The organism is Kaistia adipata DSM 17808 (genome assembly GCF_000423225.1).
In the GTDB taxonomy this organism is placed as follows: domain Bacteria; phylum Pseudomonadota; class Alphaproteobacteria; order Rhizobiales; family Kaistiaceae; genus Kaistia; species Kaistia adipata.
Genome location: NZ_KE383991.1, coordinates 589,991 through 644,911 on the forward strand (window position 1 = coordinate 589,991; position 54,921 = coordinate 644,911).

At 67.6% G+C, this 54,921-nt stretch carries 58 protein-coding genes and 1 pseudogene (2 of these 59 only partly in view); 33 read left to right on the top strand and 26 right to left on the bottom strand.

Going from position 1 to position 54,921, the window contains the following annotated elements:
- The 8 genes from G539_RS0115670 to G539_RS0115705 all read right to left on the bottom strand — a co-directional run.
- On the bottom strand, positions 1-1,235 hold the 5' portion of the coding sequence (locus G539_RS0115670) for an aldehyde dehydrogenase family protein (RefSeq protein WP_029076032.1). Its footprint begins 202 nt before the window's first position; 1,235 of the gene's 1,437 nt are visible here — the first part of the coding sequence; it begins with the start codon at positions 1,233-1,235; the stop codon falls past the left edge of the window.
- A gap of 122 nt (positions 1,236-1,357) precedes the next feature.
- The gene (gene araD1 / locus G539_RS0115675) at positions 1,358-2,362 is read right to left on the bottom strand and encodes an AraD1 family protein (protein ID WP_029076033.1); all 1,005 of its coding nucleotides are present in this window, start codon (positions 2,360-2,362) and stop codon (positions 1,358-1,360) included.
- A 76-nt stretch (positions 2,363-2,438) separates the two neighbouring features.
- Positions 2,439-3,218 carry a FadR/GntR family transcriptional regulator gene (locus tag G539_RS25070; RefSeq protein WP_051231494.1) on the bottom strand — a complete coding sequence of 260 codons (780 nt, stop codon included), beginning with the start codon at positions 3,216-3,218 and terminating at the stop codon, positions 2,439-2,441.
- Positions 3,219-3,403: 185 nt separating this feature from the next.
- Positions 3,404-4,114 (bottom strand): glutathione S-transferase N-terminal domain-containing protein, encoded by a 711-nt coding sequence (locus G539_RS0115685; RefSeq protein ID WP_029076034.1) that lies wholly within the window; start codon positions 4,112-4,114, stop codon positions 3,404-3,406.
- Between the two features lie 158 nt (positions 4,115-4,272).
- Entirely contained in the window at positions 4,273-4,491 is a 219-nt protein-coding gene (locus tag G539_RS0115690) for a hypothetical protein (protein WP_029076035.1), read from the bottom strand.
- Positions 4,492-4,562: 71 nt separating this feature from the next.
- The gene (gatB, locus tag G539_RS0115695) at positions 4,563-6,044 is read right to left on the bottom strand and encodes an Asp-tRNA(Asn)/Glu-tRNA(Gln) amidotransferase subunit GatB (protein ID WP_029076036.1); all 1,482 of its coding nucleotides are present in this window, start codon (positions 6,042-6,044) and stop codon (positions 4,563-4,565) included.
- Positions 6,045-6,167: 123 nt separating this feature from the next.
- Positions 6,168-6,677 carry a CreA family protein gene (locus G539_RS0115700; RefSeq protein ID WP_029076037.1) on the bottom strand — a complete coding sequence of 170 codons (510 nt, stop codon included), beginning with the start codon at positions 6,675-6,677 and terminating at the stop codon, positions 6,168-6,170.
- An 84-nt stretch (positions 6,678-6,761) separates the two neighbouring features.
- The gene (locus G539_RS0115705) at positions 6,762-8,186 is read right to left on the bottom strand and encodes an MATE family efflux transporter (RefSeq protein WP_051231496.1); all 1,425 of its coding nucleotides are present in this window, start codon (positions 8,184-8,186) and stop codon (positions 6,762-6,764) included.
- 302 nt (positions 8,187-8,488) lie between these two features.
- Between G539_RS0115705 and G539_RS26320 the strand changes: the two genes are divergently transcribed.
- Together G539_RS26320 and G539_RS0115715 are read left to right on the top strand one after the other, a co-directional pair.
- Positions 8,489-9,547, top strand: coding sequence for a DUF2865 domain-containing protein (locus G539_RS26320; protein ID WP_051231498.1), 1,059 nt, complete (start codon positions 8,489-8,491; stop codon positions 9,545-9,547).
- Between the two features lie 184 nt (positions 9,548-9,731).
- Positions 9,732-10,970, top strand: a complete 1,239-nt coding sequence (locus G539_RS0115715) for an AGE family epimerase/isomerase (RefSeq protein ID WP_029076039.1) — start codon at positions 9,732-9,734, stop codon at positions 10,968-10,970.
- Between the two features lie 208 nt (positions 10,971-11,178).
- Here G539_RS0115715 and gltX read toward each other — a convergent pair whose 3' ends face one another.
- The 3 genes from gltX to G539_RS0115730 all read right to left on the bottom strand — a co-directional run bounded on the left by gltX (position 11,179) and on the right by G539_RS0115730 (position 14,207).
- On the bottom strand, positions 11,179-12,552 hold the full coding sequence (gene gltX, locus G539_RS0115720; RefSeq protein WP_029076040.1) for a glutamate--tRNA ligase: 1,374 nt from the start codon (positions 12,550-12,552) through the stop codon (positions 11,179-11,181).
- Positions 12,553-12,611: 59 nt separating this feature from the next.
- A complete protein-coding gene (locus G539_RS0115725) occupies positions 12,612-13,601 on the bottom strand; it encodes a potassium channel beta subunit family protein (RefSeq protein ID WP_029076041.1) in 990 nt (329 codons plus the stop codon).
- A 123-nt stretch (positions 13,602-13,724) separates the two neighbouring features.
- On the bottom strand, positions 13,725-14,207 hold the full coding sequence (locus tag G539_RS0115730) for a VOC family protein (RefSeq protein WP_029076042.1): 483 nt from the start codon (positions 14,205-14,207) through the stop codon (positions 13,725-13,727).
- Between the two features lie 424 nt (positions 14,208-14,631).
- On the opposite strand from G539_RS0115730, the gene G539_RS0115735 reads away from it, so the two are divergent.
- The 4 genes from G539_RS0115735 to G539_RS0115750 all read left to right on the top strand — a co-directional run bounded on the left by G539_RS0115735 (position 14,632) and on the right by G539_RS0115750 (position 18,674).
- Positions 14,632-16,050: a circularly permuted type 2 ATP-grasp protein gene (locus G539_RS0115735; RefSeq protein ID WP_029076043.1), complete on the top strand. Its 1,419-nt coding sequence runs from the start codon at positions 14,632-14,634 to the stop codon at positions 16,048-16,050.
- Between the two features lie 27 nt (positions 16,051-16,077).
- A complete protein-coding gene (locus tag G539_RS0115740; RefSeq protein WP_029076044.1) occupies positions 16,078-17,019 on the top strand; it encodes an alpha-E domain-containing protein in 942 nt (313 codons plus the stop codon).
- Between the two features lie 13 nt (positions 17,020-17,032).
- A complete protein-coding gene (locus G539_RS0115745) occupies positions 17,033-17,851 on the top strand; it encodes a transglutaminase family protein (RefSeq protein ID WP_029076045.1) in 819 nt (272 codons plus the stop codon).
- A 79-nt stretch (positions 17,852-17,930) separates the two neighbouring features.
- Entirely contained in the window at positions 17,931-18,674 is a 744-nt protein-coding gene (locus tag G539_RS0115750) for a proteasome-type protease (protein WP_029076046.1), read from the top strand.
- A gap of 247 nt (positions 18,675-18,921) precedes the next feature.
- Here G539_RS0115750 and G539_RS0115755 read toward each other — a convergent pair whose 3' ends face one another.
- Positions 18,922-19,194: an usg protein gene (locus tag G539_RS0115755; protein WP_425402371.1), complete on the bottom strand. Its 273-nt coding sequence runs from the start codon at positions 19,192-19,194 to the stop codon at positions 18,922-18,924.
- Between the two features lie 210 nt (positions 19,195-19,404).
- Here G539_RS0115755 and G539_RS0115760 point away from each other — a divergent pair, with 210 nt between their 5' ends.
- From G539_RS0115760 to G539_RS0115770, 3 genes are all read left to right on the top strand, one after another.
- Complete coding sequence (locus G539_RS0115760; RefSeq protein WP_029076048.1) at positions 19,405-19,740, top strand: ArsR/SmtB family transcription factor; 336 nt, start codon at positions 19,405-19,407, stop codon at positions 19,738-19,740.
- A complete protein-coding gene (locus G539_RS0115765; protein ID WP_029076049.1) occupies positions 19,737-20,195 on the top strand; it encodes an SRPBCC family protein in 459 nt (152 codons plus the stop codon). The genes G539_RS0115760 and G539_RS0115765 overlap by 4 nt, the downstream gene beginning before the upstream one ends.
- A 173-nt stretch (positions 20,196-20,368) precedes the next feature.
- Complete coding sequence (locus tag G539_RS0115770; RefSeq protein ID WP_029076050.1) at positions 20,369-21,121, top strand: DUF899 domain-containing protein; 753 nt, start codon at positions 20,369-20,371, stop codon at positions 21,119-21,121.
- A 216-nt stretch (positions 21,122-21,337) separates the two neighbouring features.
- Here the strand turns inward: G539_RS0115770 and G539_RS0115775 are convergent, their stop codons facing one another.
- Genes G539_RS0115775 through G539_RS0115795 form a run of 5 tightly spaced genes read right to left on the bottom strand, consistent with a single transcriptional unit; the run spans position 21,338 to position 26,159 of the window.
- Positions 21,338-22,948 carry an NTP transferase domain-containing protein gene (locus G539_RS0115775; RefSeq protein ID WP_029076051.1) on the bottom strand — a complete coding sequence of 537 codons (1,611 nt, stop codon included), beginning with the start codon at positions 22,946-22,948 and terminating at the stop codon, positions 21,338-21,340.
- Entirely contained in the window at positions 22,945-23,667 is a 723-nt protein-coding gene (locus tag G539_RS0115780) for an XdhC family protein (RefSeq protein ID WP_029076052.1), read from the bottom strand. The genes G539_RS0115775 and G539_RS0115780 overlap by 4 nt, the downstream gene beginning before the upstream one ends.
- Positions 23,668-24,009: an XdhC family protein gene (locus tag G539_RS0115785; RefSeq protein WP_029076053.1), complete on the bottom strand. Its 342-nt coding sequence runs from the start codon at positions 24,007-24,009 to the stop codon at positions 23,668-23,670.
- Between the two features lie 18 nt (positions 24,010-24,027).
- Positions 24,028-25,248: a vWA domain-containing protein gene (locus tag G539_RS0115790; protein ID WP_029076054.1), complete on the bottom strand. Its 1,221-nt coding sequence runs from the start codon at positions 25,246-25,248 to the stop codon at positions 24,028-24,030.
- Positions 25,245-26,159 (bottom strand): AAA family ATPase, encoded by a 915-nt coding sequence (locus G539_RS0115795; protein ID WP_245576895.1) that lies wholly within the window; start codon positions 26,157-26,159, stop codon positions 25,245-25,247. Before G539_RS0115795 ends, G539_RS0115790 begins: the two co-directional genes overlap by 4 nt.
- A gap of 172 nt (positions 26,160-26,331) precedes the next feature.
- Here G539_RS0115795 and pcaD point away from each other — a divergent pair, with 172 nt between their 5' ends.
- Positions 26,332-27,117: a 3-oxoadipate enol-lactonase gene (pcaD, locus tag G539_RS0115800; RefSeq protein ID WP_029076056.1), complete on the top strand. Its 786-nt coding sequence runs from the start codon at positions 26,332-26,334 to the stop codon at positions 27,115-27,117.
- Here pcaD and G539_RS25080 read toward each other — a convergent pair whose 3' ends face one another.
- The 3 genes from G539_RS25080 to G539_RS0115815 all read right to left on the bottom strand — a co-directional run bounded on the left by G539_RS25080 (position 27,118) and on the right by G539_RS0115815 (position 30,760).
- Positions 27,118-27,519, bottom strand: a complete 402-nt coding sequence (locus G539_RS25080; protein ID WP_245576896.1) for a DoxX family protein — start codon at positions 27,517-27,519, stop codon at positions 27,118-27,120.
- Positions 27,520-27,640: 121 nt separating this feature from the next.
- Complete coding sequence (locus tag G539_RS0115810; protein ID WP_029076057.1) at positions 27,641-29,302, bottom strand: electron transfer flavoprotein-ubiquinone oxidoreductase; 1,662 nt, start codon at positions 29,300-29,302, stop codon at positions 27,641-27,643.
- A 144-nt stretch (positions 29,303-29,446) separates the two neighbouring features.
- Positions 29,447-30,760 carry a PQQ-dependent sugar dehydrogenase gene (locus G539_RS0115815; RefSeq protein ID WP_156911998.1) on the bottom strand — a complete coding sequence of 438 codons (1,314 nt, stop codon included), beginning with the start codon at positions 30,758-30,760 and terminating at the stop codon, positions 29,447-29,449.
- Between the two features lie 61 nt (positions 30,761-30,821).
- Here G539_RS0115815 and G539_RS0115820 point away from each other — a divergent pair, with 61 nt between their 5' ends.
- Positions 30,822-31,682 carry a uracil-DNA glycosylase gene (locus G539_RS0115820; RefSeq protein WP_342665069.1) on the top strand — a complete coding sequence of 287 codons (861 nt, stop codon included), beginning with the start codon at positions 30,822-30,824 and terminating at the stop codon, positions 31,680-31,682.
- Positions 31,683-31,815: 133 nt separating this feature from the next.
- A complete protein-coding gene (locus G539_RS25085; RefSeq protein WP_051231502.1) occupies positions 31,816-33,129 on the top strand; it encodes an MFS transporter in 1,314 nt (437 codons plus the stop codon).
- Positions 33,130-33,136: 7 nt separating this feature from the next.
- On the opposite strand, the gene G539_RS0115830 is transcribed toward G539_RS25085, so the two are convergent.
- On the bottom strand, positions 33,137-33,634 hold the full coding sequence (locus G539_RS0115830; RefSeq protein WP_029076060.1) for a flavin reductase family protein: 498 nt from the start codon (positions 33,632-33,634) through the stop codon (positions 33,137-33,139).
- Between the two features lie 277 nt (positions 33,635-33,911).
- Between G539_RS0115830 and G539_RS0115835 the strand changes: the two genes are divergently transcribed.
- The 7 genes and pseudogenes from G539_RS0115835 to G539_RS0115865 all read left to right on the top strand — a co-directional run bounded on the left by G539_RS0115835 (position 33,912) and on the right by G539_RS0115865 (position 40,748).
- Positions 33,912-34,829 carry an ABC transporter permease subunit gene (locus tag G539_RS0115835; protein ID WP_029076061.1) on the top strand — a complete coding sequence of 306 codons (918 nt, stop codon included), beginning with the start codon at positions 33,912-33,914 and terminating at the stop codon, positions 34,827-34,829.
- Between the two features lies 1 nt (position 34,830).
- Positions 34,831-36,213, top strand: a complete 1,383-nt coding sequence (gene livM, locus G539_RS0115840; protein ID WP_029076062.1) for a high-affinity branched-chain amino acid ABC transporter permease LivM — start codon at positions 34,831-34,833, stop codon at positions 36,211-36,213.
- Positions 36,213-37,085 (top strand): annotated as a pseudogene (locus G539_RS0115845) (ABC transporter ATP-binding protein); the annotation flags it as partial. The gene livM and the pseudogene G539_RS0115845, both read left to right, overlap by 1 nt.
- 20 nt (positions 37,086-37,105) lie before the next feature.
- Positions 37,106-37,843, top strand: a complete 738-nt coding sequence (locus G539_RS0115850) for an ABC transporter ATP-binding protein (protein WP_029076064.1) — start codon at positions 37,106-37,108, stop codon at positions 37,841-37,843.
- Between the two features lie 37 nt (positions 37,844-37,880).
- Positions 37,881-38,225, top strand: coding sequence for a DUF6867 family protein (locus G539_RS0115855; RefSeq protein WP_029076065.1), 345 nt, complete (start codon positions 37,881-37,883; stop codon positions 38,223-38,225).
- 165 nt (positions 38,226-38,390) lie between these two features.
- The gene (locus tag G539_RS0115860) at positions 38,391-39,509 is read left to right on the top strand and encodes a branched-chain amino acid ABC transporter substrate-binding protein (protein ID WP_029076066.1); all 1,119 of its coding nucleotides are present in this window, start codon (positions 38,391-38,393) and stop codon (positions 39,507-39,509) included.
- Positions 39,510-39,605: 96 nt separating this feature from the next.
- Complete coding sequence (locus G539_RS0115865) at positions 39,606-40,748, top strand: branched-chain amino acid ABC transporter substrate-binding protein (protein WP_029076067.1); 1,143 nt, start codon at positions 39,606-39,608, stop codon at positions 40,746-40,748.
- Between the two features lie 24 nt (positions 40,749-40,772).
- Here G539_RS0115865 and G539_RS0115870 read toward each other — a convergent pair whose 3' ends face one another.
- Entirely contained in the window at positions 40,773-42,020 is a 1,248-nt protein-coding gene (locus G539_RS0115870; RefSeq protein ID WP_029076068.1) for an NAD(P)/FAD-dependent oxidoreductase, read from the bottom strand.
- Between the two features lie 159 nt (positions 42,021-42,179).
- Between G539_RS0115870 and rpe the strand changes: the two genes are divergently transcribed.
- From rpe to G539_RS0115895, 5 genes are all read left to right on the top strand, one after another.
- On the top strand, positions 42,180-42,842 hold the full coding sequence (gene rpe, locus G539_RS0115875) for a ribulose-phosphate 3-epimerase (protein ID WP_029076069.1): 663 nt from the start codon (positions 42,180-42,182) through the stop codon (positions 42,840-42,842).
- A gap of 46 nt (positions 42,843-42,888) precedes the next feature.
- Positions 42,889-43,608 carry a DUF2259 domain-containing protein gene (locus G539_RS0115880; RefSeq protein ID WP_029076070.1) on the top strand — a complete coding sequence of 240 codons (720 nt, stop codon included), beginning with the start codon at positions 42,889-42,891 and terminating at the stop codon, positions 43,606-43,608.
- 67 nt (positions 43,609-43,675) lie between these two features.
- Positions 43,676-44,002, top strand: a complete 327-nt coding sequence (locus G539_RS0115885; RefSeq protein WP_029076071.1) for a hypothetical protein — start codon at positions 43,676-43,678, stop codon at positions 44,000-44,002.
- Positions 44,003-44,072: 70 nt separating this feature from the next.
- Positions 44,073-45,380 (top strand): adenylosuccinate lyase, encoded by a 1,308-nt coding sequence (gene purB, locus G539_RS0115890; RefSeq protein ID WP_029076072.1) that lies wholly within the window; start codon positions 44,073-44,075, stop codon positions 45,378-45,380.
- A 92-nt stretch (positions 45,381-45,472) separates the two neighbouring features.
- Complete coding sequence (locus tag G539_RS0115895; protein WP_029076073.1) at positions 45,473-45,949, top strand: glutathione peroxidase; 477 nt, start codon at positions 45,473-45,475, stop codon at positions 45,947-45,949.
- Positions 45,950-46,027: 78 nt separating this feature from the next.
- On the opposite strand, the gene G539_RS0115900 is transcribed toward G539_RS0115895, so the two are convergent.
- The 3 genes from G539_RS0115900 to G539_RS0115910 all read right to left on the bottom strand — a co-directional run bounded on the left by G539_RS0115900 (position 46,028) and on the right by G539_RS0115910 (position 47,929).
- Positions 46,028-46,726, bottom strand: coding sequence for an MIP family channel protein (locus tag G539_RS0115900; RefSeq protein WP_029076074.1), 699 nt, complete (start codon positions 46,724-46,726; stop codon positions 46,028-46,030).
- Between the two features lie 78 nt (positions 46,727-46,804).
- Positions 46,805-47,578: an HpcH/HpaI aldolase family protein gene (locus G539_RS0115905; protein ID WP_029076075.1), complete on the bottom strand. Its 774-nt coding sequence runs from the start codon at positions 47,576-47,578 to the stop codon at positions 46,805-46,807.
- Positions 47,579-47,605: 27 nt separating this feature from the next.
- Positions 47,606-47,929, bottom strand: a complete 324-nt coding sequence (locus G539_RS0115910; RefSeq protein WP_029076076.1) for a DUF1476 domain-containing protein — start codon at positions 47,927-47,929, stop codon at positions 47,606-47,608.
- Positions 47,930-48,217: 288 nt separating this feature from the next.
- On the opposite strand from G539_RS0115910, the gene purC reads away from it, so the two are divergent.
- The 8 genes from purC (at position 48,218) to G539_RS0115950 (ending at position 53,869) form a co-directional block, all read left to right on the top strand.
- Positions 48,218-48,985, top strand: coding sequence for a phosphoribosylaminoimidazolesuccinocarboxamide synthase (purC, locus tag G539_RS0115915; protein WP_029076077.1), 768 nt, complete (start codon positions 48,218-48,220; stop codon positions 48,983-48,985).
- A 73-nt stretch (positions 48,986-49,058) separates the two neighbouring features.
- A complete protein-coding gene (purS, locus tag G539_RS0115920) occupies positions 49,059-49,301 on the top strand; it encodes a phosphoribosylformylglycinamidine synthase subunit PurS (RefSeq protein WP_029076078.1) in 243 nt (80 codons plus the stop codon).
- Positions 49,302-49,323: 22 nt separating this feature from the next.
- Positions 49,324-49,557 carry a hypothetical protein gene (locus tag G539_RS0115925; protein WP_029076079.1) on the top strand — a complete coding sequence of 78 codons (234 nt, stop codon included), beginning with the start codon at positions 49,324-49,326 and terminating at the stop codon, positions 49,555-49,557.
- A gap of 23 nt (positions 49,558-49,580) precedes the next feature.
- Positions 49,581-50,243 carry a phosphoribosylformylglycinamidine synthase subunit PurQ gene (purQ, locus tag G539_RS0115930; protein ID WP_029076080.1) on the top strand — a complete coding sequence of 221 codons (663 nt, stop codon included), beginning with the start codon at positions 49,581-49,583 and terminating at the stop codon, positions 50,241-50,243.
- A gap of 78 nt (positions 50,244-50,321) precedes the next feature.
- Positions 50,322-52,535 carry a phosphoribosylformylglycinamidine synthase subunit PurL gene (purL, locus tag G539_RS0115935; RefSeq protein ID WP_029076081.1) on the top strand — a complete coding sequence of 738 codons (2,214 nt, stop codon included), beginning with the start codon at positions 50,322-50,324 and terminating at the stop codon, positions 52,533-52,535.
- Positions 52,536-52,573: 38 nt separating this feature from the next.
- Positions 52,574-52,807 (top strand): BolA family protein, encoded by a 234-nt coding sequence (locus tag G539_RS0115940; protein ID WP_029076082.1) that lies wholly within the window; start codon positions 52,574-52,576, stop codon positions 52,805-52,807.
- A 32-nt stretch (positions 52,808-52,839) separates the two neighbouring features.
- Entirely contained in the window at positions 52,840-53,175 is a 336-nt protein-coding gene (gene grxD, locus G539_RS0115945; RefSeq protein ID WP_029076083.1) for a Grx4 family monothiol glutaredoxin, read from the top strand.
- Between the two features lie 277 nt (positions 53,176-53,452).
- A complete protein-coding gene (locus G539_RS0115950; RefSeq protein WP_029076084.1) occupies positions 53,453-53,869 on the top strand; it encodes a hypothetical protein in 417 nt (138 codons plus the stop codon).
- 44 nt (positions 53,870-53,913) lie between these two features.
- Here G539_RS0115950 and ttcA read toward each other — a convergent pair whose 3' ends face one another.
- Positions 53,914-54,780, bottom strand: a complete 867-nt coding sequence (gene ttcA, locus G539_RS0115955) for a tRNA 2-thiocytidine(32) synthetase TtcA (RefSeq protein ID WP_425402359.1) — start codon at positions 54,778-54,780, stop codon at positions 53,914-53,916.
- 131 nt (positions 54,781-54,911) lie between these two features.
- Here ttcA and G539_RS0115960 point away from each other — a divergent pair, with 131 nt between their 5' ends.
- Positions 54,912-54,921, top strand: partial view of an ArsR/SmtB family transcription factor gene (locus G539_RS0115960; protein ID WP_029076086.1) — the 5' end (the start) only. Its footprint extends 344 nt past the window's final position; 10 of the gene's 354 nt are visible here — the first part of the coding sequence; the start codon lies at positions 54,912-54,914; the stop codon falls past the right edge of the window.

A 54,921-nucleotide genomic window follows, 5' to 3' on the forward strand; every position in this document is an offset into this window, starting at 1 on the left:
ATGCCGGCGGCGAGGCCGAAGGTCGTGTCGTTGGCGACGGCGAGCGCCTCCTCGTAGTCCTTGACCTTGATCACGCTGGCGACCGGGCCGAAGACCTCTTCCTTGTTGATGCGCATGTCGGGCGTCGTGTTGGTGAACAGCGCCGGCTGCAGGAAGAAGCCCGGGTTCTCGCGCTCGATCCGCTCGCCGCCGAAGGCGAGCGTGGCGCCCTCGTCCTTGGCGATCTGGATGTAGCGCTCGTCCTGGTCGAGCTGGCTCTGGTCGACGACCGGGCCGATATGCGTGCCCTGCTTGACGGCGTCGTCGACGACGAGGTCCTTCATGCGGGCGGTCAGCGCCTCGACATACTGGTCGTGGATCTTCTCGGTGACGATCAGGCGCGACGAAGCGGTGCAGCGCTGGCCGGTCGAGAAGAAGGCACTGTTGGCGGTCGACTCGACCGCGACCTTCAGGTCGGCGTCATCGAGCACGATGGTCGGGTTCTTGCCGCCCATCTCGAGCTGGAACTTGCGCATGACGGCGATCGAGGCCTCGGCGACCTTCTTGCCGGTGCCGACCGAGCCGGTGAACGAGAGCGCGTTGATCTTCGGCGAGTCGAGCATCGCCTGGCCGACGACCGAGCCGCGGCCCATGACCAGGTTGACGACGCCCTTGGGCAGGCCGTTGCGAACCAGGATGTCGACGATCGTCCAGGCGCAGCCCGGAACCAGGTCGGCCGGCTTCAAAACGACGGTGTTGCCATAGGCGATCGCCGGGGCGAGCTTCCAGGCCGGAATGGCGATCGGGAAGTTCCACGGCGTGATCAGGCCGACGACGCCGACCGGCTCGCGGGTGATCGCGACGTCGATGCCCGGACGCACGCTCGGCAGCAGCTCGCCCGAGAGACGCAGCGTCTCGCCGGCGAAGAAGTGGAAGATCTGCGCGGCGCGGATGGTCTCGCCGATGCCCTCGGGAAGGGTCTTGCCCTCTTCGCGCGACAGCAGGCGGCCGATCTCATCCTTGCGGGCGAGGATCTCGTCGCCGGTCGCCTTCAGGATGTCGTGGCGCTGCTGGATGCCCGAGACCGACCAGGTCTTGAACGCGTCGGCAGCGGCGTCGATCGCGGCCTTGGCGTCCTCGACGGTCGCCTGCGCGAATTCACCGACCACTTCGTTCGTATTGGACGGATTGATGTTGGGGCGCGCGGTGCCGCCGACCCATTCACCACCGATGTAGTTCTTGTGGAGTGTGCTCATCAGAAAATCCTTGAACGTCGTGGAACGGATATGGCCCCGGCCGGAGCCGGGGAAAGGGGGGCGGGAACCGAGGTTCGGAGAGTCCCGGTCCTTGTATCCCGCCAGCCCCCCATGGCCAACCCTCAAAGCTGGGTGACGGTGACCTTCTCTTCCTTGGCGAAGGCGAGCGGGTTCTGGAGCGGCAGGCCGAAGGTGTCGGACTGGATCTCGAACACGTCGCCGGCCTCGGTCTTGACACCGAACGCCACGGAGAGCGTCGCCGTGCCATAGGTGTGGACGTGCACCTGGCCCGGGCGGCGGAAGAAATCATACTTGAAGTGGTGATATTCGAGGTTGGCGAGCGTATGCGACATGTTCGCCTCGCCCGACAGGAACGGCTCGTCGAAGATCACCTTGCCGTCGCGGAAGATCTTCGAGCGGCCGCGCACGTCGTCCGGCAGCGCGCCGACGAGCAGCTCCGGGCCGACCGAGCACGGGCGCAGCTTGGAATGGGCGAGGTAGAGGTAGTTCACCCGCTCCATGATGTGGTCGGAGAACTCGTTCGCCATGGCGAAGCCGATCCGGTACGGGTGGCCGTCGTCGCCGACGATGTAGATGCCGGCGACTTCCGGCTCCTCGCCGCCGTCCTGGGCGAAGGACGGAGCGGTCAGCGGCTGGCCGGGGCCGACGAGCAGCGCGCCGTCGCCCTTGTAGAACCACTCCGGCTGCACGCCCTGCTGGCCGGGCGCCGGCTTGCCGTTCTCGAGGCCCATGCGGAACATCTTCATCGAGTCGGTGAGGACTTCGTCCTCATCCGGCGTCTTGTGCATGGCGTCGCGGGCCGAGGCCGAGCCGAGATGGGTCAGGCCCGTGCCGGTGATCAGGAGATGCGCCGGATCCTCGTGGTCGATCGGCGCGAGCACGCAGCCGGAAGCGAGCAGCGCGGCGCGATCGACTTCCTCGGTGGCGCCGACGGAGGCCGCCTCGACGAGGGCCTCGATGCCGCTCTTGGCGGCGATCGCCGCCTTGGCGAGCTCGTAGACGGTCTTGTAGCCCGGCACGATGTAGGACCGCTCGCCGGTGCCGTTCGACACCGTTGCGACGACGGCGCGATCGCCGGCCTCGGTCTTGATCTGCATCAGTCTCATTCGTTTCTCTCCTGTTATGCCGAGCGGCCGTCAGCGGTTCCGCCGCGGCCGATTCTTGTGAAGTCGATGCGATGAACTAGCTGAGGCTCGTCTCGTCCTCGGCATCGGCGTTGCGGCCGACCCAGATCGAATCGAACACATTGCCCTTGGCGTTGCGCAGCAGCCGCCGCATGGCGAGGAACGCCTCGTCGGCATTGCGGTCGCGGATCGCCTCGAAGACATCGCGATGCTGCACCACGGCGTCGTCGCCCATGACGGTACGCCAGCCGAGCGAAAAACTGATGACAAGGCCGGATTCGATCAGGCCGCCGACGGAGCGCAGCATCGGATTGTGCGACGCCTCGAGCACCGTCATGTGGAAGGTGAGGTCGGCGCGGATCTGGTCGATGCTGCCGCGATCGCGATTCTTGATGCCGTCGAGCGCGCGCCCAAGCTTCTCGATCTCTTCCGGCGTCGCCCGTTCGGCCGCGCGCGCGGCGGCGGCCGGCTCGATGATCTCGCGCATCTCGAACAGGGAATGGATGAACTCGTCGCTCGGCCGCTGGTCGATCTGCCAGCTGAGCACGTCGGGATCGAGCATGTTCCAGTCGACGCGCGGGCGAACCTTGGTGCCGATCTTGGGGCGCGACACGGTGAGCCCCTTGGCGGCCAGCAGGCGGACCGCCTCGCGCACCGCCGTGCGGGAGACGCGGAACTCTTCCTGCACCATCGGCTCGGTCGGCAGCGTATCGCCGGGATTGTAGACGCCGGAAACGATGCGGCGGCCGAGCTCCGCCGCCACCTGTTCCGACAGGCTGCCGGAGCGCTCCCTGCCGGGAACCCGCAGCGATCGCGTCTTGTCCTGGGTAGCGCGCATCCGCCGGGAGCCCCCTTCCGCGATCTGGTCCGGAAACGAAAAGCGGCATGTCGAAAGGCAGGCCGCCGAACTGCCGTTATCATAGGATGTTTGCTTCGGCGAGGCTACCACCCCGCCGGGGAACAACTGCTTCTCCGTTTCGCGGTGGGTCGGCCGCCATCGCGGGCGGCCGGCCCGTCCGGAACCTAGCGGGCGCGCTGGTTGAAGAGGACCTTCTGTGCTTCCTGATCGTCGGCCAGGCTGACCGGCGCGACCGGCGCCTTGACCGCCATGCCGCGCGCCACGGCCGGGCGCGCATTCATCCGATCGATCCAGCGCTTCACGTTCGGGAACTCGGACGTGTCGAAACGCTGGCTCTCCCAGCCTGCGGCCCAGCCGAAGATCGCCATGTCGGCGATCGAATACTCGCCGGCGACGAAGTCCCGGTCGGCGAGACGACGATCCAGCACGCCATAGAGGCGGTGCGTCTCGTCCTGGTAGCGCTTGGTGGCGTAGGGAATGCGCTCCGGCGCATATTCGGAGAAGTGGTTGCGCTGGCCGAGCATGGGGCCGAAGCCGCCCATCTGCCACATCAGCCATTCCTCGACCTCGACGCGGGCGCGCTCGTCGCCGGTCGGGTAGAACTTGCCGAACTTGCGGCCGAGATAGAGCAGGATGGCGCCGGATTCGAACACCGAGATCGGCTTGCCGCCCGGCCCTTCCGGATCGAGGATCGCCGGCATCTTGTTGTTCGGCGAGATCGCGAGGAACTCCGGCTTGAACTGGTCGCCCTTGCCGATGTTGACGAAGTGGAGCGCGTAGGGAACGCCCAGCTCCTCCAGCATGATGCTGATCTTCTTGCCGTTCGGGGTCGGCCAGTAATGCAGCTCGATCGGCTGCGTCTGCGTCACGGTCATGGGAAACCTTTGGCTTTGGCTGGGACTGGATCGGTCACCGATCGGCGAGCGATGGGAAGTCTCCCATATTTGGGTTTGCCACGCCGACAAGGCAAGGCTTCCATACCAAGGCCGCTGGGCGGCACCTCCAGCCAGGCCCGCCGGACGCCGAATGCCCCCTATCGGGGCGTCGGCGCCCCGGTATCGCGGACGTCGAGATGCTCGACCGTCAGCGTCCCGACGCTGAGCCTGTCGATCCGGGCTTCCAGGATGCGCAGGCGGCCGATCGCCATGGCGCCAAAGGCGATCGCGCCAATCGCCGCCGCGCCGATCGCGAGCGCCCCCAGCGCGGATGCCCCGGTAGCGCTCGCCTGTGTCTTCCGCACAATCTTCGTCATGGTCGCCCTCTCGACAGCTGTCGGAAGGGCGACCATAGCGCGAAATCGTACCGGTCCGCGGATATCCCGCCTTACTCGAGCCCGAGCTTCTTCTTCAGGATCTCGTTGACCGCCTGCGGGTTGGCCTTGCCACCCGACGCCTTCATGATCTGACCGACGAACCAGCCGGCGAGCGTCGGCTTCAGCTTGACCTGCTCGACCTTGTCCGGATTGGCGGCGATGATGTCGTCGACGACCTTCTCGATCGCGCCCGTGTCCGTGACCTGCTTCAGGCCGCGCGCCTCGACAACCTGGCGCGGATCGCCACCCTCGTTCCAGACGATCTCGAACAGGTCCTTGGCGATCTTGCCGGAGATGGTGCCGTCGCCGATCAGGTCGATGATCGCGCCGAGCTGTTCAGCCGATACCGGACTGGCGGCGATGTCCTTGCCGTCCTTGTTGAGGCGGGCGGCCAGTTCCTGCGTCACCCAGTTGGCGGCCGCCTTGGCGTCGCGGCCCTTGGCGACGGCCTCGAAATAGTCGGCCGTGTCGCGCTCCAGCACCAGCACGCTGGCGTCGTAGGCGGACAGGCCCATCCCGTCGACGAAGCGCGCCTTCTTGGCGTCCGGCAGCTCGGGCAGCGCCGCCTTCAGGCCGTCGACCCAGCTCTGCTCCAGTTCGAGCGGCAGCAGGTCGGGATCGGGGAAGTAGCGGTAGTCATGCGCCTCTTCCTTCGAGCGCATCGAGCGCGTCTCGCCCTTGTTGGCGTCGAACAGGCGGGTTTCCTGATGGATCGAGCCGCCATCCTCGAGGATGGCGATCTGCCGGCGCGCCTCGTAGTCGACGGCCTGGCCGACGAAGCGGATCGAGTTGACGTTCTTGATCTCGCAGCGCGTGCCGAGCGGCTCGCCCGGACGGCGCACCGAGACGTTGACATCGGCGCGCATCGAGCCTTCGTCCATGTTGCCGTCGCAGGTGCCGAGATAGCGCACGATGGTGCGCAGCTTGGTCAGATAGGCCTTGGCCTCGTCGGCCGAACGCAGGTCCGGCTTGGAGACGATCTCCATCAGCGCCACGCCCGAGCGGTTCAGGTCGACGAAGCTCATGGTCGGGTGCTGGTCATGCAGCGACTTGCCGGCGTCCTGCTCGAGATGCAGGCGCTCGATGCCGACCGTCACGCTCTCGCCGCCGTCGAGATCGATGACGATCTCGCCCTCGCCGACGATCGGCTGCTTGAACTGCGAGATCTGGTAGCCCTGCGGCAGGTCCGGGTAGAAATAGTTCTTGCGGTCGAAGACGCTGTAATTGTTGATCTGCGCCTTGAGGCCGAGGCCGGTGCGCACCGCCTGCGCCACGCATTCCTCGTTGATCACCGGCAGCATGCCCGGCATGGCCGCGTCGACCAGGCTGACATGCGAGTTGGGCGCGCCGCCAAACTCGGTCGAGGCGCCGGAGAACAGCTTCGACTGCGACAGGACCTGGGCATGCACTTCCATGCCGATCACGACTTCCCAATCCCCGGTCGCGCCCTTGATCAGCTTCTTGGGATCGGGCTGGCGGACGATGGCGTTCATGCGAGATTAGCTCCGAAACAGAATACTGCTCTTCCGGTTAGTGCCTCGCGCGCGCTCCCGCAAGGCTTGTCGGTCAGATCGGCTGCCGATCCGCGCGATATCGCGGTTGGAACGCGGCCTCGCCTATTTCAGATAGTCGCCGCACTTCACCGCCGGGGCGTCGCCCCACGGCATGATCGGCACGCTCGAGATCGAGTTCTTCGGGCTGCCGTCGACGAGCTTGTCGGAATAGACGAGATAGACGAGCACGTTGCGCGTCGCGTCGCAGCCGCGCGAGATCCGCATCTTCTTGAACCAGATCGAGCGGCGCTGGTTGAACATCTCCTGGCCCTGGCTGATCTTGCCCTTGAAGCTGATCGGCCCGACCTGCCGGCAGGCGAGCGAGACGTCCGAGGTCTCCTCGGCCACGCCGAACATGCCGGCGACGCCGCCGCGCTCGGCCGCCGCGAAATAGCAGGCGACGCCCTCGACGTCGGGATCGTCGACGGCATAGGTCGCGATCTTGTCGTTCGGCGTCACCCACTTGAACGTGGTCGATTCCTTGAAGATCAGCTCGGGATCGGCGGCCATCGCCGGAGCCACCGCCCCGGCAAGAGCAGCGGCGACAGTCAGGGCGGCGAGGACGAGGCGCATGGCATTCTCCGTTGCGAAACTGCGCCCAATATAGGAAGGCCCGCCGTCGCCGCGAGGGCATGGCGGGTAAAATCGGTCACGGCATCAATGCGACACGATCGGCGCCGCGCCACCCCGCGTCAGCCCGTGCCGCTCGCGCCGTAGCCAGCGCGCGATCAGCATGACCGACACGGCGGCCAATCCCGTCGCCAGCCCGATCCAGATGCCGATACCCCCCATCTTCACCCAGAAACCGAGCAGGACGCTCAGGCTGAGCCCGACGCCCCAGAACCCGATCGCCGCATAGATCATCGGCACGCGCGCATCATGAAGCCCGCGCAGCATGCCGCCGGCGATCGCCTGGGCACCGTCGAACACCTGGAACAGGGCGGCGATGCCGAGGAAGGTAACGGCGAGCGCGATGACCTCGGCATTCTTGGGGTCGGCGCGATCGAGGAAGATGCCGATCAGCGTATTCGGGATGGCGAACATCATCAGCGCCGTGCAGGCCATGAAGCCAACGCCGAGGATGAACGGCGTCCAGCCAGCCCGGCGGATCGCGTCGACATCGCCGGCGCCATAGGCGATGCCGACCCGGACGGTGACCGCCTGCGAAAAGCCGAGCGGCACCATGAAGCAGAGCCCCGCGATCTGTATGGCGATGGCATGGGCCGCCACGGCGGAGGCGCTGATCAGGCCCATCAGGAACACGGCTGCGTTGAAGACCGTGACCTCGAGCGCGATGGCGACCGCCATCGGCAGGCCAAGGCGCCAGAGCGCGCGGAAGCGGGCCCAGTCGGGACGCCAGAAGCGGCCGAAGACGTGATAGCGGCGGAACTGGCGGTCGAGCACGCAGACCGCCACCATGCCGAGAAACATCATCCAGGCCGAAAGCGTGCTGCCGATGCCGGCGCCGAGCATGTCGAGCGCCGGCAGGCCGAAATGGCCGAACACCAGCGCCCAGACGATCAGCGCGTTGAAGACGACGCCGCCAATGCCGACGACCAGCGACCAGGCCGGCCGCTCCAGCGCGGCGATGAACGAACGCAGCACGATGTACCAAAGGAACGGCAGCATCGCCCATTGCAGGCCGCGCATGTTGGCGGCGGCGAGGCGCGACAGCTCGGGCTCCTGGCCGAGCCAGAGCAGCAGCGCCTCCGTGTGCCAGAGCACGATCCAGAACGGCACGGAAACGGCGACGGCCGCCCAGAGGCCCTGTCGCACGGTACGGCGGACTTCCCGAACCGCATGCCGGTTGCGCCCGCGTTCACGCGCCACCATCGGCGATACCGCCGAGACGAGGCCGATGCCGAAGATCAGGAACGCGAAATAGAGATTGGTCGCCAAGGCGCCCGCCGCGAGGCGATCGGCGCCGACCCAGCCGAGAATGACGACATCGGTCGCGGTGATGACGGTCTGGGCGAGATTCGTGAGAATCAGCGGCACCGACAGGAGCAGCGTCGCCCGGACTTCCGCCAGCCAGGGCCAACGCCGGTCGCCCCCGGCCGGGAGGAATGCTAGCGCGGTCATGATGCAAAGGGTCTCGTCGTGAATCGGCGGCGATCGCCGCCCGCTCCATGGATTTGCGGCCACCTAGTCACAAGACGGCGCCGTTTGCCAACCAAACATCGTGATATCTGCCATCAGCGCGACCGGATCGCACGGCGGGCGGCGGAATCCGCCCCCCGGCCGACAGCGGCGGGTGACCCTGCCGGCCATCCATGCTATTGCGGTCTGCCGCCCGGGAGCAGGCCGGGCGAACGGGAAGCAGCGGGGCAAGGGCCGCCTCAATGGGTGTCGAGAGAGTGTTTTCGCGTATCGTATGGACGGCGATGATTCTCGCCGCCGGCATCGGCATGGCCGAGGCGGCGTCGAGCGTCTGTGTGCGACTGGAACGTCAGCTGGCCTCGCTGCAGCGCAGCCAGAGCGCCGGCGCGGGACAGCAGGCCAATGTCGGCAGGCTCCGTTCCGACCTCAACGCCGCCAACAACGACGCGCGCCGGGCGGGCTGCCGCGGCGGCCTGTTCAAGGCCGCCAACACCGGCCCCGAATGCACCGCGATCGCCAAGCGCATCAACTCGATCCAGGCGCGCCTCAACAAGGCCGAACAGGGCAGCCGCGCGTCGAATCCGGCGGCGATCGATCGCCAGCGCGGCGACATCCTGCGCCAGCTCGGCCAGAACGACTGCGGCCCCCGCTACGCCGCCTATGCCAACGCGCCCGAGCGGCCGCGCAACTTCTTCGAACGCCTGTTCAACCCGGACAACCGCGTCTACGTGCAGCCGCAGGACGTCGCCCGCGTCCCGGCCCGCGACCCCGGGCGCGACGGGGCGACCGTGTCGAACGAGCGCGGCTTCGGCGGCGGCAGCTACCGCACGCTCTGCGTGCGCACCTGCGACGGCTATTATTTCCCGATCAGCTTCGCGACGCGCCGGGCGAACTTCGCCGCCGACGAGGCCACCTGCCGGCAGATGTGCCCGAGCGCCGACGTGGCGCTCTACGCCCACCGCAATCCCGGTCAGAACAGCACCGATGCGCGCTCCGTCGCCGACGAGACGCCGTATAGCGCGCTCGCCAGCGCCTTCTCCTACCGCACCAGCTTCAATCCGAGCTGCAGCTGCGGCACGCCGTCCACCTTCCAGGCGATGAATGGCGGCTACAGCGCGGCCAAGCTGGCCTCGACGCCCGCCGCCGAGGCCGTGCCGCCGATCCCCGGTGCCGCGCCCTTCCTCGGCGAGGATCCCGAGACGCTCGCCAACCGGGCCGGCCGCATCGCGCCGGACGATCTCGGCACGTCGGATGTCGAGACCCCGGTCGCCGGCCTGCCCGAAGGACCGCGCACCGCCGGCGTCACCCGCCGCGTCGGCCCCTCCTACTTCTACGCCCAGTAGCGGCGACGGCCGGCCGCCCCCCAAGGGACGGCCCATGGACGTCCCGGTCGACTCGGTGTTCAACTAGCGCCGCCGCCCCGCCGGCGCGACGCGGCATGCCTGCCGAGAAGAACTGTAACGAGTCCATCCGATCCTGGCCCATCCGGCAGCGATCCGGCCGTGGACCATCTGGGAGAGGAACAGGATGACTTCGACCGCCACGCCGCCCTGGCTCGCCACGCCGTCCCATTGCGACTGGCTGGACGACCAGTTCCGCCGCCTGATCCGCTTCATGCACGGCGCGCGGCTCGAAGCCGGCGGCTTCGGCTACCTGCTCGAGGACGGCACCAGCGACCTGACGCGCCCGCGCGAGCTCTATCTCACCTGCCGCAAGACGCATGTCGCGGCGCTGGCGCATCTGCGCGGCATTCCCGGCACCGGCCCGCTGATCGACCACGGCATCGAGGCGCTGCTCGGCATCTTCCACGACGGGAAGAATGACGGCTGGTTCTCGGCGCTGAGCCCGACCGGCGGCCCGATCGCCGGCCGCAAGGAAGCCTATGCCCATGCCTTCGTGCTGCTCGCCGGCTCCTCGGCGACCGAAGCCGGCCGGCCGCGCGGACGCGAGCTGTTCGAGCGCGCCCAGGCCGTGTTCCTGAAGCATTTCTGGGACGAGGAAGCCGGCATGTCGCGCGAATCCTTCGCGGACGACTTCTCCGATCCGGAAAACTACCGCGGCGCCAATTCCAACATGCACCTGGTCGAGGCCTGCCTCGCCGCCGGCGACACCTCGGGCGACCCGGTCTGGTACGACCGCGCGCTGTCGATGGCGAACCGGCTGATCAACGGCGCGGCGCGCAGCCACAACTGGTTCCTGCCCGAGCATTTCGACCCCGACTGGAAGCCGGTGCCGGAATACAACACCGACGACCGCGCCCATCCGTTCCGCCCCTATGGCTCGACCGTCGGGCACTGGCTGGAATGGTCGCGCCTGCTGCTGCATGTCGAGGCATCGGTCGCCAATCCGCCCGCCTGGCTGCGCGAGGCCTCGATCGCGCTGTTCAACCACGCCGTCACCTATGGCTGGTCGGTCGATGGCCATGACGGCTTCGTCTACACGACGGATTTCGACGGCAAGGTCGTCACCGACGTGCGCATGCACTGGGCGCTGTGCGAGGGCATCGCGGCGGCGGCGCTGCTCGGCGCCGTCACCGGCGACCCGCTCTACGAGCGCTGGTACCGCAAGCTCTGGGACCATGCGGCGTTGCATTTCGTCGAACAGGAGCGCGGCACCTGGAAGCACCAGCTCGCCGCCGATCTCTCCGAGGCCGGCACGGTCTGGCCCGGCCGCCCGGACGTCTACCACGTCGTCAACGCGCTGCTGCTGCCGCAGCTCCCGGTGGCGCCGAGCGCCGCCCCGGCCCTCGCGCGCGGCTTCTTGTAGAGGTAGCCCACATCTCCTGCCTCACACTGCTGAGGCAGGAGCGCGTCGCCCCGGCGGAGGCCGGGGCCCATAAACACGGGCGGGGAAAGCCGAGGCCCGGCCTTCGGGCCATGGGTCGGCGCGACTGGATCCCGGCCTCCGCCGGGATGACGCCGGAGCTTCGCCGGCGCTGCGCGAACGTTTCCCCTCAAGGAGAGGTGAAGAGCCCTCAGCCGGCCGGCGCGGCGACCGCCTGAAGCCGCGCCACGGCGCCGTCGCGGCCGATCAGCGGCAGCAGCGCCGCCAGCTCCGGCCCATGGTCGAGCCCGGTCAGCGCCTGGCGCAGCGGCATGAACAGCGCCCTGCCCTTGCGGCCCGTCGCGGCCTTGACCGCGTCGGTCCAGAGCTTCCAGCTCTGGCCGTCCAGCGTGCCTTCCGGCAGCAGCGTCGCGGCCGTGCCGATGAACGCCGCCTCGTCGACATCGGCGGCGACATGCGGCGCGACGGGCCCGGTGACGACCTGCCACCAGTCGACAGCATCCTTCAGGCGGACGAGATTGCCGCGAACCGCGTTCCAGAATTCCTCGCCGCCTTCGACGCCGAGGGCGGCAAGCCGCCCGGCGATCTCGGCATAGGGCTTGGCGTGCAGGAGCTTCGCGTTGAGGCCGTCGAGATCGGCGGGATCGAACTTCGCCGGCGCCTTCGAGACCATGGAGAGATCGACCATGCCGGCGAGCGTCGGAAGATCGACGACCGGCTCGACCGGCGCCGAGGTGCCGATCAGCACGGCGAGCGAACTGACCGCCATCGGCTCGTAGCCGGCCTCGCGCAGCGAGCCGAGCGACAGCGCGCCGGAGCGCTTGGAAAGCCCCTCGCCCGTCGCCGTCGTCAGCGTGTTGTGGTGGCCGAACACGGGTGCGGCCGCGCCGAGCGCCTCGAACAGCTGCAGCTGCACGCCCGTGTTGGTCACGTGGTCGTCGCCGCGGATGATGTGGGTCACGCCCATGTCGGCGTCGTCGACGACGGAAGGCAGCGTGTAGAGATAGGTCCCATCCTCGCGCACCAGCACGGGATCGGAGAGCGAGGCGATGTCGACCGTCTGGGGACCGCGCACCAGATCGTCCCAGGTGACGTGGCCGACGCTCTCGTCGAGCTTGAAGCGCCAATGCGGCTTGCGGCCCTCGGCCTCCAGCTTTTCCCGATCCGCCTCGGTGAGCCTCAACCCGGCGCGGTCATAGACCGGCGGCAGGCCGCGCGCCTGCTGGCGCTTGCGCTTGCGGTCGAGTTCTTCCGCCGTCTCGTAGCAGGCATAGAGCCGGCCGGCAGCCTTCAGCCGGACGACCGCCGCGTCATAGGCCTCGGTGCGCAGCGACTGGCGCTCGAAGCGGTGCGGCGCGATGCCGAGCCAGCCGAGATCGCGCCGGATCGCCTCGGCATATTCCTCTTTCGAGCGCTCGCGATCGGTGTCGTCCAGCCGCAGGATGAATTGCCCGCCGGCCTTCAGCGCGAACAGCCAGTTGTAGAGCGCGGGGCGCGCATTGCCGATGTGCAGATAGCCGGTCGGCGACGGCGCGAAGCGGACGGTGACGGGTGCGTGGGTCATGCGCACGCTTTAGCGCGCACCGCCGGACCGCGCAATCGGCCCGGCGGTGCCGCTTGTGCCTAGTAGCGCTGCGGCGCGGCCGGCTTGTTGCCGAGGATCGCGTCGATCTTCGCCAGCACGTCCGCCGTCAGCTTGTCGCGGTTCTCGAGCGCCGACAGATTGTCCTCGAGCTGCGCCTTCCTGGAGGCGCCGAGGATGACCGTCGAGACGTTCGGATTGGCCAGGCACCAGAGCAGCGCCATGTGGTGGATCGGCATGCCGATCTCCTCGGCGACCCCGGCCAGCTTTTCGACCTGGGCGATCCGCTCGCGGCCCTTCTCGCTCTGCCAGATTTCCTTAAGCCACTCATAGCCCGGCAGGTCGAGCCGGCTGCCGGCCGGGATGCCCTTGTTGTACTTGCCGGTCAGGATGCCGGAAGCGAGCGGCGACCAGATCGTCGTGCCGAGCCCCATCAGCGGGTAGAGCGGGCGATAATCGCCCTCGACCTTCTCGCGCTCGAACAGGTTGTATTGCGGCTGCTCCATGGTCGGCGGCGTGATCCGCAGATCCTTGGCGACCGCCCAGGCCTCGGTCAGCTGCTGCGCCGACCATTCCGACGTGCCCCAGTAGAGCACCTTGCCCTGCTGCACGAGGTCGTGCATGGCGCGCACCGTCTCCTCGATCGGCGTGTCGATGTCGGGGCGGTGGCAGAAATAGAGATCGAGATACTCGACCTGCAGGCGCTTCAGCGCCGCGTGGCAGGCATCGGTGACATGCTTGCGCGACAAGCCGCGCTGGGTCGGCTTGTCGCCACCCCAGAACACCTTGCTCGACACGATGTAGCTGTCGCGGCTCCAGTTGAGCTTGGCCAGCGCCTCGCCCATCAGCGTCTCGGAGACGCCCGCCTCGTAGCCCTCGGCATTGTCGAAGAAGTTGATGCCGCGCTCATAGGCCAGCGCCATGATGTCGAGCGCTTCGCGCTGGTCCACCTGCTTGCCGAACGTGACCCAGGAGCCGAGCGACAGCTCGCTGACCTGAAGGCCCGACTTCCCCAAACGACGATACTGCATATCGCTTCCGATCATTCCCGAACATGACGTCGATCGCCTGGCGGCAGCCCTGCGCGGGCGGCACGCTAGCGCATCTCCGCCCCGAAGCGCCATCCCGACATCAATGGCGGCTCCGCCGGCCCGTCACACGGCCTCGCCTTCATAGGCGGAGCGCAGCGTTTCCATGTCGAGCTTGTCCATGCCGCGCAGCGCCTGCATCACCCGCGACGACCGGCCGGCATCCGGATCGGCCAGCATGGCGCCGAGCGTGCTCGGCACGATCTGCCACGACATGCCGAATCGGTCCTTGAGCCACCCCATCTGCCCGGTCGAGCCGCCGCCTTCGGGCAGGCGCTCCCAGAGTTCGTCGATTTCCTCCTGCATGTCGCAGGCGACGACGAACGAGATGGCCTCGTTGAAGGTGTGGCGCGGGCCGCCGTTCAGCGCGGTGAACTCGAGCCCCGCCAGCTCGAACGAGGCCAGCATGACCTCCCCCTTCGGGCCGGGCCCCGCATCGCCATAGCGCGCGACCCGATGGACCTTGGCGTGCTTGAAGATCGATACATAGAAGATGATGGCCTCCTCGACCTGATTGTCGAACCAGAGGAACGGCTTGATCTTCTGCATGGACCCAATCCTTTCTGCCGCTGGCAGACGGCGCGGGGACAGACCTTGGCAGCGGCCAGGGCGCGCGGCGTCCGTCGGTACGGCGTCGCGGCGCCCGGCCCATCCCGACGCGTCCGCCGACGCATTCGATGCGAGAGACAGAAAAACGCGCTGGAGGGACATGCGTTCCCCGCAGCGCCGCGACGGGGGCGGCGCGGGAACTGCCTGCGCGCGCGGCGGATCGCCTGATCGGTTTCGCGGCAATTGCCCCGTTACGCGGCGGTTTCGAAGAAATCGGCCGATTGGCACTAGCCAAGACTGCCCCGCTCCTATGCAATGAACCCTGCAATCCCGGCGCGGAAGCCGCCGTCTCGTCAATCGGAAGCGGTTGGCACGATGCTTGCGGTTCCGAAACCGGGACAACACAAGGGGGGATAGCGCGCAGATGTTCGTTGCCTTCGACGAGATGAGCGCCACCAGCGATGGCTGCCGGCCCGGCTACGAGATCCTCAAGCGCTGGCTGGACACGACAGCACCCGATCTCCTGTCCACCCGCCGCGCCGAGGCCGAACTGCTGTTCCGCCGCATCGGCATCACCTTCGCCGTCTATGGCGACAATGACGGCGAGGAACGGATCATCCCGTTCGACATCATCCCGCGCATCATCACCGCGCCGGAATGGACCCGGCTGTCGAAGGGGCTGGAGCAGCGGGTGAAGGCGCTCAACGCCTTCCTCGCCGACATCTACTTCAAGGGCGAGATCCTGAGGGCCGGCGTCGTGCCCGAGGACCTGATCTACCAGAACCCCTACTACCGGCCGGAGATGGCGGGGCTGAAGCTCGCGCATGACATCTACGTGATGATCGCCGGCATCGACATCGTCCGCGTCGATCCCGACACCTTCTACGTGTTGGAGGACAATGCCCGCACGCCGTCCGGCGTCTCCTACATGCTGGAGAACCGGGAAGTGATGATGAAGCTGTTCCCGGACCTGTTCGCGGAACATCGCATCGCGCCGGTCGAGAACTATCCGGACGCCCTGCTCGCGACGCTGAAGTCGGTCGCGCCGCGCTCGGCGCCGGGCGACCCGACCGTGGCGCTGCTGACGCCGGGCCCGTTCAACTCGGCCTTCTACGAGCACTCGTTCCTGGCCGACAAGCTCGGCATCGAGCTGGTCGAGGGCCGCGACCTGCTGGTGCGCGACAATGTCGTCTACATGCGTACCACCGAGGGGCCGAAGCGCGTCGACGTGCTCTATCGCCGCCTCGATGACGACTTCCTCGACCCCCTGACCTTCCGGCCGGATTCGATCCTCGGCGTGCCGGGGCTGATGAACGCCTATCGCGCCGGCAACATCACGCTGTCCAACGCCGTCGGCACCGGCGTTGCCGACGACAAGGCGGTCTATTCCTACATGCCGGAGATCGTCCGCTTCTATCTCGGCGAGGAGCCGATCCTGAAGAACGTGCCGACCTGGCGCTGCCGCGAGCCCGACTCGCTCAAATACGTGCTCGACAATCTCGAGAGCATGGTCGTGAAGGAAGTCGCCGGATCGGGCGGCTACGGCATGCTGATCGGCCCGGCCTCCGACCGCAAGACGCGGGAGGAATTCGGCGCCAAGCTGAAGGCCAATCCGGACGATTTCATCGCCCAGCCGACGCTGGCGCTCTCGACCTCGCCCACCTTCGTCGACGCCGGCATCGCGCCGCGCCATGTCGACCTGCGCCCCTTCGTGCTGTCGGGCCGCGACAAGGTCCGCATCGTGCCGGGCGGCCTGACCCGCGTGGCGCTGAAGGAAGGCTCGCTGGTCGTCAATTCCAGCCAGGGCGGAGGCACCAAGGATACCTGGGTGCTCGATGCCTGACCGTCCCGATCCCCGGAGTTCCGTTTCGTGCTGAGCCGTACCGCCGACAACCTGTTCTGGCTGGCCCGCTATGTCGAGCGAGCCGAGAACACCGCCCGCATCATCGATGCCGCCAACCGCCTCGCCGCCATGCCGATCGCCTATGCGGGCGGCTCGAACGAATGGGAGTCGGCCGTCGCCGCCACCGGCGCGCTCGGCCTGTTCAAGTCGCTGAACCGCGAGCCGACAGCCGAGAACATCATCGATTTCCTCGCCTTCTCGCCGGAAAACCCCTCCTCGATCCGCTCCTGCCTGGAGCGCGCCCGCGTCAATGCCCGCACGGTGCGCACCGCGCTGACTTCGGAGATGTGGGAGGCGATCAACGGCGCCTGGCTGGGCTTGCGCGATTTCGACGGCGCCGCGCGCGACCGCATGAAGCTCAACGCCTTCCTGATCTATGTGAAGGAGGCGTCGCTGCGCTTCGACGGCTCGGCCTACCGGACGATGATCCGCAACGACGTCTATTTCTTCTCGAGCCTCGGCACCTTCATCGAGCGGGCCGACAACACGGCCCGCATCCTCGACGTAAAATACCACCTGCTGTTGCCGGCGCAGGAGAGCGTCGGCGGCGGCCTCGACTATTTCCAGTGGTCGTCGATCCTGCGCTCGGTCTCGGCCAACACCGCCTATCATTGGGTCTATCGCGAGAGCCTGAAGCCCTCGCTCGTCGCCGACCTCCTGGTGCTGAACGACCAGCTGCCGCGCTCGCTCGCCTCCTGCTACGACAATATCTGCGGCTTCCTCGACGAGCTGTCGCTCGCCTATGGCCGCCAGGGCCTGGCGCAGCGCGTCGCCCGCTCGACCCGCAACCGGCTGCAGAACGCCACCATCGACGACGTCTTCCGCGACGGCCTGCACGAGTTCCTGACCGAGTTCATCGGCGAGAACGGGCGCCTCGGCCAGGCGATCACCGACCAGTATCTCGTCTGAACGGACCCGCGTCATGCGCCTCAAAATCGTTCACGAGACCGCCTATCGCTTCGATCCGCCGGCGACCGGCGCGATCCAGACCCTGCGGCTGACGCCGCGCGGCCATGACGGCCAGTTCGTCGTCAACTGGCGGATCGAGGTCGACCACGACTGCCGCCTCGACCCGGCGACCGACCCGTTCGGCAACATCGTGCACTCGTTCACGACGGAGGGCCGGCTCGACGGGCTGACGATCACCGCGCTCGGCGACGTCGAGACGCACGACATGGCCGGCATGGTGCGCGGCCAGAAGGAGCGCTTCCCGATCGGCGTGTTCCTGCGCACAACGCCGCTGACCGTGCCGGACGCCGCCATCCGCGCCTTCGCCGAGGACGTCGCCGCCGCGGCGCCGGCCGACCCGCTGTCGCGCCTGCACGCGCTGATGGGGGCGCTGCACGAAAAGATCCTGCCGGGCGGCGACGGCGCCGACGACAGCGCCAGGGCGACCTTCGCCTCGGGCCGGGGCGACGCGCGCGCCGCGGCGCATGCGATGATCGCCGCCGCCCGCCATCTCGGCCTCCCCGCCCGCTTCGCCAGCGGCTATCTCTTCCGCCCCGACGCCGCCGCGCCGGCCGGCGCCGAGCATGGCTGGGCCGAGGCGCATGTCGACGGCGTCGGCTGGATCGGCTTCGACGTCGCCCTGAATCTCTGCCCGACCGACACGCATGTGCGCCTCGCCATCGGCCTGGACGGCACCGGCGCCGCGCCCGTGCGCGGCACGGCCTATGGCGCAGGCCCCGCCATGCCGGCGGTTTCGATCAGCGTCGCGGAGGCACGCGCGGCCACGAGATAGGGGAGGCATCGGAATTTCGCTTGCACCTCAAATCCACTCCCCTAAAACTCCGGCCGGGGTTGGGCAGGACGAAGAGTTTATGACCTATTGCGTTGGAATTCTGGTGCGCGACGGGTTGGTCATGCTGGCCGACACCCGCACCAATGCCGGGCTCGACAACATCGCGACGTACCGGAAACTGCATCTTTTCCAGAACGACGGCGAGCGCGTGATCGCGATCGCCACGGCCGGCAATCTCGCCGTCAGCCAGTCCGTGCTGAACGTGCTGAGCGACGGCCTGGAAAACCCCGAGACCGGCAAGATCGAGACGATCCACACCGTCTCCTCGATGTTCAAGGTGGCCCAGTTCGTCGGCCGCGCGATCCGCGAGGTCTATCGCATCCACGGCAAGTCGATGGAGCAGCAGGCGGCGGCCTTCGACGTCACCATGCTGATCGGCGGCCAGGTCAAGGGCGGGCGGCTGCGCCTGTTCATGGTCTATTCGGCCGGCAACTTCATCGAGGCCACCGCCGATACGCCCTATCTGCAGATCGGCGAGCACAAATACGGCAAGCCGATCCTGGACCGCGCCATTACCGGCGAGACCGACCTCTCCGAGACCCTGAAGCTCGGCCTGATCTCGATGGATTCGACCCTGCGCTCGAACCTCGGCGTCGGCATGCCGATCGACATCGCCGTCATCCGCCGCGACGGGCTCAAGATCGAGACGTCGCACCGCATCGACGAGAGCGACGTCTATTTCGCCGATCTCCGGGCGCATTGGTCGGCGGCGCTGCGCGCCGCACACCAGGCGATCCCCAACCCGCCCTACGGGCGGGACTGATTGCTGCCCTGGCGTTGCTGATGCCGATCACCTCTCTTTGAGAGGGACATTCGCACAACACGGTTCCCAACATGCTGAGGAGCCCCGAAGGGGCGTCTCGAAGCACGCAGGGTGGCGATCAATCCATGCGTTGCCCCCTAAGCCGTGCGTCCTTCGAGACGGCTTGCTGTGCAAGCCTCCTCAGGATGTTGCCGACAGGGCGCTGCATGACTGGCTCTTGTCACGCTCGCGCACGCTGCCGATGCCCTCAGTTCAGGCTGAACTCCGCCGCGGCGATCCGACACTCCGCCGCGCCGATCAGCCTTTGATGCGCGACCCGGACCGAGTGCAGTGGCCCGTCGAGATCGCGCCGCCAGAAATCAAGGAAGCGGATCAGCTCCGGGAAATCCGGCGCCAGATCGTATTCCTGCCAGACATAGCTCTGCAGGAAGGAAGGATGATCGGGAAGCCGGTACAGGATATGGGCGGTCGTCAGTCCATAGCCGGAAAGCTGGCGCAACAGGGATGACGGCATGGGCACCTCATCGCAGATCAGAGCCATCCCGATGACGGGATGGTGGAATCGTCTCGCCATCGCCCCGAAAAAGCAAATGCAAAATGCACTTTATCGATTGAAATCATATATTTAGCAGCCATCCCTTCGAGTGCTGCCAAAGGACGTCCTGCCACCCTGGCGCCCCTGCCGGCCGGCCCCTTGACACCGACGGCCCAGGCGCCTTAACTTAACCGCATGGTTAAGTATAGCGAAGCCGATCTCGACCGCACCTTCTCCGCCCTGGCGGACCCGACCCGGAGGGCGCTGCTCGCCCGTCTTGGCCGCGAGGACGGCGTGTCGGTGAGCGAATTGGCCGAGCCGTTCCCGGTCTCGCTGCCGGCGATCATGAAGCACCTGAACGTCCTTTCGGACGCGGGCCTGATCCGCCGCGAGAAGTCCGGGCGCACGGTCACCTGCCGGCTGAACGCCGCGCCGCTCGCCGATGCGATGGCCTGGCTCGACTTCTATCAACGCTTCTGGTCGGCGCAGCTCGACCGCCTCGCGGACTTCGTGGAGAACGAACCGACATGACCGACACTGCCACCCTGCCGAGCGTCACGATCAAGCGCCAGATCAAGGCGTCGCCCGCCCGCATCTTCAAGGCCTGGACCGACCCCTCCAAGCTCGTGCACTGGTGGGGCCCGCACGAGACCGTGGACGGCAGCGTCGAGGCGGAGACGGACCTGCGGATCGGCGGCGGCTTTCGCCTGAGCTTCCGGACGGAGGACGGCCAGACCCATGCGGCGACCGGCCAGTTCCAGGAAATCGTCCCGGACGAGAAGCTGGTCTTCACCTGGACCTGGGACCGCGAGCCCGACCAGAAGACGCTGATGACGATCACCATGCGCGGCGAGGAAGGCGGCACGATGCTGACCCTGACGCACGCGCTTCTCGCCGACGAGCCGACCCGCGCCAGCCACGAGAAGGGCTGGACCGGCGTCGTCGACCGGCTCGAGCGCTTCGTCACGCGCGGCGCGAAAAAGTAGGGTCCGGCGACGGCGGTCCAAAAGGCCGCCGCGCGATCCACGGCATTCCATTGCGTTTGGCAGGCCCGCCCTGCCGATGACGGCCGGGTCCTGCCCGGCCGAATGCCCCGGCGTGCGCGTCCCCCGCTGCGCCCGTCGACATGGAAGGACAGTTTTCAGGAGGAGTTTCCAAAATGAACATGCTCGACCGATCGACACCCGCCCCTCGCATCGTCTCGCGCGAGGAATGGCGCGCGGCCCGCAAGGCGCATCTCGCCCGCGAACGGGAAGTGACCCATCTCCACGACCAGCTCAGCGCCGAGCGGCGCGCCCTGCCCTGGGTCGAGGTCGACAAGGACTATGTCTTCGAGGGGCCGAACGGCCGCGAGACGCTGGCCGACCTCTTCGAAGGCCGCAGCCAGCTCATCGTCTATCACTTCATGTTCGGACCGGACTGGAAGGAAGGCTGCGTCGGCTGCTCCTTCACCGCCGACCATTTCGACGGCGCCAACCTGCATCTCGCCCATCATGACGTGACTCTGGTCGCCGCCTCGCGCGCGCCCTATGCCGCGTTCCAGGAATTCCGCCAGCGCATGGGCTGGAAGTTCAAATGGGTGTCCTCGGCCGGCAGCGATTTCAACATCGACTACCAGGTCTACCCGTCCGAGGCGGAAGGCGCCGCCGGACGCTACGAATACAACTACGAGCTCCACGACGGCGCGCCGGACGAACATCACGGCATCAGCGTGTTCGTGAAGGGCGCGGACGGTCGGATCTTCCACACCTACTCGTCCTATGCGCGCGGCGTCGACATCCTTCTGGGTGCCCACAACATCCTCGACCTGACGCCGAAGGGGCGGAACGAGCGATCGACGATGGACTGGGTCCGCCTGCATGACCGCTACGAGGATCGCCCGGCCGCCGCCCACAGCTGCTGCGCCGACTAGGATCGCATCACCGTCCTTCACCTCTCCCTGAGGGAGAGGTCGACGGCCGGAGGCCGGCGGGTGAGGGTTTACGCCTTCTCCGGATGGTTCCCTAAACCCTCACCCGGCTCTTCGAGCCGACCTCTCCCTCAGGGAGAGGTGAGGAGCCACCACACCTGAGATCGCGCTCGGAAGGGCCGGATGAGGGGCAGGCTCGGGCATTCCGCTGAAGTCCGCTCAGGCCGGCAGCGTGCCGCCGGCCGCCCTGAGCGCCTCGGGCGTATCGAGATCGAGCGCGACCTCGGGCCCGATCTCGACCTCGACGACGGCGTCGGCATGGGCGCCGATCAGGTGCCGCGCGCCGGTGTCGCCCTCGATCGCCTGCAGCTCGGCGAAGAAGGCGCGCGACCAGAGCACCGGATTGCCGCGCTTGCCGTCATGCGTCGGCACGACCACCAGCCGGTCGGCGGCCGGATCGAAGGCGGCGATCAGCCGATCGAGGATCGGCGCCGTCAGCAGCGGCATGTCGGCCAGCATGACCAGCACGCCGTCGACATCGGCGGCGAGGCTGGCGACGCCCTGCCGGAGCGAGGTGGAGAGGCCTTCCTCGTAGTCGGGGTTGTGCACCCACTGGACCGCGGTCCCGGCGAGAGCCGCCTCCACGTCCGCGCGGCGATGTCCGGTCACCACCGTCACCGACGCGGCCCGGCTCGCCAAAGCGGCGTCGACGACGGTCCGCACCAGGCTGCGCCCGCGATATTCGGCGAGCAGCTTGTTCGGTCCGCCCATCCGCCGCCCCTGGCCCGCCGCCAGCACCAGCGCCGCCACCTTCGGCGCCTTCGGCTCCGGCGTCTCGCGCGGCTGCGGCCGCGAGGCGATCTCCATCAAGAGCCCGCCGACGCCAAGGCCGGAGATCTCCTCCGGCCCGACCTGGAGCCCCGCCAGCAGGCGGCCGAGCACCCAGTCGAAGCCGTTTTCGCGCGGACTGCGGGCGCAGCCCGGCGCGCCGATCACCGGCCGTCCGCCGAGTTCGCCGAGCAGCAGCAGATTGCCGGGATCGACCGGCATGCCGAGATGCAGCACGCGCCCGCCGGCCGTGCGCAGGCCGGCCGGCACGACGTCGTCGGCGTCGACCATGGCCGAGGCGCCGAAGACGATCGAAAGCTCGGCCCCCTCGCGCGCCAGTTCGGACAGCGCGGCGGCGATGGCATCCGCGTCATGCTCCACCCGCCGCTCGGCGAGCAGTGTGGCTCCGGCCGGCTTCAGCCGCGCCTCGGTCATGCGGCGGGTCTTGTCCATCACCGACGGCTTGAGGCTCGGCAGCACGGTGGCGACCAGACCGACCTTCAGCGGCCGGTAGGGCGCGACGCGGACCAGCGCCGACGCCGCGGCGATCCGTTCCGCCGCCTCCAGCGGATCATGCCGCACGGCGAACGGAATGATCTTCACGGTGGCGACCATCTGTCCCGCCGTCACCGGCGCATGGGCGGCGAGCGTCGCCAGCGTGATCGCCGGATCGGCGCGGTTGAAGGCATCGATCGCGGCGCGGTCGACGACCAGGATGCCGTTCGCGCTGGCGTGCAGGTTGGCGCGGCCGGTGAACGGCGCATCGACCGTGACGCCCGGCCCGGCAACGGCGGTGGCGAGCCGGGCGGCCGCCTCGTCCTCGTGCACGTCGCCCGGTTCGAGCCGCGCCACCACCACCGTCTCGACCTCGGCCGCCGCGAGCGCCGCGAGATGGGCAGCGTCGAGCCGCGTGCCCTTGCGCAGGGTGCGGCCGTCGAAGGCGAGCGAATGGGCGAGGATGGCTCCCTCGGCCTCGGCGACGGGAACGGGTCCAAACCTCACGGGTCCGCCCCCTCGCCCGCGACGCCGCGCTTCCGCAGCGCGTCGATCACCTCGGCGAGCACGGAGACGGCGATCTCGGCCGGCGATTGCGCGCCGATGGCGAGCCCGATCGGCGCGCGGATCCGCGCGAGCGCCTCCGGCTCGGTCCCCTCGGCCGAAAGCCGCTCCAGCCGCTTCGCATGCGTCTTGCGGCTGCCGAGCGCGCCGACATAGAAGCAGTTCGCCTCCAGCGCCGCCCGCAGCGGCAGGTCGTCGATCTTCGGGTCATGCGTCAGCGCGGCGACGGCCGTGAAGGCGTCGAGCGGCGCGCGCGCGAGCACGTCCTCCGGCCATTCGGCAAGGAGATTGCTGCCGGCGAAACGCTCCGGCGTCGCAAACGCCGTGCGCGGATCGATGATCGTCACGTCGAAGCCGGCGATGCGCGCCATCGGCGCCAGCGCCTGCGAGATGTGCACCGCGCCGATGACGACGAGACGCGGCGGCGGCACATGCACGGTCAGGAAGAACTCGTCACCCTCCGGCGTCTGCACCAGGCCGGAGCGGGCCGAGCGAAAGCGCTCCGGCAGCAGCGCGGCGAGCGCCGGCTCGATCATCAACTCGAGCCCGGCATCGTCCTCGCGGAACAGGCGGACGACGCCCGAGGCGAGATTGGTGACGAGAATGGCGGCCTGGCGCTGCCGGCGCGCCTCGTTTAGGGCGCTGAGCGTGAAGCGGTCCACTTACACCACCTTCTCGACATAGACGCGGATGCGGCCGCCGCAGGAGAGCCCGACCCGCCAGGCCGTCTCGTCGGCGACGCCGAATTCGAGCAGCCGCGGCGTGCCCGTCCCGATCACCTCGACCGCCTCGGCGATGACCGCCCCCTCAACGCAGCCTCCCGAGACCGAGCCCTCGAAATGGCCGTCCGCGTCGATGACGAGATGGCTGCCGACCGGGCGCGGCGCCGATCCCCAGGTCTCGACCACGGTGGCGAGCGCGACGCCGCGCCCGGCCTGCACCCAGTCCTCGGCGAGGCCGAGCACGTCGGCATCCTCCAGTCGCAGCGAGTCCTCGGTGCCCATCGATCCCTCCCTCCTCCGTCAAGCGATCGCCAGCAGGCGGCGCAGGTCCGGGGCCTCGCCCCGATCCGCTCCAAGCGCCTGCACCAGATCCGCCACCGCCTCCAGCGAATGCACGGCGCGGAACTCGTCGACATGCGGCAGCATCGCCCGGATGCCGCGCGCCCGCGCCTCGAAGCCGTCGAAGCGCAGCAGCGGATTGAGCCAGATCAGCCGGCGGCAGGACCGGTGCAGCCGCTCCATGGCGCCGGCGAGCCGCCCGACATCCTCGCGCTCCAGCCCGTCCGTCACCAGCAGCACGATCGCGCCCTGGCCGAGCACGCGACGCGACCAGCGCCGGTTGAACTCGTCGAGCGCGGCGGCGATGCGCGTGCCGCCGGACCAGTCCGGCGCCGCCTCGGCGCAGGCCGCGAGCGCCGCGTCGGGATCCCTGAGCCGAAGCGCCCGCGTCACGTTGGAGAGCCGCGTGCCGAACAGGAAGCTCTCGACCCGCCGGGTCTCGCCGAGCGCATGCAGGAAGTGCAGCAGGATGCGGCTGTATTGCTGCATCGAGCCGGAGATGTCGCAGAGCGCGACGACGGGCGGCACCGTGACGGCGGGCTTGCGCGCCAGCGGCAGGATCATGTCGCCGCCGGTGCGCAGCGCCCCGCGCAGCGTCCGGCGCGGATCGATGCGGCCGCGCGGCGCCGCGACCAGGCGGCGGGTGCGGACGCGGTCGGCGGCAAACGCCAGCCCGGCGATGCGCGCCTTCGCCTCGGCGATCTCGGCGGCGCTCATCTGCGCGAAGTCGCGCTTCAGCAAGCGCTCGTCGACCGAGGTCGCGAGGCGCAGCTCGCGCTCCCGCATGTCCTCTGCGGCGGGCGAATCGATCTCGGCGAACAGCGCCTGCGCGACGCGGGCGGCCGCGGGATCGGGTTGCTCCTGCTCCGGCCCCGCGACGCCCGGCGGGCGATCGACCAGCACCGGCGCGCGCAACCGCCCCGCCCGCCAGAACAGCCGGAACGCCTCGTCGAAGACGGCGCGCTGCTCGCGCTTCGTCACCAGCACGGCATGCAGCGTCCAGTAGAGATCGTCGCGCGAGGCGATGCCGGCGATCTCGACGGCGCGGATCGCGTCGACGATCGCCGCCGGCCCGACCGGCAATCCGGCGCGCCGCAGCAACCGGCCGAAGGCGAGGATGTTCTCGGCGAGCCGACCGCCTGAGGAAACCTCCCTATCGCCTTGATCCGACTCCCGCATCATCCCACCGCCTCCGCCCGCGCGGCGTCGACCAGCGCCTGGACGCGGCTGCCTGCGATCCTGGCGATATCGTCCTGATACTTGAGCAGGACGCCGAGCGTGTCCGAGGCGACCGCCGGCTCGAGCACGGTCTGGTCGAGCTCGACCAGCGCCGCCGCCCAGTCGAGCGTCTCGGCGACGCCGGGGTTCTTGAACAGCTCCTCGCCCCGGAGCGCCTGCACGAAGGCAACGACCTGCCGGGACAGCCGCTCGCCGGCGCCGGGCACCTTGGCCCGCAGGATCGCCAGCTCGCGCTCGCGATCGGGATAGTCGACCCAGTGATAGAGGCAGCGCCGCTTCAGCGCGTCGTGGATCTCGCGCGTGCGGTTGGTGGTGACGACGACGATCGGCGGCTCGCTCGCGCGGATCGTGCCGAGCTCCGGCACGGTGACCTGGTTGTCGGCCAGCACCTCGAGCAGATAGGCCTCGAACGCCTCGTCGGCGCGGTCGAGCTCGTCGATCAGGAGAACGGGCGCGCCGCCCGGCGCCGCTTCCAGCGCCTGCAGCAGCGGCCGGCGGATCAGGAAGCGCTCGGAGAAGACGTCGTCGACCAGCCGCTCGCGATCGACGCTGCCGGCCGCCTCGGCGGCGCGGATCTCGACCATCTGCGCGGCGTAGTTCCATTCATAGACGGCGGAGGCGACGTCGAGCCCCTCATAGCATTGCAGGCGGATCAGCGGCCGGCCGAGCTGCGCCGCCAGCACCTTGGCGATCTCCGTCTTGCCGACGCCCGCCTCGCCCTCGAGGAAGAGCGGCCGCTTCAGCCGCAGCGACAGGAACAGCACGGTCGCGAGCGCGCGATCGGACACATAGCCGCCCTTCGCCAGCAGGTCCTGGGTCGCTTCGATCGAGGTGGGGAGCGGCCGCATATTCATACTATATACCTACAGATAGTAAAACCTGAATACAACCGGAGACCAGCGCCCCGCTGCGTAAACCTGTCTCTTGGCCGGACCCTCTGCTTTATATAGGCTGGAACCGACGCGGGGACGCGCCGGCATCATGCGGGCCGGCCGGTCCCGCTGGCAAGCTTGTACGGGGTTACTCATGCCACTGATCGCTATGGACGATCGCATCCGACTGAATGTCGAGGCCGATCCGGACAATGGCAAACCAGCACTGCTCCTGACCAACGCGCTCGGATCGGACATGACGATGTGGGAGGACCAGCTCCCGGCATTGCGCGAGCATTTCCGCGTCATCCGCTTCGACGACCGCGGCCATGGCGGCTCGGACGTCCCCGACACGCCCTATACCATCGACCGCCTCGGCCGCGACGCGCGCAGCGTGCTCGACGCCGTGGGCGTCGAGAGCGCCCATGTCGTCGGCCTGTCGAAGGGCGGCATGGTCGCCGCCTGGCTGGCGGCCAACAAGCCGGACTATGTGGAGAAGCTGGTGATCTGCGCCGCGGCGCCGCATCTGCCGCCGCGCGACATGTGGGAAGGACGCGCCAAGACGGCCCGCAACGAGGGCCTGACCGCGCTGGTCGACGCGGTCATCGGCCGCTGGTTCCGCGAAGGCTTCCGCCAGGCCGCGCCGGACAAGGTGGCGCGCGTCCGCGCCATGGTGCTGGCGACGCCGGCCGAGGGCTATGCCGCCTGCTGCGAGGCGATCGGCGAGATGGACCTGCGCGACGACCTCGGCCTGATCCAGGCGCCGACCCTGGTGATCTGCGGCGAGCACGACGCCGGCGCGCAGCCGGCCAAGACGCGCGAATGGGTCGCCTCGATCGACGGCGCCCGGATGGAAGTCATCCGCAACGCCGCCCATCTGTGCAATGTCGAGCAGCCCGCCGCCTTCAACGCCGCGCTGCTCGGCTTCCTGACCGCGTGATCAGACCCGCTCGCGGCCCGTCAGCGCGTCGAGGCTGAAGCGGCCGGGGCCGGCGAAGACGATGTACAGGAACACGAAGCAATAAAGGATGGCGGCATCGCCGCCATTGTTCACCGGGTAGAAATTCTGCGGTGCATGGGCGATCCAGTAGGCGAACGCCATCAGGCCCGACAGCACGAAGGCGACCGGCCGCGAGAACAGGCCGATGATCAGCAGGAAGCCGCCGACAAGCTCCAGCACGCCCGCCGTCCAGGACAGGCTGAACATCTCCGGTGCACCCCGGCCCGATGCCGGAAAGCCAAGGATCTTCTGCGTACCGTGAGCAAAGAAGATCAGGGCGGAAACAATGCGCAGCAGACCGAGCGTGGACGACTGGAACTTAGAAAGCTTCTCAACAAGCACTGACAGATTCTCCATGGGTCAAAAATTGACCGAGCCTGTTAGCACGACGCCGATACAGAACCCACCCATGGAGATGCGATATCGGTGAACGCAGCATTCACCGATATCGATCGCATTACTGTCACATATTCGGATAGTTAGGGCCGCCCGCGCCTTCCGGCGTGGTCCAGTTGATGTTCTGGTTCGGATCCTTGATGTCGCAGGTCTTGCAGTGCACGCAGTTCTGCGCGTTGATCACGAAGCGCGGCCCATCCGCCTCTTCGACCCATTCATAGACGCCGGCCGGGCAGTAGCGGCCGGACGGGCCGGCATAGACGTCGTGCTCCGACGTCTTCTGCAGGGCGGCGTCGAGCACCTTCAGATGCACCGGCTGGTCCTCCTCGTGATTGGTGTTCGACAGGAACACCGAGGAGAGGCGATCGAAGGTCAGCACGCCGTCGGGCTTCGGATACTCGATCTTCTTGCACTGCGAGGCGGGCTTCAGCGACGCGAAGTCCGGCTTGCCGTGCTTCAGCGTGCCGAACAGCGAGAAGCCGAGCGTGTTGGCCCACATGTCGGCGGCGCCGAGCGCGATGCCGAGATAGGTGCCGAGCTTCGACCAGAGCGGCTTGACGTTGCGCACCCGCTTCAGGTCGCGGCCGATCGGACCCGAGCGCCAGTTCGCCTCATAGCCGAGGATCTCGTCATGCGCGCGGCCGGCGGACAGCGCGTCGGCGACGTTCTCGGCCGCCTCCATGCCGGAGAGCATGGCGTTGTGGCTGCCCTTGATGCGCGGCACGTTGACGAAGCCGGCCGAGCAGCCGATCAGCGCGCCGCCTGGGAACACCAGCTTCGGCACCGACTGGTAGCCGCCCTCGGTGATCGCGCGCGCGCCATAGGAGATGCGCTTTGCCCCCGCGAACACCGGCGCGATCGCCGGGTGCGTCTTGAAGCGCTGGAATTCCTCGAACGGCGACAGATACGGATTGTCGTAGTTCAGGTGCACGACGAAGCCGATGACGACCTGGTTGTCCTCGAGGTGATAGAGGAACGAGCCGCCGCCGGTCGAGCCGCCGAGCGGCCAGCCGAAGGAGTGCCGCACCAGGCCGGGACGATGCAGCTTCGGATCGACCTGCCAGAGCTCCTTGATGCCGATGCCGTATTTCTGCGGCTCGCGCCCTTCGGCGAGGCCGAAGGCGCCGATCAGCTGCTTGGCGAGCGAGCCGCGCGCGCCCTCGCCGATCAGCGTGTACTTGCCGCGCAACTCCATGCCGCGCTGAAAATTCGGGCCGGGCTCGCCGTCGCGGCCGACACCCATGTCGCCGGTGGCGACGCCGGCGACGGCGCCGTTCTCGTCGTGCAGCAGCTCGGCAGCGGCGAAGCCCGGATAGATCTCGACGCCGAGCGCCTCGGCCTTGGCCGCCATCCAGCGGCAGACATTGCCAAGCGACACGACATAGTTGCCGTGGTTCGACATCAAGGGCGGCATCAGGAAATTGGGCAGGCGGACGGAACCGGCCGGCCCCAGGAACAGGAACTGGTCCTCGGTCACCGGGGTCTTCAGCGGCGTGTCGTCCTCCTGCCGCCATTCCGGCAGCAGCTTGTCGAGCGCGATCGGATCGATGACGGCGCCCGACAGGATATGCGCGCCGACCTCGGAGCCCTTTTCCACCACCACGACGGAGATATCCGGATCGCGCTGTTTCAGGCGGATGGCGGCAGCAAGACCGGCGGGGCCCGCCCCGACGATCACAACATCGAATTCCATGGCTTCGCGCTCGGGAAGCTCAATCGTATCTGTCATGCTGCCTATCCGGTTCCCTGACTGGACCCTCTTTAGAAGAGCAGCAAACCGCAGGCAATGCCGAAAATGCTGCAATGCGAAGGACTTGATGAAGCTTTCGCATCAACATCATGCGGAGCATGCCGGCTCAGGAAACACAGCGCTTTATTTCGATGCCCGAACACGCCAGACCGTTCCATTGGCATCCTCCGAGACATAGAGGGCGCCATCCCGGCCGACCGCGACGCCGACCGGCCGCCCCCACAGCGCTTCGTCGGAAAGCACGAAGCCGGTCATGAAGTCTTCGTAGCCACCGGTCGGGCGGCCATCGCGCATCGGCAGGCGGACGACCTTGTAGCCGGTCGGACTGTCGCGGTTCCAGGAACCGTGCAGCGCCACGAAGGCATCGCCGCGATACTCCGCCGGAAAGGCGTCGTGATCATAGAAGGCCATGCCGAGCGGCGCGGAATGCGGTTGCAGCAACACGTCCGGCACGGTCACGGAACCGGAGAGGTCGGCCCGGGCGCCACCCTGCCGAGGATCCGGGTTGGCGCCGATGTAGAACCACGGCCAGCCATAGAAGGCGCCGTCGGCGACGCGGGTGACGAAATCGGGCGGCAGGTCGTCGCCGAGGCCGTCGCGCTCGTTGACCGCGCACCACGGATCGTTGCTGCCCGGCGCGACGGCGAGCCCCGAACAATTGCGCAGGCCCGTGGCGAAGGTGCGGAGGTTCGCGCCCTCGGGCGTCGCCACGAAGACGGCGGCGCGCCCCGCCTCGTTGCCCCAGGCGGCGCCCTTGCCGTGCCGGGCCTCCCAGGCGGCGATCTCGGCCGCGTCCTTGCGGCCCATGCCGGAGCCGATGTTCGAGGCCGAGCCGACGGCGATGAACATCTGCCGGCCGTCGTTCGAGAAGGCGAGGTCGCGCGTCCAGTGCGAACCGCCATCCGGCAGGCGCTTCACGACGATTTCCGGCGCCCCGCCGGCCCGGCGCGCGCCGGCCTCATACGGGAAACGAACGACGCGGTTCCGCTCGGCGACATAGACGAACTTCGGGTCCGGCCCCGGCGGATAGAAGGCCAGGCCATAGGGCCGGTTGAGCCCGCGCGCGAAGAGGACCGGCTGGCCGCCATCGGCCGGCAGGACGCGGATGCGCCCTGCCCGGCTTTCGACGACGAAGAGATCGCCGTCGGGCGCTGCCCGCAGCGTGCGCGGCCCTTCCAGCCCGTCCGCGACCAGTTCGACGACGAACCCGTCGGGAACCCGCGGCATGGCGCCGGAAGGGCGCGGCACGATGTCGGGCTGCGTCGCATGGGCGTCGGTCGCGAAGGGTGGCGGCAGGTCCTGCGGCCGGATCCGGCGCTCGACGCCCGGCGCATCGCCGCGCCAGCCGCCGAAGGCCGCCGCGCCCTGCCGCGGCTCGGCCGCCAGCGCGGCGACGGGAAGCAGGATCGAGGCGATGGCAACCAAGCGGATCGGCACGGCGAATTCTCCTGGAGTTTGTCGTCGGGCGGCAAGCCGACAGGGTCGACACGGGCACCGGTTGAGCCTACTCAATAACGACATGATGGCTCCCGAGTTTCCTGCCCCGTCCCGCGAAGCGCTGGCGGCGCTCCTGGATTGGTACGTCGCCAACGAGGTCGACGTGGCGATCGACGAGGCGCCCGTCAACCGGCTCGTGCCGCGCCCGCCCGAGGAGGCGGCGCAGCCGGCGGAGCCGCGCGCGCTGCCGCCCATGGCGGAGCCGCCTTCCCCGCAGCCGATGATCGCCACCGCCATGTCGCCGGAGGCCGACGCGCTGGCGGCGCGCGACGCGGCGGCGCGGGCCGGAACCCTGGCCGAGCTTCGGGACATCGTGGCGAATTTCGAGGGCTGCGCGCTCCGGACCACGGCGAAGTCGCTGGTCTTCGCGGAAGGCAACCCGTCGGCGCGGGTGATGCTGGTCGGCGATCCGCCCGGCCGCGACGAGGATCTGCAGGGCGAGGTGTTCGCCGGTCCGGCCGGCCAGTTGCTCGACCGCATGCTGGCGGCGATCGGCCTTCGCCGCGCCGACGTCTACATGGCGCCGATCGTGCCCTGGCGGCCGCCGGGCAATCGCGCCCTGACGCCCCAGGAATCGGCCGTCTGCCGTCCCTTCATCGAGCGCCAGGTCACGCTCGTCGATCCGGACTTCCTGATCTGCCTCGGCGCGACCGCGGCGCGCGAGCTTCTGCAGACCTCGGAGGCCATCCTGCGCCTGCGCGGCCAATGGCGCCCCTACGTCACCGGGCAACGCGAGATCCAGGCGATGGCGACGCTGCCGCCGTCGCTGCTTTTGTTACAGCCACTACAAAAACGTCTCGTCTGGCGCGATCTTCTGGCGCTCAAGGCCGCCCTTTCCGGCAACAGCATGACGAAGACCTGAAAACGCTGCGGTTTTTCAGTCTGTAAACTTAATATTCACCATACAGTGCCATCATTTGGACATGGGAACGGCCGACAAAGCCGTACCGTCGCAATCGATTCAAATTCGGACGCATCCGGCGCCCCTGGTCCACATGGCATCCCAGCTCATTCCCGTCGCCGCGCTCCTGATGGGGTCGGCCCTTCTCCTCGTCGCAGGCGGCATCCACGGCCTGCTTCTGCCGATCCGCGGTGCGATCGAGGGGTTCTCGACGACGGAGCTGGGCCTGATCGGCACCGGCTGGGCCGTCGGCTTCGTGCTCGGCTGCCTGGTGGTGCCGCGCATCGTGCGCCGGGTCGGCCATGTCCGCGCCTATGGTGTCATGGCCTCGATCGCCGGCGTGGTCATCCTGCTCAACCTCCTGATCATCTCGCCCTGGGCGTGGATCGGCCTGCGCGCCTTCTCCGGCTTCTGCTTCGCCGGTGCGCAGATGATCGTCGAGAGCTGGCTCAACGAGCGCTGCACCCGCGAGAACCGCGGCACGATCTTCTCCGTCTACCAGATGGTGAATTTCGCCGCCTCGACCGCCGGCCAGCTGCTGCTGGCGACGGCGCCGGCCGAGGGTTTCTTCTTCTTCGTGCTCGGCGCGATCTTCTACAGCCTGGCCATCCTGCCCTCGGCGCTGTCGACGGCGCAGACGCCGCGGCCGCTGAAGACGACCAAGGTCGACCTGCGCAGCCTGTTCCGCAACTCGCCCGTCTCGGCCGTCGGCTGCTTCATGATCGGCATGGTCAATGGCGCCTTCGGCACGCTCGGCGCCGTCTATGGCCAGAAGATCGGCCTGCCGACCGCCGTGATCGCCTTCTTCATGAGCGCGGCCGTGCTCGGCGGCGCCATCACCCAGGTGCCGCTCGGCAAGCTCTCCGACCGGGTCGACCGCCGCGCCGTGCTGATCGGCGTCGCCGCCGCGGCCATCGTGATGAGCCTGGCGATCGCCTTCATCAACCCGACCCAGCCGGTGCTGGCGATCGGCATGATCACGCTGTTCGGCGGCATGATCTATCCGATGTACGGCCTGACCGTGGCCCACGCCAACGACTACGCCGCGCCGGACGATTTCGTGAAGATCGCCAGCGGCCTGCTGCTGATGTCCGGCATCGGCACGATGATCGGCCCGATCATCGGCGCGCTCGCCATGGAGCATCTCGGCCCCGGCGGCCTGTTCAGCTTCTTCTCGGTCATGCATGTGCTGCTGATCGCCTACACGGCCTATCGCATGACCCGCCGGCCCGCCGCCCGCGACGTGCCGCGCGACGCCTTCCAGTCGGTGCCGCCGCTGAAGACCGCGACGCCAGAGGCGATCGCCATGGATCCGCGCGCCGACGAGGCCAAGCCCGCGCCGGCAACGCCCGCCCCGGCGGCGGCCGCCCCGACACTCACGCCGGAACCCGTCTCCGAAACCCGCTGAAGCGCCGTCAGACCCGGCGATAGGCGCGGTCGAGATAGACCAGCGCCTGGTCGTGCGAGCCGACCCGCACGGCCTCGACCAGGCCGAACAGCACCGAGTGCGAGCCCTGCTCGATCACCTCGGTCAGGCGGCAGTCGAAGCTCGCCCGCGCCGATTCCAGCACCGGCGCGCCGGTCGCCAGCGTCACCCAGGAGCCGAGCGCGAACCGCTCCGGCATGGAAAGCCCGGTGCGGCCGGCGAACGCCTCGGCCAGCGGCTGCTGGTTGCCCTCCAGCGTGTTGACGCAGAAGCGGCCATTCTTCTTGAAGGCGGCGTTGGTCTGGCTCTTACGGTTGACGCAGACCAGCACGATCGGCGGGCTGTCGGAGACGGAGGTCACCGCCGAGGCGGTCAGGCCGCAGGAGCCGCCCTCGCCCGAGGTCGTGATCACATGAACCGGGGCGACGAGCCGGCTCATCGCCTCGCGGTACATTGCCGGATCGACGAGATCCGTGAGCGTGTCCATGCCTAGCCTTATCCCACTCATGCCTGCGGCGTCAGGAGTGGTCGTATCGGGTCGAGCCGGCGCCGACAAGCCACCCTGCCGCGCCGCGGCAAAAATTCGGCCGCGACACTGATCAGGCAAACTTATCAAATTACGTTTGGGAACCTTAATGTTCTTCGCAGCGCTGTTGTTTTGTTCGTTTCCAGTTGCCAAGCGAAAGGATCGGTGACAGGCTCAGGGTGGGAATAAAGCATCAAAAGAAGCAACAAAAATTGAGCTTCATGCGGGGATCCAACCTATGGAAGTATTCCTTCAGCAGCTGATCAACGGGATCACGCTGGGGTCGATCTATGGCCTGATTGCAATCGGATACACGATGGTGTTCGGCATCATCGGAATGGTCAATTTTTCACACGGCGACGTATTCATGACGTCGGCCTTCTTCGCCCTCATCTTCCTGCTTGTTCTTACCACCGTCTTCGGCATGTCGTCGATGATACTGGCGCTGATCATCGTTCTCATCATCGCGATGGTGCTGACGAGCCTGTTGAGTTGGGCCATCGAGCGCATCGCCTACCGCCCCTTGCGCGGTTCGTTCCGCCTCGCGCCGCTAATTTCGGCGATCGGCATGTCGATCGTGCTTTCGAATTTCGTCCAGGTCGCCCAGGGCCCGCGCAACAAGCCGATCCCGCCCATGTTCACCGGCGGCTTCGAGGTGATGAACGCGAACAATTTCGCCGTCACCCTCTCCTACAAGCAGCTGATGATCTGGGTCGTCACCGCCGTGCTGCTGGCGGCGTTCTGGTACATCGTCCAGAAGACGCCGCTCGGCCGCGCCCAGCGCGCCTGCGAGCAGGACCGCAAGATGGCGGCGCTGCTCGGCGTCAATGTCGATCGCACCATCTCGCTCACCTTCGTCATGGGCGCGGCCCTCGCCGCCGTCGCCGGCACGCTCTATCTGTCCTACTACGGTGTGGTGAACTTCTCGGACGGCTTCGTGCCGGGTGTGAAGGCGTTCACGGCGGCCGTGCTGGGCGGTATCGGCTCGTTGCCGGGCGCCGTCATCGGCGGCCTGCTCATCGGCCTGATCGAGACGTTCTGGTCCGGCTATTTCTCGATCGACTACAAGGACGTCGCCGCGTTCTCGATCCTCGCCATCGTGCTCATCTTCATGCCGCAGGGCCTGCTCGGCCGCCCGGAAGTCGAGAAGGTGTGACATGGCTGCCGACGACACTGCGAACAAGCACGGCCCGGATATTGCCGCGGCCGTGAAGGACGCCTTATTGAGCGGCCTCGTGGCACTGGCCCTGTTCGGGCCCCTGATCGGTCTCCGCACCGAGCAGAACATGCGCAACGAGCTGGTGATCCAGAGCCGCTGGGGCCTTGTGGCGGCGATCATCGCCGTCATCGTGATCGGCCGCTTCCTGATGCTGACGCTGGTGAGCCCGGCCCTCGCCCGGCGCCGCGAGCGCGTCTCGGCCACGCCGGAGCATCCCTCCGCGCTGCGCCAGGCGCTCGGCAAGTGGTTCGCGCCGGCCTCGATCGCCTTCCTGTTCCTCTATCCGATCCTGATCGTGAGCCTGCTCGGCTTCCAGGGCTCGCTGAAATGGGTCGACAATTTCGGCATCCAGATCCTGATCTACGTGATGCTGGGCTGGGGGCTGAACATCGTCGTCGGCCTCGCCGGCCTGCTCGACCTCGGCTATGTCGCCTTCTACGCCGTCGGCGCCTATTCCTATGCGCTGCTGTCGAGCCATTTCGGCCTGTCGTTCTGGATCCTGCTGCCCATGGCCGGCATCTTCGCCGCGCTCTGGGGCATCATGCTCGGCTTCCCGGTGCTGCGGCTCAGGGGCGACTATCTCGCCATCGTGACGCTCGCCTTCGGCGAGATCATCCGCCTGGTGCTGATCAATTTCCGCGAGCTCACCAACGGCTCCGCCGGCATCAGCTCGATCCCCAAGGTGACGCTGTTCGGCATCCCGTTCGATGCGTCGCCCGGCGGCTTCGCCAAGATGTTCGACCTGCCGCTCTCGTCGGCCTATTACAAGATCTTCCTCTACTACCTGATCCTGCTGCTGGCGCTGCTGACCGCCTTCGTGACGATCCGGCTGCGCAAGCTGCCGGTCGGCCGCGCCTGGGAGGCGCTGCGCGAGGACGAGATCGCCTGCCGCTCGCTCGGCATCAACACCACCAACACCAAGCTGACCGCCTTCGCCCTCGGCGCGCTGTTCGCCGGCTTCGCCGGATCGTTCTTCGCCGCCCGCCAGGGCTTCGTCTCGCCCGAATCCTTCACCTTCATGGAATCGGCGATCATCGTGGCGATCGTCGTGCTCGGCGGCATGGGCTCGATGGTCGGCGTGGCGCTCGCCGCCGTGGCGATGATCGGCGGCACCGAGCTGCTGCGCGAGCTGGCCTTCCTGAAGACGATCTTCGGCGACAACTTCAACCCCGACCAGTTCCGCATGCTGATCTTCGGCCTCGCCATGGTCGGCATCATGATCTGGAAGCCGCGCGGCTTCGTCTCGTCGCGCGAGCCGACGATCTTCCTGGCCGAGAAGAAGGCGATCTCGGGCTCCCTGGTGAAGGAGGGCCACGGCTGATGAGCGAGCTCCTTCAGACGGCGCCCGCCGCCCTGCCCTGGGAGAACAACCCGGTCCTCGCCGTCGAGCATGTCTTCATGCGCTTCGGCGGCCTGATCGCGGTCAACGACCTCTCCTTCAGCGTCGGCCGCGGCGACATCACGGCCCTGATCGGCCCCAACGGGGCCGGCAAGACGACGGTGTTCAACTGCATCACCGGCTTCTACAAGCCGACGCAGGGCATGCTGCGCCTGCAGCATGCCAGCGGCGCCACCTTCCTGCTCGAGCGGATGCCCGACTTCCGGATCTCCGCCAAGGCCCGTGTCGCCCGCACCTTCCAGAACATCCGCCTGTTCTCCGGCATGACCGTGCTGGAGAACCTCCTGGTCGCGCAGCACAACCCGCTGATGCTGGCCTCGGGCATGACCGTCCTCGGCATCCTCGGCCTGCCGGGCTATCGCCGGGCCGAGCACGAGGCGGTGGAGCGCGCCAAATACTGGCTCGAGCGGACGGGGCTGACGCCGCGCGCCGACGACCCGGCCGGCGATCTTCCCTATGGCGCGCAGCGCCGGCTGGAGATCGCCCGCGCCATGTGCACTGGGCCGGAACTGCTCTGCCTCGACGAGCCGGCCGCCGGCCTCAACCCGAGGGAATCGGCCGAGCTCAACGCCCTCCTGCTCGGCATCCGCGAGACCGAGAAGACATCGCTCCTCCTGATCGAGCACGACATGTCGGTGGTCATGGAGATCTCCGACCATGTCATCGTCCTCGAATACGGCACCAAGATCGCCGACGGCACGCCGCCGGAGGTTCGCAACGACCCGCGCGTCATCGCCGCCTATCTCGGCGTCGACGACCGGGAGGTCGAGGTGGTCGAGGAAAGGCTGGATCAGATCGTCGAAGGAGCGGCGACATGAGCGACGCCAACGGCGCGCCGCTGCTCTCGGTGCAGGGCGCCAAGACCTATTACGGCAAGATCATCGCGCTGAAGGGCGTCGACGTCGACGTCCACCAGGGCGAGATCGTCACGCTGATCGGCGCCAATGGCGCCGGCAAGTCGACGCTGATGATGACGATCTGCGGCAATCCGCGGGCCCGCGAGGGCAAGATCCTCTTCGAGGGTCGCGACATCACCAACATGCCGACGCACGAGATCGCGCGGCTGCGCATCGCGCAATCGCCGGAAGGGCGCCGCATCTTCCCGCGCATGACGGTGCTCGAGAACCTGCAGATGGGCGCGGCGCTCGACAACCTCGCCCATTTCGACCAGGACGTGGAGCGCATGTTCACGCTGTTCCCGCGCCTGAAGGAGCGCATCGCCCAGCGCGGCGGCACGCTCTCCGGCGGCGAGCAGCAGATGCTGGCGATCGCCCGCGCGCTGATGGCGCGGCCGAAGCTCCTGATGCTCGACGAACCCTCGCTCGGCCTGGCGCCGCTCATCGTCAAGCAGATCTTCGACGTCATCGGCGAACTGAACCGCACCGAGGGGCTCACCGTCTTCCTCGTCGAGCAGAACGCCTATCACGCGCTGAAACTGGCGCATCGCGGCTATGTGCTGGTCAACGGCCTCGTCACCATGTCGGGCACCGGCAAGGAGCTGCTGCAGAAGCCCGAGATCCGCGCCGCCTATCTGGAAGGCGGAGCGCATTGATGCCCACCCCTTCCCGCCCCAATGCGAGAGACGACTGATGTCCGGCATCCTCTACGAAGAATCCTCCTTCGCCACCTTTCTCTTCGTCACCCTGGTTCTGGGCGGCGCCGGCGCCTGGATGACCGGGCGCGCCTGCGCCATCACCTGGCGGCCCTATCCGATGCTGCTCTTCTACCTGCTGGTGCTGTCCTTCGCGGTGCGCTTCATCCACTTCTCGCTGTTCGAGGCGACGCTGCTCTCGCTGCACTACTGGATCGTCGACGCGGCCTTCTGCCTGCTGATCGGCTCGATCGCCTACCGCTACACCCGCACCAACCAGATGACGACGCAGTACTACTGGCTTTACGCAAAGTCAGGCCCCTTCTCATGGCGCCCGATCTAGCGACGACTCAACCGCAACGCCCGATCGAAGGTTGACGGGATGTTGCAGCCAAGAATCCGGATGACAGCCCGCAAGAAATCAGCAAGATAAGCGGTCAAGAACGGAGCTGTCATCCGACTAAAGGGCCAAAGCGCCCACCTTCCAGTACCAACGGGAGTCTTACGAATGAAGAAGTCCATTCTCTCCGGCATCGCGCTCGCCGCGGGCCTGACGCTGGCCGGCATGGCCCATGCGGACGACATCAAGATCGCCGCGGCGGGCCCGCTGACCGGTCCGAACGCCGCCTTCGGCGCGCAGATCCAGAAGGGCACCGAGCAGGCCATCGCCGACATCAACGCCGCCGGCGGCGTCAACGGCAACAAGTTCGTCCTGTCGCTCGGCGACGACGTTTCCGATCCGAAGCAGGGCGTCTCGGTCGCCAACAAGTTCGTCGGCGACGGCGTCAGCTTCGTGGTCGGCCACTTCAACTCCGGCGTGTCGATCCCGGCCTCGGAAGTCTATGCCGAGAACGGCATCTTCCAGATCTCGCCGGCCTCGACCAACCCGAAATTCACCGAGCGCGACCTCTGGAACACCTTCCGCACCTGCGGTCGCGACGACCAGCAGGGCATCGTCGCCGGCCAGTACATCGTCGACCACCTGAAGGACAAGAAGCTCGCCATCATCCACGACAAGACCCCCTATGGTCAGGGCCTTGCCGACGAGACCAAGAAGGCCGCCAATGCCGGCGGCGTCACCGAGGTCATCTATGAAGGCATCAATGTCGGCGACAAGGACTTCTCCGCGCTGATCTCCAAGATGAAGTCGGCCGGCGTCGAGGTCATCTATTACGGCGGCCTGCACCAGGAAGCCGGCTTGATCGTCCGCCAGGCGGCCGAGCAGGGCCTCAAGGCCGTGCTGTTCTCCGGCGACGGCATCACCGACCGCGAATTCGCCGCCATCGCCGGCCCGGCCGCCGAGGGCACGCTGATGACCTTCGGTCCCGATCCGCGCCTGAACCCGGACGCCAAGGAAGTCGTCGAGCGCTTCCGCGCCTCGGGCTTCGAGCCGGAAGCCTACACGCTCTACTCCTACGCCAGCGTCCAGATCATCGCCCAGGCGATGGAGAAGGCCGGCTCGACCGATCCGCAGAAGGTCGCGGAAATGGTCAAGTCGGGCGGCCCGTGGAAGACTGTTCTCGGCCCGCTCTCCTTCGACGCCAAGGGCGACCGCACCACCGCCGACTATGTCGTCTACTCCTGGGTCAAGGACGCCGACGGCAAGCTCGACTACAAGCAGCTCTGATCGAGCCACAGCCTGAACAGCGCCCGCGTCATCCGACGCGGGCGTTTTCTTTTGGGCGGCCGGAGGGCATGATCGCCTCGTGATCCCGAAGGACGAATGATGCCGCGCCGCGCCAAGCCCCCGCTCAAGACCCTGTTCCAGTCGCCGTTCGCCCTGGCGCTCGCCGCCATGCTGGCGGGCCCCGCCGCCGCCTCGGCCGATATCCGCGTCATGGTGGTCGGCCCGATGACGGGCCCCTACCAGGCGCTCGGCAAGCAGATCCGCGCCGGCGTCGAGACGGCCGTCGACGCGCTGAACGCCACCGGCGGCATCGCCGGCGAGCGGATCCGCGTCGATGTCGAGGACGATGCCTGCAAGGCGGACAACGCGCTCGCCGCCGCCAACCGCGCCATCGGCCGCGGCGACGCGCTCGTGGTCGGCCATGTCTGCGCCGAGAGCGCGTTCGCCGCCGCGCCGGTCTATGTCGAGCACGGGCTGCTGGCGATCACGCCGGCCGTCACCGCCGACCGCTTCACCGACCAGCGCCCGGGGCCGACGCTGTTCCGCCTCGCCGCGCGCGACGACGCGCAAGGGGCGACCGCCGGCGCCTTCCTGGCCGAGCGCTTCGGCGGCCGGCGCATCGCCATCCTCAATGACGGCTCGCCCTACGGCAAGCCGCTGGCCGAGGCGACCCGGCGGGCCATGAACGACGCCGGCAAGCGCGAGGCCCGCGCCGACACCTACGACCCCGGCGCCAAGGATTACGCCGCGCTGGCGGAGCGGCTGATCGCCGACGCCATCGACGTCGTCTTCGTCGGTGGCGACCAGGGCGACGTCGCGCTGATCCTGAAGGCGCTGCGGGCCGGCGGTTCGGACGCCGTCGTGGTCGGCGGCGACGCGCTGGCGACCAGCGAGTTCGCCGCCTCGGCCGGCCCCGCCGCCGAAGGCACTCTCCTGACCTTCTTCACCGACTGGCGCCGCGGCGGCGATGCCGACGGCGTCACCGCGACCTTGCGCACCGCCGGCGTCGAGCCGCAGGGCTACGTCCTCCCCGCCTATGCCGCCGTCCAGCTCTGGGCCGCCGGCCGCCGCGCCAGCGGCTCCGCCGAGGGCGCCGTGCTCGCCTCGACGCTCTCGGGCACGACGACCCCGACCGTGCTCGGCACGGTCGGTTTCGACCCGAAGGGCGACGCCGCGATCCAGGGCTTCTCGATCTTCCGCTGGCAGGACGGCGCGCTCGTGCCCGACGCGCGTGACTAGGGTTAACGAAGGGCTAACGAGCGGCTAACGGAAGCGCAGCGGGCTGAACGGCGCCGGATCGACGAACGGCATCTCGCGCGTGATCAGCTCCGAGACCAAGCGTCCGGTCGCCGGACCGAGCGTGAAGCCGAGATGGCCATGGCCGAAATTGAGCCAGAGGCCGGGGTGGCGGGGCGCGGCGCCGACGATCGGCATCGAATCCGGCAGGCACGGGCGCGAGCCCATCCACGGCTCCGCCTCGACCGCCTCGCCGAGCGGGAACAGCGCCTTGGCCTGCGGCAGGATGCGGCCGATCTGCACCGGCGTCGGCGGCGCGTCGCGATCGTCGAACTCGATGCCCGAGGTGATGCGATAGCCCTGCCGCATCGGCGTCAGCACATAGCCATGCGCGACATCGACCACCGGCCGTTCCAGCGCCGCGTCGCCGCGCGGCTTGAAATGCTGGTGATAGCCGCGCTTGACGGCGAGCGGATAGCGGTAGCCGAGCGGCCGCAGCAGGTCCATCGCCCAGGGGCCGAGGGAGACGACGATGTCAGGCGCCGCCACCTTGCGCTCGCCCATGTCGACCATCCACAGGTCGCTCTCGCGGCGCAGCGACAGCGCGTCGCCCTGGCCGATCGTGCCACCCATCGCCTCGAACAGCCGCGCATAGGCCTTGGTGACGCCGCCCGGGCTCGCCACCGACACCGTATCCGGCCAGAAGACGGCGCGTGCGAAGACCGGCGCGAGATCGGGCTCGAGATCGGTGATCTCATGGCTGTCGAGGATCTCGTAGCGGACGCCGAAGCGCTCGGCGAGCGCCAGATGCGCCTTGGTGTCGGCCTCGAAATGCGCGAGGCTGCGATAGCCCTTGATCCAGCCCGTGCCGCGGAAGAGTTCGACCGCCCTGCCCTTGCCGGCGAGAACGCCATGCTCGCTCGCCGCATGGGCCAGGATCGGATCCATCGCCGCGGCGTAGTCCTCGATCGCGCGCGGCGACGAGCCGGCGCGCAGGCGAATCAGCCAGGGCGCGACCTTCGGCAGGAAGCGGCCATTATAGTGAAGCTCCGCCTCCTGGTTGCGGGCATATCGCCAGAGCTCGCCGAGCTTGCGCGGGAAGACGATCGGGTAGAACCCCTCCCGCTCGATCACACCGGCATTGCCATAGGACGTCGCCTCGCCCGGCTCGCGCCGGTCGACCAGCGCCACCGTCCGGTTGCGCTTCTGCAGGTTGAGGGCCGTCGCCACGCCAACAATGCCGGCGCCGAGCACGATCGCATCAAACCGTTCCATCTCGCTCCTGTCGGGAATCGCCCTGCTCCTTCCTGTGCCGTCTCAAGTTTGCCCGTCCACGCCCGGGGCGACAATTGCCCGCGCGAACATGGCATGTTACGGGCGGAAGACATGTGATCCGGGCCCGGACCGAGGGTCCCCGAAGCTGAAAGCATTATCATGGCCGCGCTCCCGCTGATCTCGCCCTCGATCCTCGCCTCGGACTTTTCCCGCCTCGGCGAGGAAATGCGCGCCGTCGAGGCGGCCGGCGCGGACTGGATCCATCTCGACATCATGGACGGCCACTTCGTCCCCAACATCACCTTCGGCCCGCCGGTCGTGCGGTCGCTTCGCCCGCTGACCGACGCCGTCTTCGACGTCCACCTGATGATCACGCCGGCCGACCCGTTCATCGCGGAGTTCGCCGAGGCCGGCGCCGACATCATCACCGTCCACGCCGAGGCCGGCCCGCACCTGCATCGCTCGCTGCAGACCATCCGCAACCTCGGCAAGAAGGCGGGCGTCGCGCTCAATCCGTCGACGCATGAGAACGCCATTGCCTACATGCTCGACATGATCGACCTGGTGCTGGTGATGAGCGTCAATCCCGGCTTCGGCGGCCAGACCTTCATCCCGGAATCGATCGACAAGGTCGCCCGCATCAAGGCGATGATCGGCGCGCGGCCGATCCACATCGAGGTCGACGGCGGCGTCACGCCGGAGACCGCGCCCGGCCTGATCGCTGCCGGCGCCGACGTGCTCGTCGCCGGCTCGGCCGTCTTCAAGGGCGGCAGCGCCGCCTACGCCGCCAACATCGCCGCGATCCGCGGCGACCGAAGCTAGCCTCGTAGGCATCGTTTCCCTTCGCCACTAGCAGGAGTTCCGGTCCATGCGCACCTCTGTCCTCAGGGCCAGCCTCGCCGCGATCCTCGGCGCCGTCGCGATCCTGCCGGCCGCCGCCGGTGACTTCGCCGAGCGGACGCTGCTCGGCTTTTCGGCGGATGGCGGACGTTTCGCCTTCGAGGAGTTCGGCATCCAGGACGGATCGGGCTTCCCCTACGCCAACATCTTCGTCATCGACACGACGAAGGACGGCTGGGTGCCCGGCACGCCGGTGCGCGTGCGCCTCGACGACGAGGAACAAGGCATCGCCGCGGCCCGTCGCGCGGCGGCCGAGCAGGCGGCGGCGCATCTCAAGGGCATCGAGCGACCCGGCACGCTGCTCGCCTCCAACCCGATCACCGAGAGCGGCCGCGATCCCTACAAGCTGGCCTTCAAGCGGCATCCGGCGCTGCAGCTCGACGGCCCGGAACTCGCGCTCGAGCTGGAGACGATTCCCCTCCCCGCGCCGGCCAATGACGACCCGGACTACAAGACCCACGGCTTCCGTCTGGTCCTGAAGACGGAAGCCGGCGAGACGGTCCTGCACGAGGACCAGTCCCTGCCGGCCAGCCGCGGCACGGCGCTCGACTACCGCATCCACGACGTCGTCATCGACCAGCCTTTCGGCCAGCCGGCCACGCTCGTCGTGCTGGTGCAGGTGCTGACGCGCGGCTTCGAGGGACCGGATGGCCGCTACCTCGCGGTGACGACGAAGCTCCCTTCCTGAACCGAGGCGGGAACGCGCGCGGGGATCGGTCGTTGAGACGGCGGGGCGCTATCAAGAGGATCGCGTCATGCCGCTGCCCCGCCGCCCGAGAGCCGAGTCGCACGGTCATCCCGGAATTGTCACGCTTGGATCGATCCTCGGCGCCTCCGCGCTGATCCTCCTCAGCGTGACACCGGCCTTCGCCATCCGCCTCGCCCTGACCCAGGACGTCCAGGTGCCGCCGCCCGTCGTCGTCACGCCGCCTCCGCCGCTGCCGCCGCCACCAGGCTGCAAGGAAGCCACCATCCGCACGGAGAACGACGGCGGCGCGACGACCCAAACCCGAACCGACTGCCCGCCGATCTTGCCGCCCGATGCGCCGCTGCCGCCACCGCCGCCACCGCCCCTGGAATAGGCACGCGGTCGGGTTGTTCGGGCCCGCCCGCTCTGTTAGACCCCGGGGCGAAAACTGAAAGGGCCCGCCCATGATCCCGCGCTACTCGCGCCCCGAAATGACGGCGATCTGGTCGCCGGAAACCAAGTTCCGCATCTGGTTCGAGATCGAGGCGCATGCCCTCGACGCGCTCGCCGAGATCGGCACCGTGCCGAAATCGGCGGCCGAGACCGTCTGGGCCAAGGGCGGCGCCGCCACCTTCGACGTCGACCGCATCGACGAGATCGAGCGCGTCACCAAGCACGACGTCATCGCCTTCCTGACGCATCTCGCCGAGATCGTCGGCGAGGACGCCCGCTTCGTGCATCAGGGCATGACCTCGTCCGACGTGCTCGACACCTGCTTCAACGTGCAGCTCGTCCGCGCCGCCGACATCCTCATCGCCGATGTCGACAAGCTGCTCGCGGCGCTGAAGCGCCGCGCGTTCGAGCACAAGAACACCGTCACCATCGGCCGCAGCCACGGCATCCATGCCGAGCCGATCACCTTCGGCATGAAGATGGCCCAGGCCTATGCCGAGTTCGACCGCTGCCGCGCCCGCCTCGTCGCCGCCCGCGCCGAGGTCGCCACCTGCGCCATCTCGGGAGCCGTCGGTTCCTTCGCCAACATCGACCCGCGCGTCGAGGAGCATGTCGCGGCAAAGCTCGGCCTGGTGCCGGAGCCGGTCTCGACCCAGGTTATCCCGCGCGACCGCCACGCCATGTATTTCGCGACGCTCGGCGTCGTCGCCTCGTCGATCGAGCGCCTCGCCACCGAGATCCGCCACCTGCAGCGCACCGAAGTGCTCGAGGCGGAGGAGTATTTCTCCCCCGGCCAGAAGGGCTCGTCGGCGATGCCGCACAAGCGCAATCCGGTGCTGACCGAGAATCTGACCGGCCTGGCCCGCCTCGTGCGCGGCATGGCGCTGCCGGCGATGGAGAACGTCGCCCTCTGGCACGAGCGCGACATCTCGCACTCCTCGGTCGAGCGCATGATCGGCCCCGACGCGACGGTGACGCTCGATTTCGCGCTCGCCCGGCTGACCGGCGTGATCGACAAGCTGCTCGTCTATCCCGACAACATGCAGAAGAACCTCGACCGCCTCGGCGGCCTGGTGCATTCGCAGCGCGTGCTGCTCGCCCTCACCCAGAAGGGCGTCTCGCGCGAGGATTCCTACAGCCTCGTCCAGCGCAACGCGATGAAGGTCTGGGAACAGGGCGCCGATTTCCTCACCGAGCTCAAGGCCGACCCGGACGTCAAGGCCGTGCTGTCCGACGCCGAGCTCGAGGAGAAGTTCGACCTCGGCTACCACACCAAGCAGATCGACACGATCTTCCGCCGCGTCTTCGGCGAAGCCTGAGACCTCACCGCGGAGCTTGAGCTTTCAGCAGGCGCCCTTATGTCTAGGGCGCCTGTTTTCGTTTGACCGCCAGGAAGCCGAGGTAGCCCAGCATGCCCTCTCCGCTCTACGACATCCCCGTCAACCGCATCGACGGCAGCCAGGCGTCGCTCGGCGACTATGCCGGCCGAGTGCTGCTGGTGGTCAACGTCGCCTCGAAATGCGGGCTGACGCCGCAATATGACGGCCTCGAGGCGCTCTATCGCACCTACAAGGACAAGGGCCTGACCGTCGTCGGCTTCCCCGCCAACAACTTCGCCGGCCAGGAGCCGGGCTCCAACGCCGAGATCCAGGACTTCTGCCGGCTGACCTATGGCGTCGATTTCCCGATGTTCGCCAAGATCTCGGTCAAGGGCGACGACCGGCATCCGCTCTACGATGCGCTCGCGGGCGACGAGGACATCAGCTGGAACTTCGAGAAATTCCTGATTGGCCGCAACGGCCGGGTCGCGGCCCGTTTCGCGCCCAAAACCGTTCCCGAGGATCCCGCCATCGTCTCGGCGATCGAGGCCGAGCTCGCCAAGGGCTGAGGGCCTCCATCGGGACAAGGCAGCAAAAAGCCCGCCTCGCGGCGGGCTTTTCTTCGTCGATGTGGTGTCTGGCGGCGATCAGGTCTCGCCGTTGTAGAGGACGCCCGCCTTGTAGACGAGGCCGGCGACGGCCGCGCCGATGAACGGCCCCACGATGAACAGCCAGAGCTGCGACAGCGCCGCGCCGCCGACGAACAGCGCCGGGCCGAGGCTGCGGGCCGGATTGACCGAGGTGCCGGTGATGTTGATGCCGACGATGTGGATCATCGTCAGCGTCAGACCGATCGCCAGGCCGGCGAAGGCATGCGTCACCAGCTTGTGCGTCACGCCGAGGATGACGACGAGGAAGACGAACGTCGCCACGACCTCGAAGATGAAGGCCGAGGCGAGGTTGTACTCGCCCATGTAGCCGGGGCCCCAGCCATTGGTGCCGAGACCGCCATCCCAGCCGGTTGCCTTGCCCTTCATGATCAGGAAGAGGATCAGCGCACCGGCGATGGCGCCGAGGACCTGCGCGATGACATAGGTGATGAAGTCCCCGACCGGCATCCGGCCGGCGACCAGCGCGCCGAGGCTGACGGCCGGATTGACGTGGCAACCGGAGATCGGCCCGATCGCATAGGCCATGGCGACAATCGCCAAACCGAACGAAAAGGCGATGCCGAGCACCCCAACCGTGTTGCCGGCGGCGATAGCCGGTCCTGCAACAACCGCCGCGCCGCAACCGAACAGCACGAGCGTGAAGGTCCCGATGAATTCTGCGATGGCTTTTTGCATAGGCGTATTCCCCGTAACAGTCGAATCACTGCGGGAAAAAGCCTACGCCTGAACCAATGCTTGTAAAATGGGCAACGACTACTCGGCGCGAGCCTCGGCGAGCATGGCAGAAGCACCGAGCCGGAAATACATCCCGTCGGAACCGACCGCGACCAGATCGTAGCCCATCAGCCGGTACTGCTTCGCCTCTGCGGCATTGCCGGCGAAAATACCGGCGAGCTTGCCGGCCTGGCGCGCGCGCCGCAGGATGTCGGCCGTCATGCGCTGGTTGTCGTCACGCATCGGATTGACGTCCTTGCCATCGGAAAGCGCGATCGACAGGTCGGACGGGCCGATGAAGACGGCGTCGATGCCCGGGACGGCCAGGATCTCGTCGAGCGCCTCGACCGCCGCCCGCGTTTCGATCATCGCGAAGGTCAGGACGTCGGCATTCGCCGAGCGCAGGAAGGCGCCGCCATCCGTCGCGCCGGACAGCTGCATGGTCCGGACCGGCCCCCAGCTGCGCTCGCCGATCGGCGGATATTTGGCGGCGGCCGCAAAGGCGCGAGCCTCGGCGGCCGAGTTGATCATCGGCGCAATGACCGCGCTCGCGCCCATGTCGAGCGCGCGGCTTGCCATGGCGAAATCGCCAACCGGGATGCGCACAACGGCGGGCACGCCGCCGAGCGCCACGGCGCCGATTCCCCGCATGACGCTGGCCGGATCATGCAGCCCGTGCTGCATGTCGAGCGTGACGCAATCGAACCCGACGCGCGCCGCGTTCTCGGCGATCAGCGGCTCCGGCGTCGCAATCCACGCGGCAAGGCATGTGCCGCGCGCGCGAAGCACCGAAACAAGGGATGGCAATGGCATTAACCGCACTCCAAGGCGCTGCGAGGACTAGCCCTGAGCCCTGATCTGCTCGATCGCGATGACCAGGAGTTCGTCCATGGTGCGCCGGATCTCGTGGTCCGACTGCTTCACGCCCGCGGCGTCGAAATCCCGGCGGATCTTGCGGAACACGTCCTCATCGCCGGCTTCCTCGAAATCGGCGGCGACGACGTCCGATGCGTAGCTATCGGCGTCCGCCCCGGCCTTGCCGAGCAGTCCGGCGGCCCAGAGACCCAGCTGCTTGTTGCGCCGGGCGACGGCCTTGAAGCGGATCGCTTCGTCCATTGCAAAGCGGCTCTCGAAGGCATCCTTGCGCTGGTCAAACGTCGTCATACCCAGTCTCCTCACTCATTCAACCTCTTAGCGAGGATCATGATATGGGCCTTGCATATCGCCGTCACCACCCCAAATCAACGAAAGCGGTGCATGAGGCTGCAAGAGCAGGACAACGGCCGGCGGCCCAAAGCGTCGCATCTTCTGTCATTGTGAATTGGCAAGCGATCGAGTAGGTTCACGCCGCGCAAGCGACCTCGCAGAGTCGGTTGGCTAAGCTTCGCCGCGGCGAATCCCTGACATTGGAACCCCGGCTGTATGGATTTCCTCAAACCACGGTATGTGCCCATGAACCGTCGTCGGCGCATCTATGAAGGCAAGGGCAAGATCCTTTTCGAAGGACCGGAACCCGGGACGCTGATCCAGTTCTTCAAAGACGATGCGACTGCCTTCAACAACAAGAAGCATGAGGTCGTCGACGGGAAAGGCGTGTTGAACAACCGCATTTCCGAGCACATCTTCACGCATCTGAACCGGATGGGCATCCCGACGCATTTCATCCGTCGGCTGAATATGCGCGAGCAGCTGATCCGCGAAGTCGAGATCATCCCGCTCGAGGTCGTCGTCCGCAACATCGCCGCCGGCTCGCTGGCGAAGCGCCTCGGCCTCGAGGAAGGCACGGTGCTGCCGCGCTCGATCATCGAGTTCTATTACAAGGCGGACGCGCTGGACGACCCGATGGTCTCGGAAGAGCACATCACGGCGTTCGGCTGGGCGACGCCGCAGGAAATCGACGACATCATGGCGCTCGCCATCCGCGTCAACGATTTCCTGTCCGGCCTCTTCCTCGGCGCCGGCATCCAGCTCGTCGACTTCAAGATCGAGTGCGGCCGCCTCTGGGAAGCCGACATGATGCGGATCGTCGTCGCCGACGAGATCTCGCCGGATTCGTGCCGGCTCTGGGACGTAGCGACCCAGAACAAGCTGGACAAGGACCGCTTCCGCCGCGACATGGGCGGCCTCGTCGAGGCCTACCAGGAAGTCGCGCGCCGGCTCGGCATCCTGACCGAAGAGCAGGAGCGACCGCAGGGCGGCGGACCTGTTCTCGTGCAGTGAAAAATCGTCTATGGCAACGGCCGCCGCGAGGCGGCCGTTTGCATTTCTGGATCAATCCCGACTGGAGTACCCGATGAAGGCCCGCGTGACCGTCACCCTGAAGAACGGCGTCCTGGATCCCCAGGGCAAGGCCATCGAAGGCGCGCTCGGCGCGCTCGGCTTTGCCGGCATCGGCAGCGTCCGCCAGGGCAAGGTGTTCGACATCGAGGTCGAAGGCACCGACGCCGTGAAGGCCAAGGCCGAGCTCGAGGCCATGGCCGCCAAGCTGCTGGCCAACACGGTCATCGAGAATTATCGTGTGGAGATCGTGGACTAAGCCCGAAGGTGGAGCAACCATCATGGCGGAAGTGACGAACGACCTGATCTACGAGGTTCTGAAGTCCATCCGAAATGACGTCACGCGCATCGATCACAAGACCGATGAGATCAAGGCTGAACTTCAAGCCATGCGTGGGCACATGATCGCGCTCCAGACGGACCTCCACAATATCTACGTGACCCTCGATCGCCACGAAACGCGGCTTGATCGCATCGAGCGCCGGCTGGAGATCAGTTCGCCCGCGCTGCCCTGACCAACCTTGATTTGGGATTGTCCATGAAATCCGCCGTCGTCGTCTTCCCCGGATCCAATCGCGAGCGCGACATGATCGCGGCCATCGAGAAGATCACGGGCCACCGCCCCGCCGTGGTCTGGCATGGCGACCATGACCTGCCGAAGGTCGACCTGATCGTCGTCCCCGGCGGCTTCTCCTATGGCGACTACCTGCGCTCCGGCGCCATCGCCGCGCGCGAGCCGATCATGGGCGCCATCGCCCGCGAGGCAGAACGCGGCGTTGGCGTGCTCGGCGTCTGCAACGGCTTCCAGATCCTGTGCGAGGCGGGCCTGCTGCCGGGCGTGCTGATGCGCAATGCCGGCCTCAAGTTCATCTGCAAGGAGGTCGAGCTCCGCGTCGAGACGACCGACAGCCGCTTCACCCGCGGCTACGCCAAGGGCCAGGTCATCCGCTCGCCGGTCGCCCATGGCGACGGCAATTTCCGCACCGACGACGAGACGCTGAAGCGGCTGCAGGACGAGGACCGCGTCGCCTTCCGCTATGTCGACAATCCGAACGGCTCGATCGACGACATCGCCGGCATCCTGTCGGAAAAGCGCAACATCCTCGGCATGATGCCGCATCCCGAGAACCTGATCGAACCGCTGAACGGCGGCACCGACGGACGGCCGCTGTTCGAAGCAGCGCTCGCCGCCGTCGCCTGATCCGCAGAACCGCCGCCCGATCCCGACCGCCCTCTCCGACCGCATCCCGGTCCGCGACCCGATTGCCCTGAGGTTTCCGTGCTCCAGAACGACACGCCGATCACGCCCGAGCTCATCGCCAGCCATGGCCTCAAGCCCGACGAATATCAGCGCATCCTTGACCTGATCGGCCGCGAGCCGACGTTGACCGAGCTCGGCATCTTCTCGGCGATGTGGAACGAGCACTGCTCCTACAAGTCGTCGAAGAAGTGGCTGCGCACCCTGCCGACGACCGGCCCGCGCGTCATCTGCGGCCCCGGCGAGAACGCCGGCGTTGTCGACATCGACGACGGCCAGGCGATCATCTTCAAGATGGAGAGCCACAACCACCCGTCCTTCATCGAGCCCTACCAGGGCGCGGCGACGGGCGTGGGCGGCATCCTGCGCGACGTCTTCACCATGGGCGCGCGGCCCGTCGCGGCGATGAACGCGCTGCGCTTCGGCTCGCCCGACCATCCGAAGACCCGCCATCTCGTCTCCGGCGTCGTCTCCGGCGTCGGCGGCTACGGCAATTCCTTCGGCGTGCCGACGGTGGGCGGCGAGGTGAACTTCCACCCGCGCTACAACGGCAACATCCTCGTCAACGCCTTCGCCGCCGGCCTCGCCGACGCGGACAAGATCTTCTACTCGAAGGCGGAAGGCGTCGGCCTCCCTGTCGTCTATCTCGGCTCGAAGACCGGCCGCGACGGCGTCGGTGGCGCCACCATGGCGTCTGCCGAATTCGACGAGTCGATCGAGGAGAAGCGCCCGACCGTGCAGGTCGGCGACCCCTTCGGCGAGAAGCTGCTGCTGGAAGCCTGCCTCGAGTTGATGAAGACCGGCGCCGTCATCGCGATCCAGGACATGGGCGCCGCCGGCCTCACCTGCTCGGCCGTCGAGATGGGCGCAAAGGGCGACCTCGGCATCGAGCTCGACCTCGACAAGGTGCCCTGCCGCGAAGCCAATATGACGGCCTACGAGATGATGCTCTCGGAGAGCCAGGAGCGCATGCTGATGGTGCTGCGCCCCGAGCAGGAGGAAGAGGCCGAGGCCATCTTCCGCAAATGGGGGCTCGACTTCGCCATCGTCGGCTGGACCACGGACGATCTGCGCTTCCGCATCCGCCACCAGGGCGCCGTCGTCGCTGATCTGCCGATCAAGGATCTCGGCGACCAGGCGCCGGAATATGACCGTCCCTTCGTCCGCCGCCCGGTCCCGGCCGCGCTCGCCGCCGCCGACGTCGCCGAGCCGAACGACTATGCCGAGGTGCTGCTGAAGATCGTCTCCTCGCCCGACATGGCCTCGCGCCGCTGGGTCTGGGAGCAGTATGACCATCTGATCCAGGGTAACACCGCGCAGAAGCCCGGCGGCGACGCCGCCGTGATCCGCGTCGAAGGCCACGACAAGAAGGGTCTCGCCTTCTCGCTCGACGTGACGCCGCGCTATTGCGAGGCCGATCCCTTCGAGGGCGGCAAGCAGGCGATCGCCGAATGCTGGCGCAACCTGACGGCCGTCGGCGCCGAGCCGTTGGCCGCCACCGACAACCTCAATTTCGGCAATCCCGAGAAGCCGGAGATCATGGGCCAGTTCGTCGGCGCCATCGAAGGCATCGGCGCCGCCTGCCGCGCGCTCGATTTCCCGATCGTCTCCGGCAACGTGTCGCTCTACAACGAGACCAACGGCGTCGGCATCCTGCCGACCCCCGCGATCGGCGGCGTCGGCCTGATGCCGGATATCGACGCGATGGCGACGATCGCCTTCAAGAACGAAGGCGACGTCATCGTCCAGATCGGCCGCGACGGCACGCATCTCGGCCAGTCGATCTATCTGCGCGAGATCCTCGGCCGCGAGGAAGGCACGCCGCCGACCGTCGACCTCGCCGAGGAGCGCCGCGTCGGCGACCTGGTGCGTGGCCTGATCCGTGGCCGCCTGGTCACCGCCTGCCACGACCTCTCCGACGGCGGCCTGCTCACCGCGCTCGCCGAGATGGCGATGGCCCGCGGACTCGGCGCCACGGTCGCGATCCCGGAAGCGGTCGCGACCCGGCATGGCTTCCTGTTCGGCGAGGACCAGGCGCGCTATGTCGTCACCGTCTCGCCGTCCGTGCTCGACGCGGTCACCGCGGCGGCGGCCGAGGCTGGCGTCGAAGCCCGGGTTCTCGGCACGGTCGGTGGCGAGATGTTGGATGTCTCGGGGATCACCACCATATCTGTTGCAAAGCTGAAGCAGGGCCACGACAATTGGTTTCCTGACTTCATGGCCGTTAGCGACTGATTTGCGAACGGTCGGTTTGGTGGCTGAGGGGATTTTCCATGCCTATGGACGCACGCGACATTGAGGCTCTGATCAAGGAGGCTCTGCCGGACGCGACGGTAACCATCCGCGATCTCGCGGGCGACGGGGACCATTATGCTGCCGAAGTTGTGTCGGAATCCTTCCGCGGCAAGAACCGCGTCCAGCAGCACCAGATGATTTACGCGGCGCTCAAGGGCAATATGGGCGGCACCCTCCATGCCCTCGCCCTGCAGACGAGCGCCCCCGACTGAGTTCGGCCGTGGCCGAGAAAAGGAAGTTTGAGATGAGCGATATCCAGGCCTTCATTCAGAACGAGGTCTCTTCGAACGACGTTGTGCTCTTCCTGAAGGGCACGCCGGCCTTCCCGCAGTGCGGGTTCTCCGGCCAGGTCGTCCAGATCCTCGATTTCCTCGGCGTCGACTACAAGGGCATCAATGTCCTCGCCGACGCGGAAATCCGCCAGGGCATCAAGGACTTTTCCAACTGGCCGACGATTCCGCAGCTCTACGTCAAGGGCGAGTTCGTCGGCGGCTGCGACATCGTCCGCGAGATGTTCCAGTCGAACGAGCTGCAGCCGTTCCTGGTCGAGAAGGGCATCGCGGTCGCGCAGTCGGCCTGATCGCTCCATCTGCCAAGAATCCGAACCGCGCGCGGTCCTGCGCGCGGTTTTTTTATGCGCGCTCCGATGTCTCCTACGGCTCGTAGCCGTTGCCGTCCGTTCAATCCCGGGACCGGCACCTATTCGGCAGCGCCGCGCGCCGCCCCTTTTACGCCCGCCGCAGGTTAACCATTGTTAAGAAATCGGAAACTTGGTTTCCCGCCGCCGAGGCCTACGCTCTAGGGACCGACGGGGAGCTCATTGCGCGATCGAAGGCGAACCATCGCAGGGAGATCGAATGATGGCCAGCTTCAGAAGCCTCCTTCACCTCGGCATCCTGGCTGCAATCCTCGGCGCCGGATCCATCGCCACGGCCACCCTCTCCGAGGCCCGTCACGGCATCGAAAGCAGTGGCAGCAGCGGCCATTCTCAAGGCATGTCCCATGGCTCGGGCATGGGCATGGCTATGGGCATGGGCAACGATGCCGGCGGCCACAACAGCGGCGGCGACATGCACGGCATGCACCCGGGTCACGGACACATCCTGAACCCATTTGATCCGAGAGCCCCGCTCCTCCGCAACAATATGGGCGGCGGCAGCGGGTCGAGCTATTCCGGCAGCTACGCGACCTATGGCGAGAGCTATGGTTGCGCCTATCCGTACCAGCTCGCCTATCGCGGCCGGAACGGCATGCCGGTCTGCACGATGCAATAGCCAGGCCGGCATCGTGGCGGCCCGGCGGCGCATGCGCCGGACCGCTATTGCCTGCCGACCAGCCCGGCGAAATCGAACAGGTCGCGGTCCAGCAGATGCGAAGGATTGGTCCGACCGAGCGCCTTAAGCATCGTCTCCTTGCGGCCGGGCGCCTGCTTCTCCCAGTCGGCCAGCATCTGCTTGATGACGTTGCGCTGCAGCCCCTCCTGCGATCCGCAGAGATCGCAGGGGATGATCGGAAACTGCATGGCCGACGCGAAGCGGGCGATATCGTCTTCCGCCGAATAGGCGAGCGGCCTCAGCACCAGTGTCTCGCCGTCCTCGTTCAGGAGCTTGGGCGGCATGGTGGCGAGTTTGCCGCCATGGAAGAGGTTCAGGAAGAACGTCTCGAGGATATCCTCGCGATGGTGGCCGAGCACGACCGCCCGGCACCCTTCCTCCCGCGCGACGCGGTATAGATGGCCGCGCCGGAGCCGCGAGCAGAGCGCGCAATAGGTCTTGCCGGCCGGGATCTTCGAGGTGACGATCGAATAGGTGTCCTGCCGCTCGATCCGGTGCGGCACGCCGAGTTCGGTCAGATAGTTCGGCAGCACGTCGGCGGGAAAGCCGGGCTGGGCCTGGTCGAGGTTGCAGGCGAGCAGGTCGACCGGCAGCATGCCGCGCCATTTCAGGTCGAGCAGCAGCGCCAGCAGCGTGTAGCTGTCCTTGCCGCCCGAGAGGCAGACCAGCCAGCGATCGCCCGGCCGCACCATGGCGAAATCGTCGAGCGCCTGCCGGACCTGACGGATCAGGCGCTTGCGCAGCTTGCCGAACTCAACGCTGTCCGGCCCCTTGCGGAACATCGGATGACAGGCGTCGGCGGCCAGATCCGCCTCGTCCAGCTCGGCCTCGCGCGCGATCACATCGGACATCGGAAACTCCTCGAATTCGGCACCCTTGTGCCCGGATGCGCGCATCGGCGCAACGAGGAATGACGGCGACACCCAACCACATCGTTAAACCGAATGGTTGACCATGGCTGTCACTGGCGTTATTAAACCGTATGGTTCAGC

Excerpts from the sequence above, each read along its gene's own strand:
- G539_RS0115810 (WP_029076057.1), bottom strand. The coding sequence starts at position 29,302 with ATGACAGATACGATTGAGCTTCCCGAGCGCGAAGCCATGGAATTCGAT.
- G539_RS0115885 (WP_029076071.1), top strand. The coding sequence starts at position 43,676 with ATGCCGCTGCCCCGCCGCCCGAGAGCCGAGTCGCACGGTCATCCCGGA.
- G539_RS0115790 (WP_029076054.1), bottom strand. The coding sequence starts at position 25,248 with ATGATGCGGGAGTCGGATCAAGGCGATAGGGAGGTTTCCTCAGGCGGT.
- G539_RS0115700 (WP_029076037.1), bottom strand. The coding sequence starts at position 6,677 with ATGCGCCTCGTCCTCGCCGCCCTGACTGTCGCCGCTGCTCTTGCCGGG.
- G539_RS0115835 (WP_029076061.1), top strand. The coding sequence starts at position 33,912 with ATGGAAGTATTCCTTCAGCAGCTGATCAACGGGATCACGCTGGGGTCG.
- G539_RS0115705 (WP_051231496.1), bottom strand. The coding sequence starts at position 8,186 with ATGACCGCGCTAGCATTCCTCCCGGCCGGGGGCGACCGGCGTTGGCCC.
- G539_RS0115925 (WP_029076079.1), top strand. The coding sequence starts at position 49,324 with ATGGCGGAAGTGACGAACGACCTGATCTACGAGGTTCTGAAGTCCATC.
- G539_RS0115745 (WP_029076045.1), top strand. The coding sequence starts at position 17,033 with ATGCGCCTCAAAATCGTTCACGAGACCGCCTATCGCTTCGATCCGCCG.
- purQ (WP_029076080.1), top strand. The coding sequence starts at position 49,581 with ATGAAATCCGCCGTCGTCGTCTTCCCCGGATCCAATCGCGAGCGCGAC.
- G539_RS0115860 (WP_029076066.1), top strand. The coding sequence starts at position 38,391 with ATGAAGAAGTCCATTCTCTCCGGCATCGCGCTCGCCGCGGGCCTGACG.
- rpe (WP_029076069.1), top strand. The coding sequence starts at position 42,180 with ATGGCCGCGCTCCCGCTGATCTCGCCCTCGATCCTCGCCTCGGACTTT.
- livM (WP_029076062.1), top strand. The coding sequence starts at position 34,831 with ATGGCTGCCGACGACACTGCGAACAAGCACGGCCCGGATATTGCCGCG.
- G539_RS0115865 (WP_029076067.1), top strand. The coding sequence starts at position 39,606 with ATGATGCCGCGCCGCGCCAAGCCCCCGCTCAAGACCCTGTTCCAGTCG.
- G539_RS0115900 (WP_029076074.1), bottom strand. The coding sequence starts at position 46,726 with ATGCAAAAAGCCATCGCAGAATTCATCGGGACCTTCACGCTCGTGCTG.
- G539_RS0115760 (WP_029076048.1), top strand. The coding sequence starts at position 19,405 with ATGGTTAAGTATAGCGAAGCCGATCTCGACCGCACCTTCTCCGCCCTG.
- G539_RS0115765 (WP_029076049.1), top strand. The coding sequence starts at position 19,737 with ATGACCGACACTGCCACCCTGCCGAGCGTCACGATCAAGCGCCAGATC.
- G539_RS0115690 (WP_029076035.1), bottom strand. The coding sequence starts at position 4,491 with ATGACGAAGATTGTGCGGAAGACACAGGCGAGCGCTACCGGGGCATCC.
- G539_RS0115940 (WP_029076082.1), top strand. The coding sequence starts at position 52,574 with ATGCCTATGGACGCACGCGACATTGAGGCTCTGATCAAGGAGGCTCTG.
- grxD (WP_029076083.1), top strand. The coding sequence starts at position 52,840 with ATGAGCGATATCCAGGCCTTCATTCAGAACGAGGTCTCTTCGAACGAC.
- G539_RS0115725 (WP_029076041.1), bottom strand. The coding sequence starts at position 13,601 with ATGCAGTATCGTCGTTTGGGGAAGTCGGGCCTTCAGGTCAGCGAGCTG.
- G539_RS0115905 (WP_029076075.1), bottom strand. The coding sequence starts at position 47,578 with ATGCCATTGCCATCCCTTGTTTCGGTGCTTCGCGCGCGCGGCACATGC.
- G539_RS0115870 (WP_029076068.1), bottom strand. The coding sequence starts at position 42,020 with ATGGAACGGTTTGATGCGATCGTGCTCGGCGCCGGCATTGTTGGCGTG.
- G539_RS0115895 (WP_029076073.1), top strand. The coding sequence starts at position 45,473 with ATGCCCTCTCCGCTCTACGACATCCCCGTCAACCGCATCGACGGCAGC.
- gatB (WP_029076036.1), bottom strand. The coding sequence starts at position 6,044 with ATGAACGCCATCGTCCGCCAGCCCGATCCCAAGAAGCTGATCAAGGGC.
- G539_RS0115785 (WP_029076053.1), bottom strand. The coding sequence starts at position 24,009 with ATGGGCACCGAGGACTCGCTGCGACTGGAGGATGCCGACGTGCTCGGC.
- G539_RS25070 (WP_051231494.1), bottom strand. The coding sequence starts at position 3,218 with ATGCGCGCTACCCAGGACAAGACGCGATCGCTGCGGGTTCCCGGCAGG.
- purS (WP_029076078.1), top strand. The coding sequence starts at position 49,059 with ATGAAGGCCCGCGTGACCGTCACCCTGAAGAACGGCGTCCTGGATCCC.
- G539_RS0115715 (WP_029076039.1), top strand. The coding sequence starts at position 9,732 with ATGACTTCGACCGCCACGCCGCCCTGGCTCGCCACGCCGTCCCATTGC.
- gltX (WP_029076040.1), bottom strand. The coding sequence starts at position 12,552 with ATGACCCACGCACCCGTCACCGTCCGCTTCGCGCCGTCGCCGACCGGC.
- G539_RS0115795 (WP_245576895.1), bottom strand. The coding sequence starts at position 26,159 with ATGAATATGCGGCCGCTCCCCACCTCGATCGAAGCGACCCAGGACCTG.
- pcaD (WP_029076056.1), top strand. The coding sequence starts at position 26,332 with ATGCCACTGATCGCTATGGACGATCGCATCCGACTGAATGTCGAGGCC.
- purB (WP_029076072.1), top strand. The coding sequence starts at position 44,073 with ATGATCCCGCGCTACTCGCGCCCCGAAATGACGGCGATCTGGTCGCCG.
- G539_RS0115855 (WP_029076065.1), top strand. The coding sequence starts at position 37,881 with ATGTCCGGCATCCTCTACGAAGAATCCTCCTTCGCCACCTTTCTCTTC.
- araD1 (WP_029076033.1), bottom strand. The coding sequence starts at position 2,362 with ATGAGACTGATGCAGATCAAGACCGAGGCCGGCGATCGCGCCGTCGTC.
- G539_RS0115685 (WP_029076034.1), bottom strand. The coding sequence starts at position 4,114 with ATGACCGTGACGCAGACGCAGCCGATCGAGCTGCATTACTGGCCGACC.
- G539_RS0115850 (WP_029076064.1), top strand. The coding sequence starts at position 37,106 with ATGAGCGACGCCAACGGCGCGCCGCTGCTCTCGGTGCAGGGCGCCAAG.
- ttcA (WP_425402359.1), bottom strand. The coding sequence starts at position 54,780 with ATGTCCGATGTGATCGCGCGCGAGGCCGAGCTGGACGAGGCGGATCTG.
- G539_RS0115770 (WP_029076050.1), top strand. The coding sequence starts at position 20,369 with ATGAACATGCTCGACCGATCGACACCCGCCCCTCGCATCGTCTCGCGC.
- G539_RS0115730 (WP_029076042.1), bottom strand. The coding sequence starts at position 14,207 with ATGCAGAAGATCAAGCCGTTCCTCTGGTTCGACAATCAGGTCGAGGAG.
- G539_RS0115830 (WP_029076060.1), bottom strand. The coding sequence starts at position 33,634 with ATGGACACGCTCACGGATCTCGTCGATCCGGCAATGTACCGCGAGGCG.
- purC (WP_029076077.1), top strand. The coding sequence starts at position 48,218 with ATGAACCGTCGTCGGCGCATCTATGAAGGCAAGGGCAAGATCCTTTTC.
- G539_RS0115880 (WP_029076070.1), top strand. The coding sequence starts at position 42,889 with ATGCGCACCTCTGTCCTCAGGGCCAGCCTCGCCGCGATCCTCGGCGCC.
- G539_RS26320 (WP_051231498.1), top strand. The coding sequence starts at position 8,489 with ATGATTCTCGCCGCCGGCATCGGCATGGCCGAGGCGGCGTCGAGCGTC.
- G539_RS0115910 (WP_029076076.1), bottom strand. The coding sequence starts at position 47,929 with ATGACGACGTTTGACCAGCGCAAGGATGCCTTCGAGAGCCGCTTTGCA.
- G539_RS0115735 (WP_029076043.1), top strand. The coding sequence starts at position 14,632 with ATGTTCGTTGCCTTCGACGAGATGAGCGCCACCAGCGATGGCTGCCGG.
- G539_RS0115950 (WP_029076084.1), top strand. The coding sequence starts at position 53,453 with ATGATGGCCAGCTTCAGAAGCCTCCTTCACCTCGGCATCCTGGCTGCA.
- G539_RS25085 (WP_051231502.1), top strand. The coding sequence starts at position 31,816 with ATGGCATCCCAGCTCATTCCCGTCGCCGCGCTCCTGATGGGGTCGGCC.
- G539_RS0115750 (WP_029076046.1), top strand. The coding sequence starts at position 17,931 with ATGACCTATTGCGTTGGAATTCTGGTGCGCGACGGGTTGGTCATGCTG.